The organism is Streptomyces sp. NPDC033177 (assembly GCF_055577715.1).
The window spans coordinates 55361-104446 of the sequence record NZ_JBVIPS010000001.1; the positions used below are offsets into that span (position 1 = coordinate 55361).

Genomic DNA, 49086 nt, shown 5'->3' on the forward strand with positions numbered 1-49086 from the left:
CTTGGCGTCGCCGAGGATCGCGGCGATGGGGTCGATGAAGTCCGTCTTGTACTTGTCGATCTCCGTAGGGCCGAGTTCGCCGTTGGAGGCCAGAGCGGCGCAGTCGCGGCCCGGCAGGTCGTACACGACGAGCTGGACGACTTGTTCGCCGCTGCCCTTCTGGGCGAGCGCAGCATCGAGGTGGTCGCGCAGGCCCATGCCGTCGCCCACGCCATTGATGGCGGCGATGCGGTCGAGCCAGACGCCGGTGGGCTGGTTGGCGACGCGGGAACCGCCGGGTTCGGCCTTGGCCTTCGCGGACCACTCCGGGTTCACGTACACCTTGGCTCCGGCGTACGGGTTGTCGACGCGGTCTCCGGGCTCGGTCGGATCTGTCGGGTCGGTGGGGTCGGTCGGGTCCGTGGGATCGGTGTCCCCGTTACAGGTGACGCCGTTCAGCTTGAAGGTGGTGGGCAGGGCGTTGCTGCCGCTGTAGGAGGCGTTGAAGCCGAAAGAGGCCGAGGCGCCGGTGGCCAGGTTGCCGTTGTAGGAGGCGTTCTTGGCGGTGACGGCGGCGCCGGCCTGGGTGATGTCGGAGTTCCAGCTGTTGGTGACCTTCTGGTTGCCCGCGTAGGACCAGGTGAGGTTCCAGCCGTTGACCGCGGCGCCGTTGTTGGTGACGGTGACGGCGGTGGTGAAGCCGCTGTCCCACTGGTTCTGCACCTTGTAGTCGACGCTGCAGGCCGGGGCCGCTGCCCCGACGTCGGGCTGCGCGACGGCAGTGCCCGCGCAGGCGGCGCCGGTGAGGGCGAGGGTGGTGAGCACGGCGGTGCCGGCTCTCGATCTGATACGGCTCATGGTGTGCGGTATCCCTTCTGAGATGAGGAGGGTCGTGCGATGCGGGGTGGTCGTGCGGTGCGGAATGGCCGTACGGTGCGGGGCGGTCACCCGTTCACGGTGCGCAGGTGGTCGCGCAGGCCGGTACCGAACGCGGTCGGTGTGCCGTCGTAGGAGCTGATCAGGGACGGCCCGGAGGAGCAGTTCCAGGTGTTCCAGGTCCAGCCGAGGTAGGACTGCTTGCGCTCGTCGAACCACTTCATGACGCGGTCGATGAACCCGTGGGAGCAGGTGTTCTCGCCGATCTCCCCTGCTACCAGCGGCACTTGGTCGGCGACGGGCCCCAGCGTGGAGTCCCAGCAGCTCTCGGTGGAGCAGGTGTTGAAGTTGTAGACGTGCCAGGCCGCGGCGAGATTGCCGGCCGGGTCGGATGGCCGGTGGGCGAGCCATTGGCTGAGGTCGTTGGAGTAGGCGAGGCCGCCCGCGAGGATCACGTTCTTGGCGCCCGTGGCGCGGACGGAGTCGACGAGGTCCTGCATGCCGGCGACTTCATAGCCGATGCCGGGGCAGGTGCCGCCGTTCTTCCAGCAGGCCCACGCATCGTTGATGTTGGAGGTCGCGCGGTCCGGGTACGGCTCGTTGAAGAGGTCGAAGACGACCGTCGGATCGTCCTTGTAGGCGCTTGCGACCGATTTCCAGAACCCGGGTGCGTACCGGGCGTCCGGCATCGGCTTCTGGCAGGTGGCGTGGACGTCGGCGCAGCCGGCCGAGTTCCCGGTGTACTGGCCATAGGACCAGTGCATCTCCAGGATCGGCGTCATGCCGTGGGCCTTGACCTTGGCGACCAACTCCTTGATGGCGGACTGGTAGTTGGCGCCCGCGTATTCGGGTTTGATGTTGTCGAGGCCGAGCCAGCACTCCTCGTTGAGCGGGATCCGGACGGCGTTGGCCTTCCAGTCGGCGATGGCCGCCACGGATGCGTCGTCGACCGGGCCGTCGAAGATTCCGTGGCCCTGTACGCACATGAACTCGGCGCCGGAGCGGTTCACGCCGAGGATCCGGCGGGGGGCACCGGAGGCGTCGACGAGTTTGTTCCCGGAGACCTTCAGCGCCGGGGCCGCGCCCTCGCCGCCCGGGTCGGTCGGGTCCGTGGGATCGGTCGGATCGGTCGGGTCGGTGACGTCGGTGTTGCAGGTCGTGCCGTTCAGCTTGAAGGCCGTTGGTGCGGTGTTGGCGCCCGACCTCGATCCGATGAACCCTGCCCAGACGCTGCCGCCTGAGGGAAGCGCGCCGTTCCAGGTCTCGTTGGTGGCGGTCACGGCCGCCTGGGCCTGGGACCACTTCGCGGCCCAGCCCTGGCTGACCTTCTGTCCGTCGGCGAAGGCGAAGGACAGGCTCCACCCGTCCTTGGCCGCGCCGTGGTTGGTGACCTTCACTGCGGCCTGGAAACCGCTGTCCCACTGGCCGGTGACGGAGTACTCCACCGAGCATGCGGGGGCGGCCGCGGACGCGGCGTCGGTCATGGGGACGAGCGTGGCCGCCGAGACGGCGCACGTGAGCAGGATTGCGTGTATCGCATGACGCGGGGGGTGGCGCATGAGCGACTCCTTGCAGCTCGGGCGCGACCGGCACATGGCCGTCGCGTCGACTGATGGAACCGCTCCCACTGGTTGCTGGTGGACTGTAGAGAATGAACTGCCGTCAAGCAACAGAGGGGTGGGGAATTCTCTGCTGTCGAATTTATTCGACTCTTCAAGCCTCTTGACCCCTATTTCCTCTGTCTCCATTCTTGGGAGCGCTCCCACTGGTTCACAGGTTGTGACGCCCACATCGCAACGCCACCCTCGCTCTTCGAACCGCAAGGAGGCACCAGGGCATGCCACAAAGACGGGCCCGGCGGCTGTGGACCGCTGTCGCGGCCACCCTGGCACTACCGCTCGCCACGCTTACCGCTCTTCCCACCACCGCCGACGCGCAGTCGAATGCAGCGTCGACTACAAGACCAACGACTGGGGCTCCGGCTTCACCGCCGATCTGACGATCACCAATCGCGGCTCCACGGCGATCGACGGCTGGACCCTCACCTACACCCACAGCGGCAACCAGAAATTGGCCAACGGCTGGAATGCGACCTGGTCGCACTCCGGTAAAGCGGTCACCGCGAAAAGCCTTTCGTACAACGCGAAGATCGCGCCCGGCGCCGCCGCCACGGCCGGCGCGCAATTCACCTACGGCGGCGCGAATGCAGCGCCCACCGATTTTTAGGGCGTCCCCTACCACTCGGTCGAGACGCTGATCGTCGAGGCGCCGGACCACGGCCACGAGACGACGTCGGAGGCCTACAGCTACCTCCTGTGGCTCCAGGCGATGTACGGCAAGGTCAGCGGCGACTGGTCGAAATTCAACGGGGTGTGGGGCCTCATGGAGAAGCACATGATCCCCACCCACGCGGACCAACCGACGAACTCCTCCTACAACGCCTCAAAGCCCGGGACATACGCGCCCGAACACGACCTGCCGTCCCAGTACCCGACGAAGCTCGACCCGTCGGTCTCCGTCGGCAGCGACCCGATCGCGGCGGAGCTCAAGAGCACCTACGGCACGGACGACATCTACGGCATGCACTGGCTGCAGGACGTCGACAACATCTACGGCTACGGCAACGAGCCCGGTAAGTGCGAGGCGGGCCCGAGCGCCACCGGCCCCTCCTACATCAACACCTTCCAGCGCGGCGCACAGGAGTCGGTGTGGGAAACGGTGCCACAGCCCACCTGCGACGCCTTCAACTACGGCGGCGAGAACGGGACTTGGACCTGTTCACCGGCGACTCGTCATACGCCAAGCAGTGGAAGTTCACCAACGCCCCTGATGCCGACACCCGTGTGGTGCAGGCCGCCTACCGGCCTGGACCTCCCGGCCGGAAACCGACGCCGAGACGAATAGCAGCAATAGCCGTAGCCGGCCTTCAGCCGCGCCATGCTGGGAGGCGCACAGTGCTCCGACAGGACAGCAGGGCAGCTGCCCCGGGGTGATGCCAGTGGTACGCCCGGCAGGACCACACGCCGAGTGAAGTCGAGAGCCGATGCAGGAAGGAAAACCGAGGCCCGCCAGCTCGGCGACGCGCCCAATACCCTAAATCAACTAGAGAGCATTCGCCTGGCCTTGGGGCCCCCGCCAGTGGCACCATCTGTGCAATGCCCCCTTCTATACAGGTCGGCCCGTACACCGTCATCGCACTGACCGACGGCGAGGGCCCCTTCTTCTCCCCCCGGTCGCAGGCATTCCCCGCCGCCACCACCCAGCAATGGGCGGCGGCCGACCAGTTCGATGCCGGCGCGGTGGATGCCGAGGGGCGCTGGCTGCTGCAGTTCCGTGCGTTCGCGATCCGCAGCGACCAAGGGGTGACGCTGGTCGATGCGGGGATCGGCCCGGCCGACAGCCCGGCGGCCTCCTGGGCGCCCGTGCCCGGGGCGCTCCCGGCTTCGCTGGCCGCCGCGGGCGTCGAACCATCCGACGTCGACACCGTGGTCCTCACCCACCTGCACACCGACCACGTGGGCTGGGCCGTCCTCGGCGGCCAGCAGCCGGAGCCGTACTTCTCCAACGCCCAATACCTCTTGCAGCAGGCCGAACTCGACGCACTCGAAGAAATCAACCCGCAACTGCGGTCCCGCCTGATCGACCCACTCCAAAAGACCGACCAGCTACGCCTGCTCGACGGCGACGTTCCACTGCCCAGCGGTGAACGCATCGTCGCCACGCCCGGCCACACACCCGGCCACCAGAGCGTCATCGCCACGGCAGGGCGTGAGCAGGTCGCCGTCACCGGTGACCTCCTCGTGCACGCGATCCAACTGCTGCACCCCGAACTCGCGTACGCCCACGAGATGGACCCGCAACAGGCAAGGTCCTCGAGGGAACAGGTGCTCGGCAGCCCGGCCACCACCCTGCACCTCGCGACCCCGCACCTGACCGAGCCGTTCATCAGCCGCTGACCGTCCCGAAGGGCCGCACAGCGCCGTGCCGACGAAACCGGCACCTGTCGCTGAGCACTTCGAGATCGCTCCCACGGGACTGCGGTGCCCCCATGTGGCAGAAGTATCCCTAAGGTGTCCCCCATGCCTGCCACGCTTAGTTCTACGAAAACCGCCGCGGCGCTCCGCCAGTCGGCACGGGTCTCCGCCGAGTTGCTGCTGGTTGTTCTGGCCGCTACGGCGGCCCTGTGGGTGCTGGGTCGGATGTGGTCAGTGATCTGGCCGCTCATAGTGGGCCTCTTGCTCACCACGCTGACCTGGCCCCTCGCCCGTTTCCTGCGCCGGCGCGGGTGGCCTCCCGCCCTGGCGGCCTCGGCGGTGACCGTGTTCTTCCTCGTTGCCGCTGCGGGCATCGTGGCGCTGATCGCGGTACCGGTGGCCTCCGAGTCCGGCGAACTGAGCGACGGCGTGGTCGAAGGCATCGAGAAACTGCGCCAGTGGGCCGCCGGGCCGCCCCTCAACATCGACGACGCCCAGATCTCGGGAGGAGTCGACTCGGCAACCGACCGGATCAAGGACAGCGTCGGCAGTATGGTCAGCACTCTGTTCACCGGAGTGAGCACCGTGCTGAACGGGCTGGTCACCGCGATCCTGGCGCTCTTCTTGATGTTCTTCTTCCTCAAGGACGGCCCCCGCTTCCTTCCCTGGCTCGCCCGTCAGCTCCCCGGCCGGCTCGCCCTCCACATCCCCGCCGTGGCCGCCCGCAGCTGGGACACCCTGGGGGCCTTCGTACGGTCCCAAGCGCTCGTCGGTCTGCTCGACGCTGTCTTCATCGGCCTGGGCCTGTGGATCCTGGGCGTGCCCCTCGTCCTCCCGCTGGCCGTACTGACCTTCATCACGGCATTCGTACCGATCGTGGGCGCCCTGTTCGCCGGCGCGGTAGCCGTACTCATCGCCCTGGTCTTCAACGGCCTGACCGACGCGCTGATCGTGCTCGCCATCATCGTCGTGGTCCAGCAACTCGAAGGCAACGTCTTCCAACCGATCATCCAGAGCCGCGGGCTCGGCCTGCACGCAGGCGTGATCCTGCTGGCCGTCACCCTGGGCGCCAACCTCGCCGGCGTCGTGGGAAGCCTCCTCGCCGTACCAGCGACCGCCCTGACCGCGGTGATCTGGAACTACCTACGCGAACAACTCAGCGACCCGCCCCAGGAGCCCGACACCGACGACACACAACCAGGCGCCACCGCCTCCTCGTAGCTCCTGCGCTCGGGCAACCTTTTGGCTGCTCAGGCGGTCATGCACGCATGACCCTCGCGTCCGAAGATGCCGGTATCTGGATCCTGCCCATAGTGCTCTTGCTGGGGCTGGCCGCTGTCTCGCCATTCGCGTGCGCGGTACTTGCCGGGCGGGTTTTCGTACGCATCGCGCGGTCTGCTGCCGGGGGTGATATCTGGACTGCGTTCACCCCTGGCACATGGTTGCTCGCCGCAGCATCGAGTGCGCTCGGCGCAGGGTTTCAGATTTCCCTCTCGGTGTACGGCTTGCCCGCCGCATGGGCCGCGCCCGTGAGCTTCGTCTGCGGCTGTTTCGCCCTGGCCGCTTTGGCGATGTCGGGACTCACGGCAGCTTTGAATCGGCATCTCAAGAACGGTGCAACCCGTATGTGAAGCACACCGGGCGAGCGTCGACGCCGCAGGCCGGAATGGCGCGATAACTCGTCTCGGGAGCTGGTGTCACGCCATGTCAGCTGGTGATCAATCGTCTTCTCCAGGCTCTTCCGCCTCCGTCTGCACGAGGACGACACCACGCCAGCACCTCAAAACGCCTGCGTCCAGCCGACGGCGGCTACGGTTCCGGGTGTGAGTGATCGTCAGAACACCGTGCCGGACCGTCCACGGGGCGGCTATCTCCGGGCCGCCGGGGCCTTCGCCGTATGCATGGCCGGCACCACGCTTCCCACCCCGCTCTACGGTCTGTACCAGGACGAGCTCGGTTTCTCCGAGCTGATCGTGACGGTCGTCTTCGCCGTCTACGCATTCGGCGTGATCGGTGTCCTGCTGCTGGCGGGCAACGTCTCGGACACCGTCGGCCGCAGACCGGTCCTGCTCTGCGGCCTTGGGCTCGCCGCGCTCAGTGCCGTCTGCTTCCTGGTGGAGGGTGGCCTGCCGCTTCTCTACCTCGGGCGGCTGCTGTCGGGACTGTCGGCCGGGCTGTTCACCGGCGCGGCGACCGCGTACGTGATGGAGTGCGCCCCGCCCGGCAAGGAGGGGCGAGCCGCCTTCGCCTCGACCGCGGCCAACATGGGAGGCCTCGGCTGCGGCCCGCTGCTCGCGGGGCTGCTGGCCCAGTACGCGCCGATGCCGCTGTCCCTGCCCTTCGTGGTGCATCTTGTCCTGGTGGGGCTCGCGTTCGCCATGATCTGGTCCCTGGCTGAGACCGTGCGCGCCCCGAAGCCCCTGCGCACGGCACGACCGCAGGGACCCAGCCTGCCGCCGGAGGTCCGCCAGGTCTTCGTACCGGCCGCGCTCGCGGCCTTCGTAGGCTTCTCCCTGCTGGGCGTGTTCACCTCGGTGTCCCCCGCCTTCCTGACCCACACGCTCGACGTCACGAACCTCGCCCTCATCGGGCTGATCGTCTTCCTGGCGTTCTTCGCCTCCACCGTCGGTCAACTCCTGGTCAGCAGGCTCGGTGTGGCAAGGGCGCTGCCGCTCGGCTGCCTCCTGCTGATCGCCGGCCTGGGCCTGTTGGCGGGGGCGTTGGCCTGGGAAAAACTCCCGATGCTGGTGCTCAGTGCGCTGGTGGGCGGTGCGGGTCAGGGACTTGCCCTGCGGGCCGCGGTGGCAGGCGTCGCGAAGGCCGCCCCTGAGACACATCGGGCAGGCGTCATCTCGTCCCTCTTCGTGGTCGCGTACACGGGCATCTCGATCCCCGTCATCGGCATCGGCGTGCTCTCCGAGCCACTCGGCTTGGAGGAGGCCGGGCTTGTCTTCATCAGTGTCATGGTGCTGCTCGCCGCTGCCGCCGGCACCTATTTGGTGCGGCGCCCGGCAGGCGGCGTACGCGACGGACGCCGTGACTGATCCTCGACGCAGCGCGGGTGCACGGACGAGGCTCGGAGCATTCCGCCATGCGTGATCAGTGGTGCGCGGGGCATTCGTCGAGGAGCGGCGCAGTCACCGGAATCGCTTGTGGTTCGCCGTCCATCGACAGGAGAAGACAGATGCTGGCATTCGGGGCGGCCGTACTGTTCGTCATCGCCTTCCTCATCCATGCAACCGAGACGTCGACTGAGGCCATCTTCAGCCCGACAAGCCTCATGCTCGTCGGGCTCGCCCTTCTCGCCTTGCACGTGGGCGGCGTGGGGACGGGCTGGTCTACCCGTAGAAGCGGACGTCGGCGCTGAACCTTGGGGGGTTCGGTCCGACTTGGCGCACACGTCGCGTAAAAGGGCACAGGCATGGGGCAGTTGTCCAGCAGACACCTCGAGACCGGTGCCTGGACCAGGGCACTCGGCTCTGCCGACGCCTCCCACGGCGGGGAGGGTCACCTACGGCACGGGGCCGGCACACTGAACGTGCCGGCCCCGGCTTGGCAGGTCCAGAGCTAGGACGCCGCGGTGTAGGTCACTGCGGTGTCCTTGCACTGACCTGAGGCGAAGACAGCGATGGCATCAAGTTCGGCCGGATTCGCGGCGAGGTCCCAGCGCAGCTTGGTGCCCACCCACTCCGCGACATAGCGGCAGTGCGCGGAGGGCAACGGCGGCAGCCACTGGGCAGGGTCCTGGTCGGCCTTGGCGCGGTGCGTCCGGGTGGTGACCGCGACCAGGGAGGCCGGGGCTCCCAGGTCGTTGGCGTAGGCCTCGCGGCGATCCTCACTCCACTGCGACGCACCGGAAGCCCACGCCTCGGCGAGGGGGACCAGGTGGTCGACGGCGATCTTGTCGGCGTCTTCGACTTCCTGGGCGTCGTAGTACGACAGCCACTCACCGCCGGAGAGTTCGCAGCCCGCACCGACGGACGGCGCCTCGGCGGCCTCGGCGATCAGCACCTCGGCTCGGGTGTCGCACCCGTTGTCCTTCTCCGCCCCTGCGTTCCAGTGCTTGAAGGCGGCGCGGGCATAGCCATGCCCGCGCTCGTCGGAGACCGGGAGGCGATGCACGGCGTCTGCCAGGGTCGTGGTCTGCGGGTCAACGGCCTGCGCCCGCGCCGGAGTCGGCGCAAAAAAAGAGGGGGCGAGGAGCGGGACAAGGGACAGCGAGAGCGCGGCCAGGCCGCGGGCAACGTTTTTGATCACCCAAGCAGCCTCCGACGCTCCCGGGCACGGTCGGCGGGCACGCGCCGAAGCGTCGGCCAAGTGGAGAAAAAGTTCACCGCAGAAACGTTCACCCTCCATCGGCGCCAGGCCGCACGGGCAGTACGTGCGCCAGCGGGTACCCGGGTGAGACCTCGGCTGCGCCAACCCTTCGCACAGGGCCAAGCCGGGATGTTCGGCCAAGACAGAAGTGAGCTGGTAGCGGAGAGGACACGGGAAATGTACGCAGGAGGCTTGGCAGCCCCCGGTGGAGGGCCCGATGGTCCCCCATGGCTTGGGATCGCCTTCGGCGTGATTGTGGTCGTCGGAGCCGTGTTCTTCGCGGTGAGCCTCTTGCGAGGCCGCGGGAAGTGAGAAGAAGCGGGAAGGAGGGCGACACCGGTCACGGCCGTCGCCCTCCTTTCTTCCGCCGGTTGCAGCTTTGGTGCGGCTGACGCCGCGGTCGCCCTCAGCTCATATGGTCACGACGATCTTGCCTCGGGGGTGGCCCGTTTCCAGGTGCTTGATTGCTGTGACGGCTTCGTCGAGCGGGTAGGTGCGGTCGATGGCCGGTGCGATGGTGCCGTTCTCGGAGAGCTGCTTGAGGACCAGCAAGTCCTCGTGGCGCACCCTCGCGATCAAGCTGCTCAGCGTCTGGCCGAGGAAGGGCGAGAGTGCGTAGCCGCCGAGCTGGCGCCCCATTCCGCCCACCCAGTCACCGCCGCCTTCGCCCCCGACCATCACCAGGACGCCCTTGGGGGCCAGGGCGCGGCGCAGCAGGGACAGCGGGCGGTTGCCTGCGGTGTCCAGGATGACGTCGAACAGCTGCTTGGAGTCAGTGATCTCCCCACTGGTGTAGTCGATGACGTGGGTGGCACCGAGGGCCCGCACGAAGTCCGCGTTGCCTGGGCCGCAGACGGCAGTGATCTCAGCTTTCTGCGCGACGGCAAGCTGTATGGCATAGGAGCCGACGCCGCCGGAGGCGCCGATGATCAGGATCTTCTGCCCTGGTTGGGGGCGGGCCTTGCCGCTGAGGGCCTGGTAGGCGGTGACGCCGGAGACGGGGAGAGCCGCGGCCTGTTCGAAGGTGAGATTGCCGGGCTTGGGCGCCAGCTTGTCGGCCCTGGCGCAGGTGTACTGGGCCAACGAGCCGTCGCCGCTGCCGAAGACCTCCTGCCCCGGCTCGAAGCGCGTCACCTTCGCACCGACCGTCTCGATCACTCCGGAAAGGTCCCAGCCGCGGACCGGGTTCCTGGGCTTGCGCGGTCCCAGAGCGAGGCGGGCGATGTACGGCTTGCCCGTCATGAGGTGCAGGATGCTGGGGTCCACCCCGGCGGCATGCACCCGGACCAGCACTTCGTTGCCCTTGGGAACGGGACAGTCGATGTCGCGCAGTTCCAGGTTGTCGGCGGTGCCGTAGGAGCCTTGGGCGATGGCCTTCATGGGCCCTCCTGGGGGGGGAGACTGCCCCAAGCATCGCGCCCCGGTCGACCTGCTGACCAGCCTCCGGGCGGCCCTGTGGATCCCTGGCAGCGTGGCGCCGGTTCCGCTTCCTCCGTCTGGCCTCAGTACACGCCGACAGGGAGAACGTCCAGAGCGGCCAGCAGTCCCGCCACCCCGAGGGCCGCCAACGCCACGGTCATGGCGAGGGACAGGAGGCAGACGAGGACGGCGAACGCCAGCGTGCCGGCAGTTCGGCGACCCACCTGGGCAACCTGTCCGGCAGCCGCCGGATCGTAGAGAATCTGCACCTGCTCCGCAGACTCGTATTGGTCCGTGAGCTGACGGGTCCGCCCGTCGACATCGGTGAACTCATAGGTACCGGAGTACAGCTTGCGCCCCGCGACGAGGACGCCGCAGGTGCGGAGCCGCCATGTCTCTCGGGTCATCTCCCAGCCTGCGCGCACGCCGTGGCGGAGCGGAACCGCGACAGCGCCGATCAACCAGCACGCCAGGGCCGCGTACCACTCAACTGCACCGGCTAGACCGGCGATCAGCATCATCGCCGCTGCCAGCAGGTAGAGCGACACTGAGCAACGCAAGGCCATGCGGCGCCAGTCGACGGCCGGCTTCGCCACCGGTACCCGCGTCGCCAGCAGGGCTCCGTCGGACCGGGGTTGGGCCTCGTCGCGAACCGGCAGGGATTGCCTCAGTGTGTGGGCAAAGGCGAGCACTCCAGGAGCGCTGCGGCTGTAGACGGTCAATGACGCCTGATCACTTGCCTCCTGCGCGGTGAGTACGACCACGAGTCTGCGCCCCCTGGGCCCCTTGACCTCCACCCGCTCGATCGCCGCGACCGGTATGCGCCTCTCGGAAGCGCGTGACCGCACGATCAGGACGCCCTGATCCAGCCGGGTCACAGCACCGCGACGGCGACCAGGCAGGATCACCGGAGAGGTGAACTGGGAAGCCTTCGGAGCCTTGCTCGCGTCCGCAACCGCAGCCGCGTCCGCTGCCGCTGTTGATATCGCGTCTGAGGTCATTCGGGCAGCCTAAGAGATCCTTGGCGTCCCTCGCGCCGCCCGACGACCCGTTCGCCACCGACCCCAGGGGGGACGAGCCTTGCTGATGCAGGCCGCCGAGCAGCAACTTCGACGAAATCCGCTCGACCCGGACGCGCCGCGAAGGGAATCATGAGCGAGTGACGTCGACCGAAACAGCAGCAAGCGCCCTACAGGACTGTGCCGCCCTCTGGAGCATCGGAGAGATCCGGGCCAGCGACGTCGTCGATGCCGCCTGTGACGCGCTCGTCGCCGGACTCGACACTCCCGGCCTTCGAATCCTCGCCGCCTGCACACGCGCCGAGGCAGACTACGACGTCCACGACTTGCTCCCCCAAGCGCTCAACGAACTCGGCCTCACCTTCTATCCGGTCGGCAGCGGTGCCGGCCAGGAAGCCGTCCCGCGAGCGCTCGCACGCCGCATGCTCGCCGGCGAACTGACACCTCGGGAGTTCACCTTCCGCATTCACCAGCGCTACGGACACGAGCTGCCCCGGACGGAGCGGCTCGCCGAACTCGATGACGAGTACGACGTTCTCGAATACGGCGACAGAACAGCGGACCAGGTGGATGCCGAGGTCACAGCGGAAGCCCAACGCCTCACAGCCCACCCCTATGTTCCCGGCGAACCCACGGACACACCCAGCTGATACACCCACGGGGCTCGCGGAGCCCCGGTAAGAACCGTGTCACGAAACGCGAACGGCCTGAATGAGTCTCGTCATCAATCGGGTGCCTGCTCATCAGCCGTTCCCCCCGCAGGTGGGCCAGCCCGTGGCGGGCGGACAGAGTGTGGGCGTGATCGTCGCCCAACACCCGTGCAACGTGCGGAAGTAGCTCGGCGAGCGCGACCACGGCGCCGGCCGCATCCCCCGCCAACGCCGTTGTCAGGGATGGTAAAGCGGGGAGCAGACTTTGTGGTGGGGCGGGCGACGCGCGGAAGTTACTGCGGGCCGACCGGTTTTTGTGGCGTCGGGGGCGCGGCGGCGGTGTGGGCGGTATCTGCCGGAGCCATGCGGCGGAGCAGGAAACCGGTGGCCAGGGCCATGGCGAACATCAGCACCGCGTACACCGCCGAGGGGATCGCCATGCGGGTGCTGTCCAGGAGCGAGGGGCTCAGGGCGATCGCCATCGACAGCGTGGTGTTGTGCATGCCGATCTCGAAGCAGGTGGCCACGGACTGCCGGTGATCGCCGCGGACCAGCCGGGTCGCTCCGTAGCCGACGCTCAGGGAGATGACGCCGAAGAGGAAGGTCACCAGTCCTACGTCGGCGAGGTAGCCCAGCACGTTCTTCCGCTCGGCGGCGAGCGCCGCGATGATGATCCCGACGAGCGCGGCCACCGCTGTCACCTTCACCACCTTGGTGGAGCGCTCGGCGAAATCCGGTCGGCGGTGTCGCACCAGCATCCCGGCCGCCACCGGCACCAGGACCACCAGGAACACCTGCAGCGTTTTGTCGAAACGCAGGCCCAGCGTCTCATCCGTACCGCTCATGAAGTGGTTCAGGGACAGATTCACCACGATCGGCAGCGTCACGACCGCGATCACCGAGTTGATGGCGGTCAGTGTCACGTTCAGGGCGACGTCGCCGCCGAAGAGGTGGCTGAAGATGTTGGCCATGGTGCCGCCGGGAGACGCCGCAAGCAGCATCATGCCGACCGCCAGCGCCGGGCCCAGATCGAAGGCCAACACCAAACCCAGGCAAGCGGCGGGCAACAGCACGAGCTGGCAGAACAGCGCGCAGGCCACCGGCCGCGGGAACGCCGCGATCCTGCGGAAGTCGGCCACGGCCAGGCCGAGTCCGAGACCGAACATGATCACGGCCAGGACGGCGGGAAGCAGATAAGTGGTCAACGGTGAGTCCACCACAACAGACTCCGGGACACCGCCCGAAAAGTACACGCTCCCGCCACACAACCCCGGGGAAAGGCCCCCCGCCCGCCGAACAGGGCCAGTGGCCCTACATCGCGCCGACCAAGGACCGCGCGAGGTGGAACTGCCACTCGGCCTCGGCCGGGTGGCCCGCTGCCGCGTAGGTGTGCCCGAGGCGGCGGCGGACCTCCATCTCCAAGCCCCGCTGCTCAGCCGCCGCCGCTTGCTGACCGGTGGCGCCGTACTCGCCGTGGCCCCGGCAGCGGGCGGCGCCGCCTGGTTCCTTCGCTCCCGCGGCGAGGGACGGCGGAGGCGCGGTCGCAGCCCCCGTACTCGAGTGGACCAAGGAGCTCCCGCGGCCCGGGATGTCGCTGCGCGCGGTGACCCGCTCCAGGCTGCTGTGCACCGTCGGTGCAGACCGCCGCCCGCGGCAACCGCGGTTTCGCACGCGCCGGGGCGACCGTCTGCTATCGGGACAAGAAAGTCCTGCACGGCCTAGACGCCAAGACCGGCGCCGAACGCTGGACCGCGGGAGCGGGCCTGGGCGACCTCGACCTGCTGGGTGCCCTGCGCGGCCTCTTCGTCGCCGCGGGCCCCAAGGGCCTGTACGCCTTCCGCGCCGACACCGGCGAGCGCATCTGGCACCACCGGGCCACCGGCGGCTCCGGCTCTTGGTCGGCACAGGCCGTCGGCGATGACTTGTACGCCGCCTGGCCCGGGAAACTCTTCCGCTTCTCGGTGCCCGGGGCGTAGGGAAAGCGCAGTTGGCCCTCCGCAGCGCCACCCGTCAAGGTGGCCGTTCCCTCGTCGCGGCGGCGCGCCGCCAAAATCAGCGGCGCGCCACCCGTCTCACCGCCGTCTCAACCCCCGAGTATCTGCCCGTAGTACAGCGCCCCCTCGCAGCCCGAACAGCCGTGGGGGCATGCCCCGCCGAGACGAGGGCGGTGGCTGCGCCGAGCAGGGCGGCCGAGAGTTTCTTGCTGCGCGCAGGTACTCCACATCGCAAGGTGAGAAAGCCAGTTCACGTGCTACGAGGTCAAAGGGCGGACCTACTGGCCGAGGACTTCGCCGTACTTGATGGCGCCGTTGGGCAGCGCGAAACCGAACGGGGTCAGCGACTTGCCCACCGGGTACGTCTCCTCGGTGCTGCTCGGCGCGAACCAGACACCACCCGACCTGGGCTCACCGGCGTTCTCCCCGGGCGCGCTGACCGCGGTGTCCCACAGTCCGTCGCGGTTGTAGTCGCCGACGGCCACCTGCGCGCCGAAGCGGTCGCCGGCCTCGGCCGCGCCGGGCATGTTCACGGTGCTCTGGCTGCGGGCCAGACCCCCATGGAGGCCGTCATCCGTGCCGTTCAGGGTGACGTAGCCGCCCGCGTCCTTCACGGTGCCGACGTCCTCGCCGGGCACACCGACCACCAGTTCCGGACGGCTGTCGCCGTTCAGGTCACCGGCGGACAGCGCGGCGCCGAAGTCGTCGCCCTCCTCTGCGGTGCCGCCGACCTCAGCGTTGTCCTGCGTGATGCACTCGTTCTCGGTGCCGAACTCCGCGGTCTTCGAGCCCTTGAGCAGGAGCACCGCACCGCCGAGGCGGTCCTCGCAATGCGTGGTCTCCGTCTCGGGGTTGGGCTGCACGAGGCCGACCGCCAGGTCGTCCGTGCCGTCCCGGTCGAAGTCGGCGGCGGCCAGCGCGCTGCCGCGGTCGGCGTCGGCCCACCACTGGGCGGGCTCGGCCTGCTTGTCCCAGCGCGTGATGAAGGTGCCGGAGTCCTCCATGGCCTGCCAGGTGGTGGCGAGGTCGTCCCGTCCGTCACCGTCGAAGTCGCCGGTGGCCAGGTCGAGGGTGCGGCCGCCCATGCTGTAGGAGCGCAAGGTGGTGGGGGTCACCGGATCGGCGGTGAGCGGGCCCGGCCTGAACGAGAGCGAGCCGTGCTCCTCGCCGCCTTCGTTGTACGCGAGGTCGGTGTCGCCGTCACCGTCGTAGTCGCCCGTGGCGATGGTGCTGCCGATGCTGCTCCACTCGGACGCGCCCCTGGCCACGGTGGTGCCCTTGACGTTCCCCCCCGAGCCGTCCAGGACGGTGATGGTCCCCTCGTTCCTGGCCTGCTCGGAGGTGAGCGACTCGCCGCTCGCACCGACGACGAGCTCGAAGACGCCGTCGCCGTTCACGTCGACGGGCGCCACGGAGGAGCCGAAGCGGTCGCCCGCCTCGGGCGTGCCGGGTATGCCGGCCTCGGCCTGGCTGATGACGCCGGTGGACTGGCTCGGGCTCTGCGGCCCGCCGTAGATCACGCTGACGTAGCCGGCCTTGGCCTTGCCGTCCACCGTGGCATTGGGCATGCCGACGGCGATGTCCGCGTATCCGTCGCCGTTGAAGTCGAACCGCGGAGTCGTCGTGTCTGCCGCGGCGCTCCCGGCGAGCGGCAGGGTCAGACCGGTGGCGGTGAGCGCCGCCACGACGGCGGTGGCGGCCAGGGTACGTACACGCACGGTGGAACTCCGTTGGTCAAAGGGGAAATGCGGAAGAAAGGCTTGCGGGAATGTGACTCACGAGGCGTACGAAGGGTTGTGCGAAGGTTGCGATCCGGTGAACACGACTTGCTGCGGCGTGAGTTCCACTTCAAGACGCGCCGGAGTCATGCACCGGGCAGACGACGCTCCAGGTGGCCGCCGCCCTATGGTTGGCTGATGCGCGCACGCCGTATCGACCGCCCCGCCGATCTCGACGTCGTCCGGGAGTCCTATGACCAGGTGGCCGACAACTACGCACACATGGTGGCGACCACCGGTATGGGCGACATTCGCCGCCGCCCCTGGCTCAAGGCATCGATCGACGCCTTCGCAGACACCGTGGCCGACCTCGGGCCCGTCCTGGACGTCGGCTGCGGCCCCGGCACGGTGACCGGCTACCTCGCCGAACGCGGAGTCGACATATCCGGGGTGGACCTCTCCCCCCGCATGATCGAAAACGCGCGCCGGCTGTATCCGCAGTGCCGCTTCAGCGTCGCCTCCGCCACCGAGCTCGACCTCGACGAGGCATCCCTGGGAGGGGTGCTCGGATGGTGGTCACTGTTCAATCTCCCCCGCGCCGTCCTCCCGCAGGTCCTTGCCCTGTTCGCACGCGCGCTGAAGCCGGGCGGACACTTCATCACCGCCACACACGTCGGCGACCAGGATGCGGTGCGCACCGAGGCCTACGGCGGGGTGCCCGTTCGCTGGACCACACACCAGTGGCGCCCGGAACAGCTCGTCGACCTGATCGACCAGGCCGGACTACACCCCGTCGCCGAGCTACGCCTCCCCGCGAACGGGCAGACCGGGCCGGGCGTGATCGTCATGGCCGAGCGTCCCGCCTGAATCGGGGAGTGCCAATCAGCGGCGCCGGGAACATCCAGTCCGGTCGGCACGGTTGCACCGACCGAGGGACCTGCGCCGTACGGACGGGGGCCACCGGGCCATCCACCCCACCAGGGCCCGGCCCTCAGGGTCGCGGTCGCCCCCCGCGCACTTTGCTGACTACGTATTCCTACCGAAGGACTGTTTTCATGACTGACCGGCCCTTGACGCTCATGGCAGTGCACGCCCACCCCGACGACGAGGCAACCGGAACCGGAGGGGTCCTCGCGCGGTACGCGGCAGAGGGCATCAGGACGGTCCTCGTGACGTGTACCGACGGCGGCTGCGGTGACGGACCGGGGGGTCTCAAGCCGGGCGACCCCGGGCACGACCCGGCTGCCGTCGCCCAGATGCGCCGCCGGGAACTCGAGGAGAGCTGTGACGTACTGAAGATCAGCGATCTGGAAATGCTGGATTACGCAGACTCCGGGATGGTGGGCTGGCCGAGCAACGACGCCCCTGGATCCTTCTGGCAGACCCCCGTGGAGGAAGGGGCCGCGCGGCTCGCGGAACTCATGCGGCACTACCGGCCCGATGTCGTCGTCACCTATGACGAGAACGGCTTCTACGGCCACCCCGACCACATCCAGGCTCACCGCATCACGATGGCGGCGCTGGAGATGGTCACGCTGACCCCGAAGGTGTACTGGACGACGATGCCCCGCTCGGCGATGCAGCGCTTCGGGGAGACCATGCGCGAGTTCGGGGAGGACATGCCGGAGCCGGATCCTGCCGAGGCCGCCGCGATGGCCGAGATCGGCCTCCCCGACGACGAGATCACCACGTGGGTGGACACCACCGCGTTCAGCGGTCAGAAGTTCGATGCGCTGGCCGCGCACGCCAGTCAGGGCGAGAACATCTTCTTCCTCAAGATGGGCAAGGAAAGGTTCGGCGAGCTGATGGGCATGGAGACCTTCGTACGCGTCAAGGACGCCACCGGCGCCGCCGCACCCGAGAACGATCTCTTCGCCGGCCTGCGCTGACTCGCCCGGCCGCCAGGGCCTGGGTCCGGGTCAGGGGCTGGGCCCGGGAGAACTCGGCGTCCTGGTCGGCCGTGGTCGACATCTACCACTCCCCCGCCAGGGCCGACCACAGCCGTCGGGGTGGTGGCAGCAGCTACCACCACCCCGACCACTCCACGGTCAGCGCGTGAATGTGGGCCAGGGTGTGTCGGTTTCGACGGCGGCGGTGTAGTCGATGCCGGGGACGGAGAAGCCATAGAGGCGGCGGACCTCGTCGCTGAACCAGTCGAGGTCGGCGAGTTCGGTGATGGTGTCGCTGGTGGACGCGCCCCAGCGTTCCGCGACGGCACGCTGCACGGCGGGGTCGAGTTCCCAGGTGTCCAGGCGGACCCGGCCCTCGTCATCCAGGCCGAGGGGGCGGGCTCCGGTCAACTGGTCCCACAACTGGACCAGTTGACCGATCGGCGCCACCATGGCATCACCCAGGACGCCGCGCAGCAGGCCGACGTACAGGGCGATGCCGGGGATCGCGGTCGAGGACTGAGTCACGGCGGCGGCATTGACCGAGGTCACGGCCCGGCCGCCAAGTGTCTTGCCGAGGCGATGGTCCAACGTGCGCGCGGTGGCTTCCAGATGGGACTTCGCGACGCCGATGGTGCCCTGCCGGTAGATCGCCGCGGTGAGGGGCGAGCCGATGTAGGACAGGGCGGCGGTGGTGAAGCCGTCGGCGAGCAAGGACCGGTCGGCCAGGAAGGTGACCCACCGTTCCCAGTCGGTGCCGCCCATCACCGCCACGGTCTGGTCGATGTCATCGCCCTCGGCCGGCGCGGTGGTGACCTCTTTCACTTCCGGGGCACCGTTCTCGTCGAAGACGAGGGACTTGGTGGTGTGCGACGAGCCGATCGGCTTGAGGACAGAGGCGTACGTGTCGCCGGTGTCGGGGTCGGTGCGGCGAGGCGCGGCCACCGAGTAGATCAGGAAGTCGAGGCGTCCCCCGAACCGCTCGGCGAGGAGGTCAGCCACCTGCTCCTTCACTGCGTCGCTGAACGCGTCGCCGTTGACGAAGACCATGTCCCGCCCATGCTGTTGGGCGAGCAGGGACGTCGCAGCGGTGCGATACCAGCCCGCGGTGCCGGTGCGCCGCCCGGGCGCCTTTTCCAGGCATACGCCGATGCCACGGATACCGACGCGGGCCAGGCCCGCGACCGTCGCCGCCAGGCCGTATCCGGCGGACGAGCCGATGACCAGGGCCACCGGCCCTTCGTCCCCGACGGGGGCCGGGGAGGGGACGGCCTGCCACATCTCGTCCACCAGTTGCCTGCAGCCGGCAGGATGGGAATCGAGGAACAAGAAGCCTCGGCTCTTGGGCGCAATGACGCGCTCGCTCACAGTGGGGTCCCCCTGCTGTCGTCACGGACAAGGACGCGGCCGCCACCTGGCCGCCGTGTCCTGCAAGTCTGGGGCCGTGCAACGGAACAGGGTGATCTTGACCGGCACAACGATGCCCGGCCGAGCTTGGAGGGTTTCACCAGCTCTGCCCTCGAAGAAAATCCGCTGCCCTGTCGGAGTGGTGCTTCCGTAGGATCACGTCATGACTGCAGATGCCCCGCTCACCCGTGAATCGTTCCGGCGCCTCCATCCGATCAACACGCCCCGCTCGGTGACCCAGTTGCCGGATCGGGTCTGGACTGACGAGGACTGGGACCGAATCCGGCGCGGATACCGAGCCCAGGACATGGACCAGAAGTGGAATGTCTTCGCTGAGGACAACGTCCTTTTCATGCATCGGAGTTGGACCGGTCACGGAGTGTATGAGGCGTCCTTCGCCCCGACGGCCGGCGGGAGGAGGATCGCCTCTGCTGTGGTGGAGGCCGACCGGGAGCGCTACCGGAGCGTGGGCGATGAGTACGACCGTCTGATGCTGGAGCTGATCATCAGCGCGATCGTCCTCGGTGAGCCGGCCGACGACCTCCGGTCCGGTCTGGTGGAGCTGTCTGCTCGGGCTTCAGGCAAGAGCGACATTTCCTCCGGTCTGGTGCAGCACAGCGTTCTTGGGCTGCGCTCTGGTTCATAGGATCTCCTACGCGAGGCCCCCGTTGCTCATGAGCAGCTGGCCGTTGATCCATTCGCCTTCCCGGGAGCACAGGAAGTCCACCAGGTGCGCAGTGTCCTGCGGGGTTCCCAGGCGGCCGAGCGGGGCGCTGCGCACGCAGTGCTCCCGCACCTCCTCGGGCATCCAACCGGTGTCGATCGGCCCAGGGTTGATCGCGTTGGCTGTCACCCCGAGGTGGGCAAGTTCGTGGGAGGCGGCCAGCGTGATGCGGTCCAGGGCGCCCTTGCTCGCCCCGTAGGGAAGGTTGCCGACAGTGTGGTCGCTGGTGAGGCTGACGATCCGGCCGGTACCCCGTTCTGCGGCGAAGCGGCGCCCGAACTCGCGGATGAGCAGCCAGGGGGCGCGCGCGTTGACGGCGAAGTGGCGGTCGAAACTCTCGATGCTGGTATCGAGCAGCCCGGAGTCGACAGACTCGCAGTGGCTCATCACCAGCGCGGTGACCTTGCCCATCCGCTCTTCGACCTCGTCGAAAACGCGTGCCGGAGTGTCCGGGTCGGCGAGATCCGCCTCGATCGCGGTGGTGGACGCTCCGTGCTCGGCCAGAGTTTGCCGAATCGCCTCGGTCGCTCCTGGCTCGCTGCCCCAGCTCATGCGGGCGTCGTACGCACTCCAGTAGGTGAAGGCGATGTCCCAACCCGATGTGGCCAGCCGACGGGCGATCCCCGCACCGATCCCGACGGTGCGGCCCACCCCGGTGATCAGGGCGAGCGGGCGGTCCGCCGCAGCGGTCTGTCCGTGGGCAAGGTCGTCATGATCGATGTTCATCATCACGGTCCGGAATGCTTCACGAACGACACCGCAGCGTCAATCGTTCTCCTACGCCGTCCCGCTACCTCCTCCCACTGCGGGCTGGCTACGAACCCGTACGTGTGCCGGCTACGACTGAGGACCACCATCCACCATTCACGGCTGGAAGTACTCCGACATCAACTGGCTAACCCTTTCCGGCTGCTTGATGTCCACCGGGCGGAACTCCGCCATCGTCGGCTTCAGATCAATGACCGGGGTGCCGGAGACCGCGTCGAGCCCAACCACCGTTGGTTCGCGGCCCTTTACCGACTCGATGGCGCAGCACGTCACCCCGACTGCTGTCAGCTCAGATCCGGTTCCATTCAGCGACACCAGCGCCACATATTCCTAGGTCTCTAGGACGGGAGCCCCCATGTCCGAGCAGCAGATCCCTCGCATCTCCATGTCCGCCGAGGAGATCGAAGCAGTCCACCTCGACGCCCCGCCCAAGCTCAACGGCCAGGTCACCCTGCGGGACTACGATCCCCGCTGGCCTCTGATCTTCGAACGGGAAGCCGCGCGGATACGTGAACAGCTCAGCCGCCCCGAGCACCGGATCGAGCACCGGATCGAGCACGTCGGCTCCACTTCCGTGCCGGAGCTTCCCGCCAAGCCGGTCATCGACATGCTGTTGACCGTCCCGGATTCCGCCGCCGACGCCTCATATGTTCCTGCCCTGGAGGCTCTCGGTTTCGAGCTCGTCATACGTGAGCCCGATTGGTACGAGCACCGGGTTTTGCGCAAGTACGACCTCGACTCGAGTGCCGCTACGGCCAACCTGCACGTCCTGTCAGCGGGCTGCCCTGAGGCCGACCGCATGCTGCTCTTCCGTGACTGGCTGCGCAAGGACAGCGGCGACCGCAGGCAGTACGGCGACACCAAGCGCTTCCTGTCCCAACAGGAGTGGGAGTACGTGCAGAACTACGCGGACGCCAAGTCCGAGGTGGTCGCCGGCATCCTGGAACGGGCGGCGGCCGCGAGTTCCACAAATGCTGGCACATGACATCCTCGCGCAGCATCACGCTGCGCAGACGGGGCAGGGCCCGGACCGCGCGTCGCGGTCCGGGCCCTGGCCCGTGCTGTGCCGCCCTGCGGCGGCGATACGTCAGCTCTGTGCGGTCTCGTCGTCCGTCTGCTCGGTGCCCTCGGCAGCCTGGGTCTTCTCGCGCATCTTGCGCACGAGCTCCGCCTTCTGGTCGGCGGCACCCTTGCGGTCGAGGTTGCGGTGCGGACCGTTGTTCTGCCGTTCGGCGCGGGACAGCTTCTTGCGCTTGCCGCCGCCCATGCCCACGGGGTTGTTGATGTTCTTGCTCACGGGTTCTCCCGGATGATGTGAAGTGATCTACGGATTCAACGGTGGGGGACGGGCACGGCGACGTCGAAGGACGTCAGCAGGGGCCCATCACGCTCTCACTCGTAAATCGGCGTCTGGAAGAACATGACCTAGACGTTACCCGGTTCCGGCGCCCCCGCACACCAGATTTTTCGTCGCCCGGCGTCGCCCGGCGTCGTCCGGGCCTCGGCGAGCACCTAGGGCCGGCCGTTCCCCGCTGTGATGGGGTGGTTGGGCTCCACCGTCAATCTACCGGAAGGCCGCCGTCGTGACGTCCTCGTACCCATCCCTTACCCATGCACTGGCCGAAGCTCTGGTCGATGTCCTGCGGTTCATCGACGGCAGCGAAGACGAGCAAGTGGATCCGGATGACGCGGTCAAGGTACTCGAGGGCGTCGCCCACGTGGTCAGCACGCTGCCTGGTGATCAGCGCCGAGAGCTGATCGACCTGGTCAGCGAAATGACAGCTGCCGAGACCGACCCGGCCCGCCGCGAGTTCCTGGCAGAGTTCCCGGAGAGCTTTGGGTTGATCGACGACGCGTCGCCCTGAGGAGTTTCGACGGTATTCAGTGGATTCAGTGGTGGCCGCGATCAGGGCTGGGCGCAAGCGTGGCGTCGAGTGCTGCGCCCAGCGTCAGGTCGGGCGTGCGCCCTGGAGCAGCCGGAGGAATGCGGCAGCCCACTCGCAAGTGTGGAGTTAACGATCATTCCGCCGGTCTGAAGTCTTTGCGCTCCTTGGCATTGAAGCGCGCTTTCTTCTGGCGATTCCCGCACGTGTTCATGTCACACCATCTGCGGGAGCGGCTCTGACTTGCGTCGAAGAAAGCGGCCTGGCAGGTCGGTGACGCACACAGGGCCAGCTTTCCGTCTCGTTCGCCCGCGAGGATGCTGACCGCGTCGGCGGCGATCACGCTGAGGGCATCCTCCACGCGGGAAGCCGAGCTGAGCTGCCATCGCCGCTTGCCCTCAGGCGTCAGGGTGGCCGCGGCCCGCCCCTGAGCGCTGCAGTCATTGATGACTTGGACAGCAGATGCGGGCAGAGAGTCCTGGGTCGCGGCCGCCGTCGCGGCGGCGTGAATCGACTCCCTCAGCTTCCGAGCGAGTTCGAGCTGGGCTGTGGTGCAGGAATTCACGGCCAGGCCGTTCACCGCCAGCCAGTCGACGAGTCGCTGCGGCGTGGGAATGCACTCCACAGCGTCGCCACGACGCTCCGTCAGAGTCGCGGTGAAGCTGGTCGCCAGGACCCTGCCGAGGCGAAATTCAGGAAACTCGACACGCATGGAACCACCTTAGCAGGTTGCGGGCATATCTTGAGGACTGCTAGAACCGTCTTAGCCGGTTCGCGAAAAGTGCGCCGGATCCACCACGATCAGGAGGTCTCATGAACCGTCCGACCAGCGACGCGCAGGGCTTTGAAGCCCACGCGACTGAGGCCGACCTCGACGATCTGCGCGCGCGACTGGCCGCGGTGCGACTGCCGGAGACCGAAACGGTCCATCGCGCCGCGCCCGGCCCTCGCCGATGGGCACAGGGCGTTCCTCTCGCCGACCTCGTCGACGTCGTGAACTACTGGCGCACCGGGTACAACTGGCGATCGTTCGAAGCGCGCCTCAACCAGATCGGCCAGTTCCGCACGACCATTGACGAGGTGGGAATCCACTTCCTGCACCGCCGATCCGCGCGCGCGGATGCCACTCCCCTGGTCTTGACCCACGGGTGGCCCGGCAGCATTGCCGAGTTCATCGACGTAGTGGACGAGCTGGCAGATCCGAAGGACGCGGGCGCGCCGGCATTCCACGTCGTGGTCCCGTCGTTGCCGGGCTTTGGCTACAGCGACAAGCCGGCCACCACCGGGTGGGGCATCGAAAAGATCGCGGCCGCGTGGGTGGAACTGATGGGAAGGCTCGGCTACAGCAAGTTCGTGGCCCACGGCGGCGACTGGGGAGGTGTGATCACCACGGTCCTCGGCGGCAGGTTCCCGGCGCATGTTCTCGGCATCCACACAACGACCCCGCAGGCACCGCCCAGGTTGACTACGGACGGACTGACGGCGGCCGAACGCACATGGACCGAGGAAACCCGCGCTTTCTGGGACGGCCCCCGCGCGGCGTATGCGAAGCAGCAGGCGGCCCGACCACAGACCATCGGCTACGCGCTCGTCGACTCACCGGTCGGGCTCCTCGCCTGGATCCTCGACAAGTTCGCCGAGTGGACAGACACCGAGGACAGCCCGTTCGAGACGATCTCGATGGACCGCGTTCTCGACGACGTGACGCTGTACTGGCTGACGCGGACCGGAGCGTCGGCGGCCCGTATCTACTACGAAAGCCACGACTCGCTCGACCCCGAACTGCGGGTCGACGTCCCGTCAGCAATCAGCGTGTACCCCCGCGACATCGAGAAGTGCCCGCGCCCGTGGGCACAGGAGCGGTTCCGGCAGATCGTCCGGTGGAGGTCGCCCGAAACCGGGGGGCACTTCCCGTCGCTGGAGGTCCCCGAGTTTTTCGTCAAGGATCTGCAAGAGGGCCTCGCGGCAGTGCTGGCCGCGGGTCGGTGAACGCGGCTGGGCGACGGCGCCCGTTGGTCGGCCCAAACCGGAGCCGGCCGCGTCACCCACGTGTCAGAACAACACACCCAGCCCCTGTGCTTCCCCGAGCTCGGACAATCCTTCCGATTCGCAGGCAGGCTTCCCCCTCACAGATGGCGCGGTGGACTGTTGCGAATGGCCGAGCGACGGGCCCACAGCGCGCACGCCAGCAGCACCAAACCGACGAAACAGTAGGCCCATGCGTTGGTGCTGCCCCTGGCCGCGCCGACGGCCCAGGCGATCGACCAGATGGAGAGCAGGACGCACAGGGCGGTCCAGGCGAGCGTCCACATCTGGTTGCGCGCAGCAAGACGCTGCGGAGTACCTCGTTCCATTTCGCCCATGTCAGGCGATCCGCGATGCTCGTCATGAGTCGTCATACGTTGCCGGATGCCCCCGATAACCCGAGTGAACCGCCTATGAGCCGCGCATGGGATGCGCCCTGCCCATCTCTCCCCCACCCATGGCGCGGCGGAAGCATCGCCACCGCCAATGGGCCGACAAATGACGGATGTTGACGTCCCGTTGACGTGTGCCGTCCCTCCCGCCACGCTCGGAAGGCACGTGCGCACCTTCCCTCCTCTGCCCCCCATGGAGTGCTCTGATGACCAGACGCACCACCCGACTCATCCTCTCGCTTGTCATGCTCATTGCCGCCACTTTGGGCGGTGTTGTCGCTGCCACTGGAACTGCTCAGGCCGACGGCTGCTACACGTGGTCGCGCACCTTGTCCCAAGGGGCATCGGGTGCCGACGTGACGCAGTTGCAGATCCGGGTGGCGGGTCACGCCGGCAACGGCGGCGTGCTCGCCATCGACGGCGCCTACGGACCGGCGACGACCGCCGCGGTCAAACGGTTCCAGTCGGCTTACGGACTGGCCGCGGACGGGGTCGCCGGTTCGGCGACCTTCAGCAAGATCTACGCCCTCCAGGACAACGACTGCACACCGATCCACTTCACTTACGCCGAACTCAACACCTGCAACTCCACCTGGGCGGGCGGCGCAGTGAGCGCGAGCACCGCGAAGTCGAACGCGTTGCGCACCATGTGGAAACTTGAGGCATTGCGGCACGCACTGGGCGACCAGCCCATCCGCGTGACCAGCGGCTTCCGCTCACATGCCTGCAACGACGCGGTCGGCGGAGCAGCCGGCAGCCGCCACTTGTACGGCGATGCGGCCGACCTCGGCTCGGGCCCGCACACGCTGTGCCGACTTGCCCAGCAGGCCCGCAACCACGGCTTCAACGGGATTCTCGGCCCCGGCTACCCGGGCCACGGCGACCACACCCACCTCGATCACCGCCCCAGCCGCTTCTGGTCGGCGTCGAGCTGCGGCATCTGATCACACCGGCGGGCGCGCCCGAGTTAAACGGGAGCGCCTGCCGGTCAACTCGCAGCAGTCGTAGAACAGTTCACCGGAGATGCGGAAGGCACCGTTCGTGCCGCCAGTTGTCCAGTCCGGTGGCGGCCGCAGCATCGAGAGCTCGCCCGCCACCATGAATCCGGCACCGTGAACCTGGCGCCGTGAACCCTGCGCCATGAACCTGGCACCAACCGCCGGTGAACTCCGTACAACCAGCCCCACCCTTCGACGGTCCCACCAGTACAGACCTACACCCCCGTCGACCGAGTGGGAGCCACCGTGCCGCACAGCCGCCGCCTTCTGACGTACGCCATCGCGGCCGCCGCTGCGGCCACCGCCGGGTTCGTGTTCCCGCCCGGTGCCACCGCTGCCGCACCCGGCACCGTCACGAGCGACTTCAACGGGGACGGCTACGCGGACCTCGCCGTCGGTGTCCCGGACGGAACCGTGGCCGACCAGGTCAAGGCCGGGTACGTGAACGTCGTCTGGGGCGGCCCGAAGGGTGTCGGCGCGCATGGAAGCGTCCGTGTCACCCAGGCCACGCCCGAAGTTCCCGGCTCCCCGGAGGCGGGCGACCGCTTCGGGGCGTCCGTGACCCTGACCGACCTCAACGGCGACGGCATCGCCGAACTGCTTGCCGGCGCCCCCGGCGAGGACGTCACCGACCGCGGCACGGACGCGGGCATGGTCATCGTCGTCGGCGGATCGAAGACCGGGCCGGGGCCGGGGTCGACGGTGCTGACCGGGCCCTCGCCGTCGGCCGCCTACGGCAAATCCATCGCTGCGGCCAACCTGACCGGCGGCGACAACAAGGCGATCGTGGTCGGCGGCACGGACAAGGTCGTCGCTCGTGTCATCGTGGGCGAGGACAGCATGGTCACCACCGTCGTCGCCGCCCCCATGGGCGGCCGCGCGCCCGTCCTGGCCACCGGCGACTTCGACAGCGACGGCACGGCGGACCTGGCTGTGGCGTACTGGACCACGGGCGACCCCAACACGCAGTCCCACGTGCGGCTGTGGAAGTGGGACGCCGAGAACTCGAAGATGACCAACTTCTGGAACACGGACAACGCCGGTGTGACCTCCCTTGCCGCCGGTGACTTCGACGGCGACGGCCACGAGGATGTGGCCCTCGGTGAATGCCGTGAGATCGCCGACGAGAACATCGACGACCCGTGCGGCCCCGAGGGTCTCGCCAAGGGCGGCGGCATCCACGTTCACTACGGAAGCCCAGCGAGCGGCTCCTTCGGCACGCGTGCCCAGACCCTCAACCAGGACACCGCGGGCGTGCCGGGGGTGGCCGAGGGCGGCGACCGCTTCGGTGCCTCCCTCGCCGTCTCCGACGTCAACCGCGACGGCCGCGAGGACCTGATCGCGGGAGCTCCCGGTGAAGCCATCGGGAGCGAAGCGGGGGCGGGCGCCGCGTGGCTGCTGCGCGGTGGTGCGCACGGCCTGGTCGACACCAAGGGTGCTGCCAGTTCCCTCTCCTGGAACCAGGACACGTCCGGTGTCCCGGGTGTTGCCGAAGCGGGTGACGCCTTCGGCGCGGCGGTCGCCGGGGGCGACTACAACGCCGATGGGATACCGGACGTCGCGGTCGGATCCCCGGGCGAGAACGCCTCCCTGGGCGCCGCATGGCTCTTCCCCAAGGGTGCGGCCGGTGCCTCGGCAGCCTTCTCTCCCCGCACACTCAACCTCCCTTACCTCTCCACGGCTCACCAGTACGGCAAGCCGCTGAGCAGCCACTGAATACGCAGCAGCTGCCGCGGACGCAGTGGCTGCGGATCGGCCATACGTCGCCAGGAGCCTGCTGGATCGGGTGCAACGCGACCTGTTGGTGCTCCGGCAGCCACTCGGCTTCACCGCCGACTTCGATCGCAGCGGCGACGAACTTCTCCGTGTCCATGCGGGACGACCCGTCTTCGGCCGGCTCCCGCTGCATCACAGCATCGGTGGCCGGCACGGAGACATAGGCCTGCTCCACCGTCGTGCGCTAGACGTGACCGCGCCCCCGACATCGTTGTCGAGGGCACGGCCTGGGCGGATCGCCGCAGCCTCAGAGGATGCGGCAGCCCCCGGGGGAGCACCGCGCACCGGAGCAGGCGGTCGCCCTACGGCGTGTAGACGGCGTCACTGCCGTACAGCTCCCTGGTGAACGCGGAGACGTCGGCGCTGCGATCGGTGCCGTCGAGGTTGTACGTCAGGTAGACGCCGTATCCCCCGCTGACGGTGCGGCGGGCGAGGTCAGCGGCAGTGCTCTGCGAGGTACGGCCGATCTCGACGGCCGCCGGCGACAGCTTCGACTTGGGCAGGGCGATGGCGGGGACCTGCCAGGTTCCGTAGTACGGGTTCCAGGCGTAGTCGAACTTGGAGGAGATGTCGACGCCGCCGTAGGACAGGCGGGATGCGGCCGGGCCGATGTTGTAGAGGCTGATGATCTTGTCCGGCATGTTGGCGCGCAGTGCCGACACCAGGTGGACGAACGAGCTGGCGTTGGGCTGACCGGTGCCGTTGTTGCCGTACTCGGCGTATTCGTCGTCGAAGTCGATGCCGTCGAGACCGTACTTGGTCACGGTGTCCGACATCTGCTTGGCGAATGCCGAAGCAGCCTGCTGGGACGGGAAGTTGGCGAACCCGGCGCCCTGGTGATTGCCGAGGACGGAGAGGACGACCTTGATGCCCTTCTGCTGCAGCGGCCGTATCTGCGTGTCGGCGTTGTCGAGGACGCGCTGCACGTTCTCGTTGAAGTGCAGGTACGCGGCTTTCTTGCTCGTGTCGTAGTTGATGTTCGCCGCGAAGATCACGGCGACGTCGAAGACGTTGTCGCCGCCGTCGGCGAGCTTGTACTTGCCGACGTTGAGCATGCTGTTGTTGTTCACCTCGACGTACGCCACCGAGGTTGGCCCCTGTTTCGCTGAAGCGGGAGCGGGGGTGGGAGTGGGCGCGGGGGCCGCTGCCGCGCCGGTCGTGGCGATCGCGCCGAATGTGAGGGCCGCGACGGCCGAGAGAGCGAGCGCGGCGGTCCGCACTCTGCTCCGTACCAGAGTGAACATCGTTGATCGGTCTCCCATCGCACGGTCGGCGCTCCCGACTTGTTCGGAAGCGCCGAGTGAGCTTCCCGATCTTTTCGCTCCCGTGACCGAATCCCCAGAACGAGGAGCGAACTCTTCACGATTCCCACCCATGACTCGCCACAACCCAGCGTCAGGACACACGAGTTACCGCATCCAAACCGCCTCGGCTGCGCGCATCACGGTCACCGGGGGGCGCTCCCTAGTTGAAGACGTACCAGCTGAGGGTGATGGCCGCGGTCTTGCCCCCGCCATCCTTGACGGTGATCCGGCTGGTGTGGATGCCCCAGGCCGTGGGGGTCCCGGAGATCGTGCCCGTGGTGGCGTTGATGGCCAGGCCCGCGGGCAGGCCGGTGGCGGTGAAGGTGCGGGTTCCGGTGCCGCCGGCGGCGGTCAGGGGCAGGGAGTAGGGACGCCCGGTGTACACGGTCTGGTTGCCGGGATGCGTCAGGGTGAGGGTGCCTCCGCCGGGCGCGCTGACGGTCCAGGCGAATGTGGTGCTGCCGGTCTTTCCGGCGGCGTCGGTGGCTGTGAGGGTCACTGTGCTGGTGCCTGCCGTGGTGGGCGTCCCGGTTACGGTTCCGGTACCCGTGTCGATCCGCAGGCCCGAGGGCAGCCCCGAGGCGCTCCACTTGTAGGGGGCCGTGCCGCCCTGAACGGTGTTGTTCAGCGTGGCGCTCTGCCCCACCGTGCCCCTCTGGTCGCTCACGGCACCGACGGTGACCTCGCCGGGCTGAGGGTTGCTGGTGGCCAGGGCCAGGTTCCACTTCTGCAGGGCTTCGTTGACGGGCTGGAAGATGGTGTTGGTCACGCCGGAGCTTCCGCAGGTGGCGCTGCCACCACCCGAGTGCAGCCCTACGGCCTTGCCACCCGCGGCGGCGACGTAGGAACCCCCTGAGTCTCCGCCGGAGGAGCAAGCATCCGTCCAGGAGAGGCCGTCGATGACGACATTGCCGTAGTCGACGCTCTGGTTGACCTTGGTGATCTCTCCGCAGCGCCAGCCGCTGGTCTGGCCGGAGCGGCAGACGCTCTGCCCGACGACGCCCTCGACCGAGCCGGTGACAGTGACATCGCCCTGCCCGTAGCCGGAAACCTTCGGTGACAGGTCCCATCCGGCCTGGTCGACGGCCACGAGGCCGAAGTCGCCTTCGCGTGCGTTGATGCTGTGGCTGCCGCCTTGGTTGGAGGTGCCCAGGCGGCTGCCGTCCTTGCCGTAGGCGGGTTGGTTGGCGTCGTTGGTGCAGTGTCCGGCGGTGAGGAAGCCCTTCGTGCCGCCGGATGCGGTCACTGAGAAGCCGACGGAGCAGGGGCTCTCGCTGCCGGGTATCCACTTCTCGCCGCCGACGACGCTGCCCTGCTGCTGACGCGGCGCGTCGGCGATCGTGGAGTGACTGACGATGCCTCCCAGGCTGCGCAGTCTCTCGATGAGGCGCCCGGTCTCCTTGGTGTGCCGGTCGGCGGCGGTGACGACGGCGATGCGCCCGGCGCGAGGATCGACGCCCCAGGAGACGACTCCGGGGACGTCGCGGACCTGTCCGCGGACCACGGCGAGGGTCTCGGCCAGTTGGCGCGGTGTGTAGGCGGTGCGGTGGGCAATGGCTCCGAGCCGTTCGGCGGTCGCCGCGTCGGCGGAGCTGGTGACGTTGGCGTGCAACCGTCCCGACGCTCCGTCGAACCACAGGCCGACGACCCGGTCGCCGAGGGTGGAGCCGAGTCGCGTGGCCACGTCCCTGGCCGCCTTCTCGTCGGCGAGGCGGGTACGGGCCTGCTCCGGCGTCAGGTTCAGGTCGCGCTGCAGGGCGGACACGAGACCAGGAGCCGGGGGCTGGGAAGCAGAATCGCCCTGTGCAGCGGCGAGTTGGGGAAGCGCGGCGAGGGTGAGGCACGCGAGGGTGCCGGCGAGGGCAGCACGTAGCGTGGCGCTACGAGGGGTGTTGCGAGGGATGCTGGGCATGGGCATGGTGGGGGCCTTTCTGCTGTGTCTGTCGCGACCCGACGCTCAGGTGGCTGCCGGGGCGCGACGCTGATGCGACTGCCACGCCGCGACACTGTTGCGATGGCCGCGGGGCGACATGGACCGATAGCCGTGCAGCCTCGTGGCTCCATCCGCCCGCGGCCATCAGAGGAGTCCCTGGCGTCACGGCCTGGGCCAGGTCAGGGAGCCGATCGTGTTCGCCGACGCGGATCAGCCGGCCCACGGGCGGGCCGCACCTGCCATGTGGTGGGTCGTTCGTACGTCGACCTTGGAATGCGCGGGGGTTCAGTCTCCGGTGGCCGGGGCGCGACTCCGACACGGGCCTGAGGGTTTTCCCTTGCGGACGGGATCCGTGCTGGATGGGCTGTGCCCCCAGAACCTAGGCTCACGGACGTGACCGAGATGCGGGAGCGGGGCAACGCGAACGACGCGTGGTGGCCGGAGCAGGACCGGATGGTGCGGGAAGTGGAGGCTGACCTGCGTGCGCTGGGCCGCGTCGTGGTGAGTGGGCCCTGGGGCACGGGAAAGTCTTACGTGCTAAGGGAGTTGGCCCGGCGCGCCGGCGCCGCGGAGGACACGCGATGTCTGCCGCTGACGGGGAGCAGGCAGCTGGAGTGCGAGCCGTACGGGCTTCTGGCGCAGCTGGCCGAGATGTTGCCACCGTCGCTGGAAGCCGCGCCGCCCGCCGCGCCGTCCCTTGGCCTGCGCCCGGAGCTCTGCGAGGCGAACCCACCGAGCGTCGCCTCCACAGCAAGGGCTATACGTCAGTTGTGCCTCGAAGACGGCGCGGGGGGCTGGACGGTTCTGGTCGACGACGTACACCTGGCCGATCAACTGAGCCTGGAAGTACTGGACTTCTGCTGCCGCACGCTTCCCCCCTCCCGCCTGCGGGTGGCCTTCTCCCTTCCGTCCTTCCGCTGCGCAGCGGGCGAGCAGAGTGCCGTGCTCGGCGGGGGTCACGTCCCCTGGGCCGAGCTCCGGATGCTGACCGAGGCCGAGGTCGCCGCGGCCCTGGTCGCGCAGGGCATCTCCGCCGGGCACGCCGCCTCCGTGCATCGCGACAGTGGTGGCCATCCGCTGCTTGCCCGTGCCGCGGCGAGCTCACTGCGCACGGACCGCGGGCCCACCACCCAGCCGGGCCGCCTGGCGCAGGCATGGTGGCAGTCGGTTCCCACCTCTTGGCGAGGCACCCTCACCGCGCTGGCACTGGCTCGGTCGGCCGATGCCGCGCTGTTCCGCGCCTGCGGATACGCCGACGCCGAATGCGACGTGGACCGAGCGGGCAGAGCGGGTCTCATCAGCCGCGATCCGTCAGGGACAGCCTCCTTCACCTCCGAACTACTACGACGGCAGGCCGAGTTCGCGATCGACCCCACCGCGCGGGCAGCCCTCCATCACACTCTGGCCGCCGCCACCCCGGACCCACTCGCCGCAGCCCGGCATCGCCTGCTGGCCACTGCCGGCCCCGACGAACAAGCCGCACAGGACGGCGTGGCCGCGGCCCGCACAGCAAGGGCCTGCGCCGAGCCAGGCCTGGCCGCTGAACTCATGCAGCTGTCGGCGCGGCACACCGCCGCCGCCGACCGGTCTCTCCTCCTGGAACGCTGGCTCCAGGCCTGCCGGGACGCGGCGGACGCCGGAGACGCCGACCTCGCCTCACGTGCCGTCGCCGCACTGACCCTGCTGCGCTCCCCCGACGCAGAGGCCGAAGCGCTGCTGGCGCTCCTGGAGGCGCACGGCCAAGGGCTGGAGAACCAGAGCGCGACCCTGGCCCGTCTGACGGCCCTGACCCGTTCCCACCCCTCGCTGCGCGCCCGGCTCGGCCTCTACACGGCCATACGGCACAACATCGCGGGCCGCCCCCAGGAGTCCCTGGCCGCGGCCGAGCAAGCGGCGCTGGACGCCCGGTCCTCCGCCCGGCCGGACATCGAGGCAGCCGCCCTGACCATGCAGGCCCGCATCGAACGCCTCATCCGCTGCGGTGACGCCAAGGCCACCCTCGCCCGGGCGCTCGCGGTCAGCCCCGAGCTTCCGTCCGGACAACTCCGCTACGGCCCCCACTACTTGAGACTCCGCCACGCTCTCTACGACGACGACCACGCGACCGCGCAGAGCGGCCTGCACCATCTGCTCGCGCACGCCGAGGCCACGGGAAGCGCTGAGGACCTCCAGGAGATCTGGCGCAGTCTCGCCGAGAGCGACCTGCGCCGGGGCCACGTCGCCGCCGCCGAAGGCTGGAGCCGACGCGCCCTGCATCTCGCCCGTACGCTGCGCCTCTCCCCCGGCCCCGCGTGCGCCACGCATGCCCTTGTACAGGTCGAGAGGGAAGGTCCCGGCCACGCCGCCACCACCGCCCGATGGGGTCTGCAGCAGTCCAAGGAAGAAGAAGACAACATCTTCACGGCGCGCAACCTGCACGCCCTGGCCCAAGCACTGCTGTGCCTCCGCCAATTCGACGCGGCGGCGGCCGCCTTGAGTGAGGTGGCCCACCTCGAACAGCAGCAACATACTGCCGATCTCGCAGCCTTCAAGTGGCACCATCTGTACGCCGACGCACTCACCCTGGCCGGCCGGCCGGACCAGGCCGAGCACTTCCTCACGCGGCTCGCCGAGGAGCACCCACAACCGGCCCCGGCTGTCACCGCGGCCCTGCTCCGCAGCCAGGCGCGGATCGACCTCCACCACCACCGGACCGACCAGGCCGCCGGCCGTCTGACCGAAGCGTCCCTCGCCTTCGACGCGTCACAGCTGCCCCTCGAGCACGCACACACCTTGGTCCTGCTGGGTCAGGCAGAGCAAAAACGACGCCGAGCAGCCGCCGCACGACGCCACCGGGAACACGCCCACGACCTCTACACGCAGGCCCAGGCGACCTACCGCACCGAGCGCACCCACCACCTCCTCCACCGATTCGACCGCACCGCGCCGTCCGGCCCGGGGCAGGAACTGACGCAGGTCGAAGCGGACATAGCCCGACAGGTCGCCTCCGGGGCATCCAACCGGGAGGTGGCCAACACACTCTTCATCTCCGTCAAGACGGTCGAGTCCCACCTGAGCCGCATCTACCGCAAACTCGCCCTGACATCTCGCACCCAACTGGCCTTGCGGATGCGGACGTAGCGACTGGGTTGTCAGTGCACAGGCTTAGCATCCGCCCGTGAACTTCGAAACCCACCTGCCCCACGGCATTGCGCTGCCGCCAGGCCGCATGATCACTTCGGATGAAGGCACCGGCAAGGTCCAGCCACTGTGGTTGAGCGACGTGTCGCCCGCGCTGGACCTGTGGCCCCAGCTTCGTGCGGTGCACGCCGACTCCGGGCTGTGGCCACTCCTGCTCGAATCCTCGGACCCGCAGGACGAGGACTTTCGCCCCTGGGGTTGCGGTGAACTGTGGCCCGAACACATGTCAGCCCCGACGGATCACAACCCTGAGGCGCTCCTCGGCCGCTGGTGGTGCGACCACACCGCCACGGACGAGGGGGACGACCAGCTCACGGCGAAGGAACGGCTGGCCATCACGGCCCCCTTCGGCCGGACGTGGCCCGGCATCGCCCCCGCCCCACCACCCGCCACCGACTCTGACGCCGACGAGATGGCGGACCAGTACGCGCGAAACTTCCTGGCCGGGAACCCACACGCACGCCTCGGGCTTGTCACCGCGTTCCGCAGCGCGGCCACTCTCGCCGCAGTCGGCTGGGAGGGCCCAGCCAGCTACGACAACGACACGGCTCGCTTCGGAGCCGTCATCCGCGACTGGGAGCAACGCTTTGGCGTCCGCGCCGTCGGCGTCGGACCCAGCACCCTGCACCTCAGCGTCGCCTCTCCCCCAACCACAGCTGAGCATGCCCTGGCTGTCGCGGCCGAGCACTTCGCTTTCTGCCCGGACAACATCTGGCAGGGCGAGTACCGGGACCTGAGGTCCTACGCCGAGGGCCTGATCGACCTCAACTGCTGGACGTTCTGGTGGGACTGAAAGGAAGATCCAGTAGTCCCTTCATGTCCCCGTCGACGCTGCCAGGGGGTAGGTCGTGCCGCGGCCACGGCTGCTGGCTGATCCCGCCGACGTCGTCACCGGACTGACCAGCGCGTCGCGAACTACGCGACACGCTCGTGATCGATGAACGCGGTCAACTCGTTCACGGTTGCCTCGGGCTGCTCGTCGGGAATGAAGTGTCCGGCCTGTGGGATGACAGCACCGGTCGCGTTCTCTGCCCACGGGCTGATGGAAGCGGCCATGTCGGGGATCGACCCATGGGAGCTGGAGATTCCGAGGACCGGGAGGGTCAAGTGCCCTCGTTGCAGGGCGTCATGGTTTCTGCGCGCTGATTCCGCGGCGTCGCGGTAGTAGGCGAGAGACGCCGAAAGGCCTCCCTCGGCCGCGAGGGCGGCGCCGTAATGGTCGATCTCGACGCCGTCGAAGGTGTTCGGGGACAGGGATTTGGCCTTCAAGAACCAGCCGACGTAGTCACGCTCGCGGCCAGTGAGCAGAGTCTCGGGCAGTTCGGGCACCAGGTGGAAGGCGAAATGCCAGGTCTTCCAGGCCCGGTCGGGATCCGTTGGGATGGAGTCCGGGAGGGTGATGCCGGGAATGCCTGCGTCAAGCAGAGCAACGCCATGCAGGCGCTCTTCGTACTTCAGGGCCAGCGAGAAGGCGACCCAGGCCCCGATGTCGTGGGCTACGAGCCAGTACTTCGGCACGTTGAGCGCAGTCAGCGCTGCCTGGACACGCGAAGCGACGGTGTGCGTGTCGTAGGCCCCTTGAGGGCGGTCGGAGTGACCCTGCCCAGGCAGGTCGATCGCGATCACGTGATATCGCTCGGCAAGCCCTGGCATCACCTTTCGCCATGCCCACCAGGTCTGCGGGAATCCGGCGAGCAGGACGACGGTGGGACCGCTCGGCCGACCGCCTTCCACGGCGTGAAGCCGGATTCCTTCCGCGTCGACCCAGCGATGAGCGAAACCCGCAAGGTCGTACAGCGGCAACCCGGGGACCGGGTTCTCGTCGCGGGAGCAGGTCGGGGCTATGGCGTCGTCGGTCATGTGTTGAGCCTACGTCATCTTGAACTGGATAGTTCAAGATAGGATGGGCGGGGCCACAACGGCTGGTCCAAGAACGAGGTGCATGCCTGATGGCCGGGAAGAAACAGTTCGACGTGGACATCGCGCTCGACGCAGCGATGATCCAGTTCTGGCGGGCCGGATACGCCGAAACGTCTCTCGACGACCTCTCCAGGACGACCGGATTGAACCGCAGCTCCATCTACTCCTCGTTCGGCGACAAGGACTCGCTCTACCTGCGCTGCCTGAACCGCTACGCCACGCGGTACGGAGAGAGGTACGACCAGGCGCTGTCCCGCGCGTCCGAGGAACCGCTCCAGGCGGTACGGGCGTTCTTCGACGTCACCCTGCAGCGCATCGCCGACCCTGACGTACCTGATGGATGCTTGATCACCCAGACCGCGATGGCGGCACCGTCACTCAGCCCCACCATCGCCGCACGCGCGATCGAAGGCCTGGCCATTCAGCATGCGCGGCTGCGGACCGCCTTGAGCGCCACGCAGTTGACCGACGGCGCCGCCGATGACTTCGCGGTTCACATGGCGGCGGTCAATCAGTCGCTGGCCGTGATGAGCAGGACCAGGGCGAGCCAGAAACAGCTCCGCACGGTCATCGACATCAGCATGAGCGCGCTCTCGCACGCCCTGCACGCCCGGAGCTGAGGGCTGAGGTGCCCTCATGCCGACCCCGTGCGGGCTACTGGCGGAGCCTGCTCGAGAGGGACGATCCCGATCCTGAGTTCCGCACGTACTGCCACCTGTTCGCGGTCCGCCGGCCCTGGCGGCGTGGCTGCATCGACGAGTCGCTCCGAGACATCGCCGACGACCAGGTGGCGGGCGTCCTCATCACCGACACTCGAATGCGGCGCCTCCACTATCCCTACGACGGTGGCGCCGATGTCTTCTTCCCCACCTCCGAGTGAGATCAATCGTTCCAACGCTTGCGCGCGCTCGCCGCCGGGCCTGTCACCAGGGTGTTCGGGGGAACATCCTTGGTGACAACGGCTCCGGCGCCGACCACCGCACCGTGCCCGATCGTGACGCCGGGGAGAACTGTCACGTGCGCGCCGAGCCAAGCGTCGGCCCCGATCGTGATGGGTGCACGCGTGATGAAATCGCTGCGCTCCGGCATCGTGAGGGGATGGTCGGAGGAGATGAGGTTGGTCTTCGGGCCGATCAGGACGCCGTCGCCCAGGTAGATGCCGCCCTGGTCCAGGAAGGTGCAGCTCTGGTTGACGAAGACGCGCTCCCCGAACTCGATGCGGAGCCCGTGATCGGTGTAGAAGGGCGGGTAGATGGTGACGGAGTCGGAAATCTGCTTGCCGATGATCTCGGACAGCAGAGCCGCGCGGGTGACTTTGTCGTCAAAAGGCAGGACGTTGAGCCGAGAGGTGAGCGTAGTCACGTGCTCGATGCGCTCAGCTACCCGCGCGAACTCGGGAGTGCGGACGTAGAGACGGTTCAGATCAGGCATGAAAGGTCCTCGCGATGGGGCGCCTCAGGGCGCGCAGCCGTTGGATGACACTTGCCGGTCACTCCAGTTGAGCAACCAGACGTTGACCGGGGGGCGACCTGAACCATCAAAGCGGCCGATGTGCATGAGAATCAAACAACGATCACTACGGGCATGAACAACGTTTGGTTGTCTGACTAGACTGCGGCGCATGGATGACATGGCCGTGCGCACCTTCGTCGCCGTAGCGGACGCGGGGCAGTTCCAGGAGGCTGCCGCCGACCTGCGGATCACGCCGCAAGCCGTGTCCAAGCGCGTCGCGGCACTGGAGAAGGAACTCGGTGTTCAGCTCTTCACCCGCGACGCCCGCGGGGCACGGCTCAGCGTTGACGGGCAGGCGTTCCTGCCTCACGCTCGCTCCTTCCTCGACTCAGCGGAGCGCGCTGTCGCGTCCGTGCGGCCGGGCCATCGGGCCCTGCGCGTCGACGTGATCGGCCGCCAGCTCTCCCTGGCAGGGCTGCTGCGCGGCTTCCATCGTGCCCACCCCGAGATCGAGTTGGACGTCGTGACGCTGTTCGACTCCGATGCGGCCATCACCGCGGTGCGGGACGGAACGATCGACGCGACGTTCCGGGCCGTGAGCATGCCGGGCCAGCAACTGCCCCAAGGCGTGGAAACCACTCCCGTCTTCGATGAACCCCTGCACCTGTTCACCGGAGCACGGCATGAGTTCGCGAAAGCCCCCACGCTCACGCCCGCCCAACTCGCCGGGCGGCACATCTGGATGCCCGGCAATCTGCCCGGCACCGAATGGGGCGCCTACTACGCCGAACTCGCCGCCGCCTTCGGCATCATCATCGACTCAGTGGGACCGGACTTCGGCATCGAGGCCCTGCTCGACACCATCGCCGGCTCGACGACGCTGGCCACCTTCGTCAGCGAACAGACCCCGCTGGTGTGGCCGGTCGGCCACACCCTGCGCCGCATTCCCCTCAAAGATCCGACCCCGGTCTATCCCCACTCGCTGATCTGGCGCACGCACAATCCGCATCCCTCGCTGGCCGCCCTGCGCCGTCACCTCACCGCCTCGTATCCCGGCCGCTTCAACAACGGTGTCTGGGCGCCACATTGGAGTTGCCCCACCCGGCCCACCCGGTCCTGACGCACCTGATTCACACTGTTGACGCAGAGCAGCGGGCTTGCCGGAATACGGCGACGAGGACAGGTCAGGCCGCGAGAGCCCACACCGTGCGAATGCCCTGCATGCTGTCCGGCGGGGTTCGGTCCTCGCACTGCTGACAGAGGGCGACATGTGCGCACGTCTGCGGCTGCGCCGGCCCGGCTTGGGCCTTGCGTACGGTCAGCCAGACCGCGATATAGGCAGGGCCGGTCGTAATCACAGCTACGGCAATCTCGGTCAAGGCCATCGGTCTCACCCCCCAGGCACGCTTTCGTATCCCTATCACCATAGGGGTGGGGGGTGTTGACGGGAAGCGGCTTGCCAAGAAGGAGCAATAAAGGAGCGATAGGGGCCGGATCTTCCCCTGCACATGGCTCGATGATTCCGTACGGGGTAAGTCCGCGGTCGTCACCGATCGGGATGTCGGTGAACAGCAGCCGGCAATGCGCCCCTCCCTTCGATGGGAACCGGACGCGCACCACCGGCCGCCGTCTCAGGCCCGGGTGTAGCCGCCGTCCGCGAAGAGTTCGGCACCGGTGACGAACGACGAGGCGTCGGAAGCAAGGAAGAGAGCAGCTTCGGCGATTTCCTCGGCGTCGGCCAGCCGCCCCAGGGGCACGACAGCCTCGGCGAACTGGTCGGCGCCCGGCCCCGCGGCGCCGAGCAGGCCAGGGGTCCGCGTGGGTCCCGGGCTGAGCACGTTGACCCGGAATCGGCGCTCCCGCGACTGCCGGGCCCAGTTGTGCACGAGGTTGCTCACCGCTGCCTTCGAGGCGCTGTAGACCTCCAGTTGCTCATTGGGCCGCACGCTGTTGCTCGAGCCGACGACCACGATGGAGGCGTTCTCCGCCAGCAGCGGAAGCGCCTTCTGAACGGTGAACAGTGGGCCCTTGACGTTGACGGCGAGCGTCAGGTCGACGTTCGCCTCGGTGTGGGCGCCGAGCGCGGCGTCCGCGACGATTCCCGCGTTGGCCACCAGCACGTCGATGCGTCCCGCCTCCTCGCGGACTCGCGCGTAGAGCGCGTCCAGGTCGGCCAGGACCGAGACGTCGGATCGTACGCCGGTGGCCGCTGGGCCGATCTCCTTGACTGCCGCCTCGATGCGGTCGACGTCCCGGCCGGTCACGAACACCCGTGCACCCTCCCGGACGAAGCGGTGGGCGATGGCCAGCCCAATCCCGCTGGTCCCTCCGGTGATCACGGCCACCTTCTCCTGCAGCACGCCTGACATGTCGAACCCCTTCAGTTATGGAATCGATCGTCCACAACGTAGGCAGTAATGGACGATCGAGTCAAGAATGGATACGCTGACGTCATGCCGAGACCACGCGCATTCGACGAAGGCCAAGTCCTGGAGCGGGCCCGGGAACAGTTCTGGGCGACCGGCTACGCAGGAACCCGGATGGACGACATCGCCCAGGCGACCGGCCTGGGCAAGGGCAGCCTGTACGGCGCGTTCGGCGACAAGGGCAAGCTGTTCCACCGTGTGTTCGGCGACTGGTGCACCGCAGTCGCCGAGGAGGCCGCCGGGAAGCTGGCAGGTGGACCGGAGGCAGAAGCCTTGGACCGGCTGTCGGCATACGTACACCTGATGGCGGAGAACACCGCCTCCGACACCGAACGCCGCGGGTGCCTGCTGGCCAAGGGCGTGGCGGAGCTGGCCCAGCACGATGCGACGGTCGCCCAGCGGTCGGCCGAGACCATGACGGCGCTGCTGACCCTGCTGCGCACGGAGATCAGCGCCGCCCAGCGCCACGGCGACATCGATGGCGCTGCGGACCCGGAGCAGTTGGCGGCGCTGCTGTTGACGGTGGTCCGCGGTATCGAGGCGGTGGGCAAGGCCGGCCTGGACCCGGAGACGGTGCGGAAGGTTGCGGACACCGCACTGGCGGTCCTGCCGATGTCCAAGGACCAGTAACGCCTCCGGGGCACAGGAGGGACGCCGGCCGCCACATCACGTGGCAACCGGGCCGCTCGCCACCCTGGCGTGCAGGCAACGGCGTGCGGGGGTGCTCCCGCTTGCGAGTAGGAGTCTCAGCCGTTGGTCAGAGTCCGGCCCAGGAGATCGAGCAGGCGCTCCCAATGGCGCTTCAGCCCAGCGGCGTTGAAGGCGTCGGTGTCGGCCATGGTGAAGCCGTGGACGGTGCCGGGGTAGATCTCGGAGGTGTGGTCGACACCTGCGCCGGCCAAAGCCTGGTTGAGCTCGCCTAGGGCCTCGGGCGTCAGGTCTGTTTCGGCATGCCCGAGATGCACCTGCGCGGTGATTTTCGAGAGGAGGCCGTGCAGACCGCCGGGCCCGTCCGCGACCACGGGGCAGTGGAATCCGGCGACGGCGGCCACCTGTCCGGGGTGGGCCGAGGCGGTGCGCAGCGCGAGGAGACCGCCGATGCAGTAGCCGGTCACGGCCACCGGTCCGGCTGCGACCTCGGGTTGCGCGGTCAGGAACCTGAGGTAGGCGTCCGCATCGCTCGCGACGCGTTCGCCGGCGATGTGCTCCTCGATCAAAGGCATCAGCTGGGCGAGGATCGCGGGACGTACCTCTTCTCCGATGTATTCGGGAAGTTCGACGAGCGGTGCCGGGCCGTGACGGTAGAAGTAGTTGGGGATGAGCACGTAGTACCCGTGCTCGGCCAATTCCCGGGCCATCTCCGCGAGTACGGGCCGCATGCCGAAGGCGTCCGCATACAGCAGCACCCCCGGGTGCCGCTCGGCGTCGTCGGGGAAGGCGGCGAAAGCGTCGGCCTGGCCGTCCGCGGTGGGAATCTGCAAACTCTTGGTAGGCATGACTTCTCCTGTCGTGGTTGATGTGCAGAACCTGAGATCAACACGACGGAGGCGGAGCCCGCGCCGCAGCGCGAGATCCTCGGTCGAACAGCGGGCCCACTCCGGCCCGTTCGGCGCTCAGGAGAGCACCGGGTAACCAGTCTGTGTGTGGCGCAAGGCCGTCCCGGTAGTCATCGCCGCGCAGCTTAGCCCACCGGACGGATGTCGCCGCCGGTACCCCAGAAAACCCCAGGGCCACACGAGGCCCAGCACGCTCTGCAGGTCAGGTTGCCTCCAGCGTCTCTGCCTGTTCCTGGAGTGCTTGTATCAGGGTCCTCACCTGGGGATGGCGGCGGCGGAGGATCGTGGCGACGCCGATGTGTCGAGTCGGAGTCGGCGGTGCGATGGGGATGGTGCGTACTCCTGCTGTCTGCGGGGTCAGAGCGATGGAGGGAATCAGCGAGATGCCCACGCCCGCGGCGACCAGTGAGCGGGCGAAGAAGTAGTCGGTCGTCGTGCTGCGCACCTCCGGGTCGAACCCGGCGCGCTCGGCGTAGCGGCGCAGGTACGCCTCGGTCTTGAGGCATCCAAGTACCCAAGGTTCGGCGGCCAGTTCAACGACATCGAGGGAGGCGCGGTCAGCCAGCCGATGAGTCTCGGGCAGGACGACATGCAGCGGGTCTTCCATGAGCGCCGTCCACGCCAGGCTGGAGCTTGTGCCGAGCCGACCGGGCAGCGGACCGTCGAAGTGGTAGGCGATGGCGACGTCCACGGCGCCCTGGCGGACCAGCGGCAGGCTGTCTTCGGGCTCGGCTTCCCTGACGTGGACCACGGTGTCGGGGTGGGCGGTGGCCAGGCGGGTGAGCGCGCCGGGCAGCAGGAGCCTGCCGCCGCTGGTGAAGGTGGCGATGGTGATCTGGGAGCGTCCGCCGCCGAGTTGGTCGACTTGCTGCTTGGCGTGGACGAGTTCCGCGGCGACCGACTCCGCCGCCCCCACCATGATCCGCCCGGCCGGGGTGAGGGTGACTCCGCGGGTGCTGCGCGCGACGACCTGGGCGCCGAGGCTGCGTTCGAGTGCGGCGATGTGCTGGGAGACGGCGGAGGGGGTGAGGTGGAGGGCTGCCGCCGCCTGGTTGAAGCTGCCGTGTTCGGCCACCGTCCGCAGGACTCGGAGCCGCTGCACATCGATCAACAGTATTCCTTAATACGTAGCCAGCAAGTAGGCACTTCTACTGACGACCTTAGGCGTTCAGGATGAGGGGCATGCAAAGAATCTGCGTTATCGGCGGAAGCCGCTACTTCGGCAAGCTCCTGGTCCAGCTCCTGCACGCGGCAGGCCACCAGGTCACTGTGATCAACCGCGGCTCCACCCCGCCGCCGGCAGGAATCGAGCACCTCGTTGCCGACCGCGATGACGAGGTTTCCCTGCTCGCCGCACTGGGCGACCGCAGCTTCGATGTGGTCGTGGACCAGGTCTGCTACACACCGATACAGGCCGCAATCGCCGCCCGCGCCTTCAACGGCCGCACCCTGCGCTACGTCATGACCTCCACGATCGAGGTCTACGATCCGGCCACCGCCGCACTGCCCGACGTCCCGGCCGGAACTCCGATCCCTGAACCGATCCCTGAACAGACGGTAGATCCGGCCACGTGGCGGGTGCAGATGAACCTGCCCTGGCACGACACGGCGTACCTGGAAACTCACTACGCCGAGGGCAAGCGTCAGGCGGAGGCTGTCTTCGCACAGCATCGCGGGTTCGACTTCGCCGCCGTGCGCAGCGCGCACGTCCTGGGCGGCGGCCTCCAGGAGTTCACGGGCCGCCTGGCGCACTACATCGAGCACCTCACCGAGGGCACGCAGATCACCGTGCACGCCCAGGCGCTGCCCACGGTCTTCATCCACTACCGGGAGCTGGCCGACCTGCTGCTGTGGGCGGCCACGGCCACCGACTTCACGGGCCCGCTCAACGCGTGCTCCGACGGCCCGCTCGATGTCCGCGCCCTGACTGCTGTGATCTCCGCACAGACCGGCGTGGAAGCCTCTTTCCGCAGCGTCGAGGTGGGCGAGCCGGCCTCGCCGTTCTCCTTCGACCGCCACTACGCCATGAGCAACGCCCGTGCGAAAGAACTGGGCTTCCGCTTCTCCCACACCGCACAGTGGCTCCCCGAAGCCGTCGCCGAGGCCCTCAGCGCACCGTCCGCCGCCACCCTTGCCACCGCCACCACTGCTGCCGCCACCACCGCGGCCTGAGGAGCAGACACCCATGCGCTACCGCACCATCGGGGATACCTCCGTGAGCGCCATCGGCCTGGGCGCCATGCCGCTGTCCATCGAGCACCGCCCGGACGAGGCGCGGGCAATCGCCACCATCCACGCGGCCCTGGACGCCGGGGTCACGCTCATCGACACGGCCGACAGCTACCACTGGCACGCCGACGAAGCCGGCCACAACGAACTCCTCATCGCCCGCGCCCTGACCCGCTACGGCGGCGACACCTCCCACCTGCTCATCGCCACCAAGGGCGGCCGGGGCCGCCCCGGCGACGGCAGCTGGACCATTACCGCCACCCCCTCCCACCTCAAGCACGCCGCCGAAGCGTCCCTCCGACGCTTGGGCGGGGAAGCCATCGGCCTCTACCAGCTGCACAAGCCGGACCCGGCCGTTCCCTGGGCCGATTCCGTGGGCGCACTGCGCGAACTGCTCGACGCCGGCACCATCCGATCCGCCGGAATCTCCAACGTCAGCACCGATCAAATCCGCGAGGCGCACGCCATCCTGGGCGAGGGACTGGTCTCCGTACAGAACCAGTACTCACCCGCTGTCCGTGACAGCGAGCCCGAGCTGCAACTGAGCACCCAGCTGGGTCTGGCCTTCCTGCCGTGGAGCCCGCTGGGCGGCATTTCCCGCAGTTCCCTCGACGGCCCCTCCGGGCCGACCGGGGCCCACACAGCCTTCCACCGCATCGCAGCCGAGCGCGGCGTCAGCGCACAACAGATCACCCTGGCCTGGCTGTTGACCCGCTCCCCGGCGATGATCCCCGTACCGGGCGCCAGCCGTCCGACATCGATCCAGGACTCCGCCGAGGCGGCCACGCTTGAACTGAGCGAAGCAGAACAGAGTCAGTTGGACGGCGCCCTGGCAAGGTGAACCGGCGCGAGGACGCCGAGCGTCGACACGCATGTTGCATCTCTCCCCTTACGAGGTGGTGCCGGCCGGCGGACGACAGTGCCGTAGCTCAGGGGGCGGACGGCCGGTCACGAGTTCGTCCGCGATGAGCCGTCCGGCGGTGGGCGCCAGGCTGATGGCGGAATGCATGACAGCGACGTACACGGAACGATCGCATGTCGCGTATCCGATGACGGGCCCGTGCGCAGGCATGGGGCGCATGCCGGTGCGGTAGCCCAGCAGGCGGCACTGCTCGCTCCCCCGAAAGGTTGCCTTGAGGCGCCGGAGCGTATCTTGCGCGACCTGCTCCGACACAGCAGTTGTGCCTCCGCCGTGCGGCAGGACCATCAAGAGCTCGCCATCCCGAACCTCTCGGACCTCGAAGTCCGGTCTGGCTACGATGGTCTTGACCAGGCCAGGCGGTGCGGTGACCCGCGCGAGGGCGGCCGGGGAGGCCGCAATGGGCAGGGCGGCGGACAGCGGCTTGCATAGCTCGGGGATATTGATCCCGGCCGTGAGGACGACGGTCTCGGCGGCGTGGATTCCCGCCGACGACAACACACCCTCAACGCGTCCGTTGGTCACCTGCAAGGAGGTGGCGGCGGTGTTGTGGAGCACAGTTGCTCCGTGGGCGACGGCGGCTGCCACGAGGGCGTGGGCCAATGCTGCTGGGTCGACGCCTGCATCGCTCGGCGTGTGGATGGCCTGGTCGGGTGGGTGTCGGAGGTTGGGCTCCAGCAACGCGATGTCGCTCCGCCCTATGTGGAACTGGCCTGGCCCGAGCCGCGAATCTTCCTCCGGGATCTCGGCCCAGGACAGCGAGCCGGTCCGGCGAACAGCGACATGGGGCAGGCGGGTCAGTTGGGTCAGTTCCGTCTCCAGGCGTCGGTAGTCCGCCAGGACGTACTCGCGGAGGTCCCGGGCACCACCGGGCCAATGGCCTCCCGCGCCTCTGATCCAGGCAAAGGAGTTCCCGGTGACCCCGGCGGCCGCTGCAGGTCCTTGCTCGAGCAGGGTGACCGGGATGCCTCGACGTGCGAGGTGGTAGGCCACTGAGGAGCCGACGATTCCCGCACCGACAACAACTACGGCTGACACGACTTCCTTTCCGGTGGGCCCACGACCGTTCAGGCTGAGTCTTGCAGCCAGCTGTGAACTGCAGCCGCACAGGCCTCGCCGAGGAGGGAAGCGGAGCCGGCTTGGGCAGACCCAGCCTTCAGCTGACGGGGCGCTCAGCGAGCTGATTCTCGCGGACCCGGGTTTCTGCTTCAGCACGGGTGGGGCCCCAGGCGACGGCGCCGGTCTTCTGGTCGAGGGCCATTACGCCGCCGCTTTCGCTCTCGACATCGTCGGCAAGGTAGATGATCTGCGCGTTCACAAGCTGTCCTGATCTGTTCGGAGCCGTCCCGTGAAGCGTGGGTCGGCGGTGAAAGGGTTCTCCGCTGCCAACGCCAGGACCACCCGCCTGGTCACGAAAGAGCGAGCAGACGGGGCTCCCCTCAATGTTCGGGTGCGGCCCCCTCTGCGGACGTCACCGTGTTCGGGCGGGCCACCAAGGGCGGTTGTGACGAAGTCCGGCGGGCATACGAGCCGATAGTCGGCAGGAGGTGCACGGTGACGAGACGGTCCGAACCGCCGGCCTGGGCCCGGCCCGGAGCACGCTGGGTGGCCTGGTTCTCCTGGCCGATGCTCTGCCTGAGCATCGCCATCCTCGTGTGGCGAGTCGTGGACGGCGACACCGCAGGAGAGATCGCCACCAACGCCCTCATATGCGTGGGGTTCGCCTGCCTCCTGATCGCCAACCGAAGGCATCGACGGCAGCAACTACCCGCAGAGCAATGACCGCTTCTCCATGAACATCAAATAGGCGGTCACTTCACCCTGTGTTGCCCGCAGGGACCAGGGCGCTCCCCACCACACGACGGTGGGGAGTTCTCCCGTTCCAACCCCTTCATCGCGAAAAAGGCCAGCGCCGCGAGGGCAGCCACACTCGCTGCAACTGCCAAGGTGCCCGGGAGGGACCAGGTCACGAGGGGGCCTGCGACCGCCGCGCCCAGCGCGAAGCCGGTGATCTTCAGGCTGGCGCCGGTGGTGAAGATCTGACTGCGCAGGTGTTCTGGGGATTCCCGGTGGCGGATGGTGAACAAGGCGGTCAGTTGCGGGCCTTCACCTATCCCGGCCATGAGTACGGCCGCGATGAGCACCACGGGTGACCCCGATGATCCCGAGGACCCCGTGGTCGCCAGGGCCAACCCGGCAGCCTGGAGCAGGGCGCCGGCCCACATGATCGTGTCGGGGGCGACCGTACGCGGAAACCGTACGAGTGCGGCATTGGCCGCCAAGGCGGAGACAGCCGCGCAGGAAAGCAGCATCGCGCCGCGGCCCGCTCCGCCCAGTACGCGCTCCCCCAGGAGTGGGATGCACGCCGTGAGCATCCCCGTGGCGGCACAGGAGACGACGGAACTGAGGGTCGCTCGGGCCAAGGCCGGCCTGCTGATGATGGTGCGCATTCCGTCGGCAAGGTCGGTGATCACCGAGGTCGCCTGACCGGCCCGCGCCCGAACCGGACGGGCCGAACAGGACGAACGAGCAGGACGAGCAGGACGAGCAGGACGTGCGGGCAGCATCCACGCTACGGGCAGCGCCAGGCCGATGAGTGCCACGGCGGCCACCACGGCCGTCGGAGCTCCCCACGCTTCCGCGACGCCGCCGGCGAGAGCCGGACCGGCCAGACTCGCCACGCCGAAGGTCATGGCGTCGAGTGCGTTCGCCCGGGGCAGGTGGTCGCCAAGCGCCACGCGCGGCAGTTGGGCCGTCCATCCGCCCGACAGTGCCGGACCCAGCAGCCCTGTCACCAAGGCGATCAGCAGGGTGACGGTGAACGGTATCCGGCCGAGTCCCGCAAGCAGCACTGCCAGCCCCACGGCGTACATGAGCAGGGCCCCGGCCAGCAGACGTCCCGGCCGTTCAGCTCTGTCCAGGAGGGCCCCGAGCACCGGCCCGCCCACTGCTGCGGAGATCGTGATGCCCGCGAGCAGCGCCGACGCCTCGACCGTCGAGCCGGCCATGGTGTAGCCCGCCAGCATCAACGCCGGTCCTGACATCTCGTCCCCCGTACGAGCCACCACCGCTCCGGCGAGATAGAGGTGGAGTGAGCAACGCTTTTCCATTGGCGGGACGTTACGGAGGTAACTCAAAACTCAGCAAGATGCGTTACATTCCCTCCGTGTCCCCACGCAGCGATGACTGGTCCACCCGGCACTCCGTGCTGACCACGGCTCGGCGAACCGCCGCCCTGCTCAACGCCCTTGCCGACGATCACCCCGATCCGAACGAGGTCGTCGATGTGCTCCGCGCATACGGTGAGACCGACCCCATCGACCTCACTCCAAGCGAGGTCGCCGGGATGCAGGCAGCCGCCGCTCTACTGCGGCAGGTCTTCGCCGCCGAGCACGTCGACGGCGCCGCAGCCACCCTCAACCGCCTCCTGCGAGACCACACGGGAGCGCTGCGCCTGACCTCGCACGTAGGCAGCACCCCCTGGCATCCGCATCTCGACCGCGACGACGACGCGCCCTGGGACCAGTGGCTCATCGCCTCCTCCTGCATGGCCCTGGCGGTTCTCGTCTGGGATCGCCAACGCCCGCCCGGCGGGATCTGCGCCTCCTCCAGCTGCCGGAACGTCTTCATCACCCAGGGCAGCGGCCCAGAACGCCGCTACTGCTCCCGCCGATGCGCGACCCGCGAGCGCGTCGCGGCCCACCGACGCTCCCGAACGTCGGAAGTTTCATGAGCCGTTGAGTGGCAACACGGTCCGCATGGCTGGAGAGAGAAGAACCTCTGATGACAATGCCGGAAACGCCCGGCAAAACACGAAGACAGCAGCCGCCAAGGGGCGGTCCACTGCGAGTACAGGGGCGAGCAAGGTGAACACCACTGCACAGAAGGCCAAGCAGGAATCGGCCGAGGCCGCCGAGAAGGCGAAGGGTTCCGCCGGGGAGGCGGCCGACGCCGCCGGTTCCGGTGCGCAGTCGTTCGGTCTCGCGACCCAGCGCGCGAAGCAGGCCGCGGCCGCCGGACTCGAGAGCGGCGGCAAGACGGTGGCAGCGGCCACCGGCAAGGTCACTTCGACGGCTGTCGCCGGCTGGACCCTGGTGAAGAACCGCAAGGCCATCGCCGCGGGGGCTGCCGCAGGTCTGGTCAGTGTGGTCGGCCTTTCCTTCACCGCCGGGCGCAAGACAGCGAAGATCCAGGGCGGACCGCTGACGCGACTGACGCATGGCCGTCTCTGATTTCTGCCGCTTACAACCAACCACTTCAGGCGTCGGGGGGGGGGGGGGGGGGGTTTTTCCCCCCCCCCCCCCCCCCCCCGCCATAGGGGGGGGTCCCCCCCCCCCCCCCGAGGAACCCCCGTCCCCC

General features: G+C 68.4%; 50 protein-coding genes and 1 pseudogene (1 of these 51 running past the window's edge). 27 read left to right on the forward strand and 24 right to left on the reverse strand.

Annotated elements, in window-relative coordinates; genetic code table 11:
• Positions 1–837 carry the 5' portion of a glycoside hydrolase family 6 protein gene (locus tag ACZ5U5_RS00275; RefSeq protein WP_469014470.1) on the reverse strand. 897 nt of this gene lie to the left of the window's left edge, so the window shows 837 of its 1734 coding nt (coding positions 1–837); the start codon lies at positions 835–837; the stop codon falls past the left edge of the window.
• A gap of 86 nt (positions 838–923) precedes the next feature.
• Positions 924–2339 carry a cellulase family glycosylhydrolase gene (locus tag ACZ5U5_RS00280; RefSeq protein WP_469014473.1) on the reverse strand — a complete coding sequence of 472 codons (1416 nt, stop codon included), beginning with the start codon at positions 2337–2339 and terminating at the stop codon, positions 924–926.
• A 353-nt stretch (positions 2340–2692) separates the two neighbouring features.
• On the opposite strand from ACZ5U5_RS00280, the pseudogene ACZ5U5_RS00285 reads away from it, so the two are divergent.
• The 6 genes and pseudogenes from ACZ5U5_RS00285 to ACZ5U5_RS00310 form a co-directional block, all read left to right on the forward strand.
• Positions 2693–3716: pseudogene (locus ACZ5U5_RS00285) on the forward strand (glycoside hydrolase family 48 protein); the annotation flags it as partial.
• 294 nt (positions 3717–4010) lie between these two features.
• Positions 4011–4811 (forward strand): MBL fold metallo-hydrolase, encoded by an 801-nt coding sequence (locus ACZ5U5_RS00290; protein ID WP_469014475.1) that lies wholly within the window; start codon positions 4011–4013, stop codon positions 4809–4811.
• Positions 4812–4934: 123 nt separating this feature from the next.
• Positions 4935–6050 carry an AI-2E family transporter gene (locus ACZ5U5_RS00295; RefSeq protein WP_469014477.1) on the forward strand — a complete coding sequence of 372 codons (1116 nt, stop codon included), beginning with the start codon at positions 4935–4937 and terminating at the stop codon, positions 6048–6050.
• A 47-nt stretch (positions 6051–6097) separates the two neighbouring features.
• Entirely contained in the window at positions 6098–6460 is a 363-nt protein-coding gene (locus ACZ5U5_RS00300) for a hypothetical protein (protein WP_469014480.1), read from the forward strand.
• A 192-nt stretch (positions 6461–6652) separates the two neighbouring features.
• The gene (locus ACZ5U5_RS00305; RefSeq protein WP_469014482.1) at positions 6653–7873 is read left to right on the forward strand and encodes an MFS transporter; all 1221 of its coding nucleotides are present in this window, start codon (positions 6653–6655) and stop codon (positions 7871–7873) included.
• A gap of 140 nt (positions 7874–8013) precedes the next feature.
• The gene (locus ACZ5U5_RS00310; RefSeq protein WP_469014484.1) at positions 8014–8196 is read left to right on the forward strand and encodes a hypothetical protein; all 183 of its coding nucleotides are present in this window, start codon (positions 8014–8016) and stop codon (positions 8194–8196) included.
• A gap of 200 nt (positions 8197–8396) precedes the next feature.
• Here ACZ5U5_RS00310 and ACZ5U5_RS00315 read toward each other — a convergent pair whose 3' ends face one another.
• From ACZ5U5_RS00315 to ACZ5U5_RS00325, 3 genes are all read right to left on the reverse strand, one after another.
• Positions 8397–9086, reverse strand: a complete 690-nt coding sequence (locus ACZ5U5_RS00315; protein ID WP_469014486.1) for an HNH endonuclease family protein — start codon at positions 9084–9086, stop codon at positions 8397–8399.
• A gap of 471 nt (positions 9087–9557) precedes the next feature.
• Positions 9558–10526 carry an NAD(P)-dependent alcohol dehydrogenase gene (locus tag ACZ5U5_RS00320; protein WP_469014489.1) on the reverse strand — a complete coding sequence of 323 codons (969 nt, stop codon included), beginning with the start codon at positions 10524–10526 and terminating at the stop codon, positions 9558–9560.
• Positions 10527–10648: 122 nt separating this feature from the next.
• A complete protein-coding gene (locus ACZ5U5_RS00325; protein ID WP_469014491.1) occupies positions 10649–11566 on the reverse strand; it encodes a hypothetical protein in 918 nt (305 codons plus the stop codon).
• Positions 11567–11724: 158 nt separating this feature from the next.
• On the opposite strand from ACZ5U5_RS00325, the gene ACZ5U5_RS00330 reads away from it, so the two are divergent.
• The gene (locus tag ACZ5U5_RS00330; RefSeq protein WP_469014494.1) at positions 11725–12234 is read left to right on the forward strand and encodes a hypothetical protein; all 510 of its coding nucleotides are present in this window, start codon (positions 11725–11727) and stop codon (positions 12232–12234) included.
• Between the two features lie 293 nt (positions 12235–12527).
• Here the strand turns inward: ACZ5U5_RS00330 and ACZ5U5_RS00335 are convergent, their stop codons facing one another.
• Positions 12528–13451, reverse strand: coding sequence for a bile acid:sodium symporter family protein (locus ACZ5U5_RS00335; protein ID WP_469014497.1), 924 nt, complete (start codon positions 13449–13451; stop codon positions 12528–12530).
• A gap of 94 nt (positions 13452–13545) precedes the next feature.
• Positions 13546–13863: a hypothetical protein gene (locus ACZ5U5_RS00340; protein ID WP_469014500.1), complete on the reverse strand. Its 318-nt coding sequence runs from the start codon at positions 13861–13863 to the stop codon at positions 13546–13548.
• Between the two features lie 5 nt (positions 13864–13868).
• Here ACZ5U5_RS00340 and ACZ5U5_RS00345 point away from each other — a divergent pair, with 5 nt between their 5' ends.
• Entirely contained in the window at positions 13869–14210 is a 342-nt protein-coding gene (locus ACZ5U5_RS00345) for an outer membrane protein assembly factor BamB family protein (protein WP_469014502.1), read from the forward strand.
• 296 nt (positions 14211–14506) lie between these two features.
• Here ACZ5U5_RS00345 and ACZ5U5_RS00350 read toward each other — a convergent pair whose 3' ends face one another.
• Positions 14507–15946: an FG-GAP repeat protein gene (locus tag ACZ5U5_RS00350; RefSeq protein ID WP_469014504.1), complete on the reverse strand. Its 1440-nt coding sequence runs from the start codon at positions 15944–15946 to the stop codon at positions 14507–14509.
• A gap of 198 nt (positions 15947–16144) precedes the next feature.
• On the opposite strand from ACZ5U5_RS00350, the gene ACZ5U5_RS00355 reads away from it, so the two are divergent.
• Both ACZ5U5_RS00355 and ACZ5U5_RS00360 read left to right on the forward strand, forming a co-directional pair.
• Positions 16145–16813 carry a class I SAM-dependent methyltransferase gene (locus ACZ5U5_RS00355; RefSeq protein WP_469014506.1) on the forward strand — a complete coding sequence of 223 codons (669 nt, stop codon included), beginning with the start codon at positions 16145–16147 and terminating at the stop codon, positions 16811–16813.
• Between the two features lie 188 nt (positions 16814–17001).
• Positions 17002–17835 carry a PIG-L family deacetylase gene (locus tag ACZ5U5_RS00360; protein WP_469014508.1) on the forward strand — a complete coding sequence of 278 codons (834 nt, stop codon included), beginning with the start codon at positions 17002–17004 and terminating at the stop codon, positions 17833–17835.
• Positions 17836–17994: 159 nt separating this feature from the next.
• Here the strand turns inward: ACZ5U5_RS00360 and fabV are convergent, their stop codons facing one another.
• Positions 17995–19203 (reverse strand): enoyl-[acyl-carrier-protein] reductase FabV, encoded by a 1209-nt coding sequence (fabV, locus tag ACZ5U5_RS00365; RefSeq protein ID WP_469014511.1) that lies wholly within the window; start codon positions 19201–19203, stop codon positions 17995–17997.
• A 202-nt stretch (positions 19204–19405) separates the two neighbouring features.
• Between fabV and ACZ5U5_RS00370 the strand changes: the two genes are divergently transcribed.
• Positions 19406–19888 carry a hypothetical protein gene (locus ACZ5U5_RS00370; RefSeq protein WP_469014513.1) on the forward strand — a complete coding sequence of 161 codons (483 nt, stop codon included), beginning with the start codon at positions 19406–19408 and terminating at the stop codon, positions 19886–19888.
• Between the two features lie 6 nt (positions 19889–19894).
• Here ACZ5U5_RS00370 and ACZ5U5_RS00375 read toward each other — a convergent pair whose 3' ends face one another.
• Both ACZ5U5_RS00375 and ACZ5U5_RS00380 read right to left on the reverse strand, forming a co-directional pair.
• The gene (locus tag ACZ5U5_RS00375) at positions 19895–20692 is read right to left on the reverse strand and encodes an SDR family oxidoreductase (RefSeq protein WP_469014514.1); all 798 of its coding nucleotides are present in this window, start codon (positions 20690–20692) and stop codon (positions 19895–19897) included.
• Between the two features lie 138 nt (positions 20693–20830).
• On the reverse strand, positions 20831–21058 hold the full coding sequence (locus tag ACZ5U5_RS00380) for a hypothetical protein (RefSeq protein ID WP_469014516.1): 228 nt from the start codon (positions 21056–21058) through the stop codon (positions 20831–20833).
• 31 nt (positions 21059–21089) lie between these two features.
• Here ACZ5U5_RS00380 and ACZ5U5_RS00385 point away from each other — a divergent pair, with 31 nt between their 5' ends.
• On the forward strand, positions 21090–21719 hold the full coding sequence (locus tag ACZ5U5_RS00385; RefSeq protein WP_469014518.1) for a GrpB family protein: 630 nt from the start codon (positions 21090–21092) through the stop codon (positions 21717–21719).
• A gap of 102 nt (positions 21720–21821) precedes the next feature.
• On the opposite strand, the gene ACZ5U5_RS00390 is transcribed toward ACZ5U5_RS00385, so the two are convergent.
• Positions 21822–22031 carry a DUF6243 family protein gene (locus tag ACZ5U5_RS00390; protein ID WP_469014520.1) on the reverse strand — a complete coding sequence of 70 codons (210 nt, stop codon included), beginning with the start codon at positions 22029–22031 and terminating at the stop codon, positions 21822–21824.
• Between the two features lie 286 nt (positions 22032–22317).
• Here ACZ5U5_RS00390 and ACZ5U5_RS00395 point away from each other — a divergent pair, with 286 nt between their 5' ends.
• On the forward strand, positions 22318–22599 hold the full coding sequence (locus ACZ5U5_RS00395) for a hypothetical protein (RefSeq protein WP_469014521.1): 282 nt from the start codon (positions 22318–22320) through the stop codon (positions 22597–22599).
• Positions 22600–22753: 154 nt separating this feature from the next.
• On the opposite strand, the gene ACZ5U5_RS00400 is transcribed toward ACZ5U5_RS00395, so the two are convergent.
• Positions 22754–23329 (reverse strand): CGNR zinc finger domain-containing protein, encoded by a 576-nt coding sequence (locus ACZ5U5_RS00400; protein ID WP_469014523.1) that lies wholly within the window; start codon positions 23327–23329, stop codon positions 22754–22756.
• A 101-nt stretch (positions 23330–23430) separates the two neighbouring features.
• Here ACZ5U5_RS00400 and ACZ5U5_RS00405 point away from each other — a divergent pair, with 101 nt between their 5' ends.
• A complete protein-coding gene (locus ACZ5U5_RS00405; protein ID WP_469014526.1) occupies positions 23431–24606 on the forward strand; it encodes an epoxide hydrolase family protein in 1176 nt (391 codons plus the stop codon).
• Between the two features lie 137 nt (positions 24607–24743).
• Here ACZ5U5_RS00405 and ACZ5U5_RS00410 read toward each other — a convergent pair whose 3' ends face one another.
• Positions 24744–24971, reverse strand: a complete 228-nt coding sequence (locus tag ACZ5U5_RS00410) for a hypothetical protein (RefSeq protein ID WP_469014528.1) — start codon at positions 24969–24971, stop codon at positions 24744–24746.
• Between the two features lie 269 nt (positions 24972–25240).
• On the opposite strand from ACZ5U5_RS00410, the gene ACZ5U5_RS00415 reads away from it, so the two are divergent.
• The gene (locus ACZ5U5_RS00415; RefSeq protein WP_469014529.1) at positions 25241–25978 is read left to right on the forward strand and encodes a D-Ala-D-Ala carboxypeptidase family metallohydrolase; all 738 of its coding nucleotides are present in this window, start codon (positions 25241–25243) and stop codon (positions 25976–25978) included.
• A gap of 300 nt (positions 25979–26278) precedes the next feature.
• A complete protein-coding gene (locus tag ACZ5U5_RS00420) occupies positions 26279–27748 on the forward strand; it encodes an FG-GAP-like repeat-containing protein (protein ID WP_469014532.1) in 1470 nt (489 codons plus the stop codon).
• Positions 27749–28110: 362 nt separating this feature from the next.
• Here ACZ5U5_RS00420 and ACZ5U5_RS00425 read toward each other — a convergent pair whose 3' ends face one another.
• Both ACZ5U5_RS00425 and ACZ5U5_RS00430 read right to left on the reverse strand, forming a co-directional pair.
• The gene (locus tag ACZ5U5_RS00425) at positions 28111–29052 is read right to left on the reverse strand and encodes an endo-beta-N-acetylglucosaminidase H (protein ID WP_469014533.1); all 942 of its coding nucleotides are present in this window, start codon (positions 29050–29052) and stop codon (positions 28111–28113) included.
• Between the two features lie 220 nt (positions 29053–29272).
• The gene (locus tag ACZ5U5_RS00430) at positions 29273–31024 is read right to left on the reverse strand and encodes a putative Ig domain-containing protein (RefSeq protein WP_469014535.1); all 1752 of its coding nucleotides are present in this window, start codon (positions 31022–31024) and stop codon (positions 29273–29275) included.
• Between the two features lie 423 nt (positions 31025–31447).
• Between ACZ5U5_RS00430 and ACZ5U5_RS00435 the strand changes: the two genes are divergently transcribed.
• Both ACZ5U5_RS00435 and ACZ5U5_RS00440 read left to right on the forward strand, forming a co-directional pair.
• Positions 31448–34165: a LuxR C-terminal-related transcriptional regulator gene (locus ACZ5U5_RS00435; RefSeq protein ID WP_469016806.1), complete on the forward strand. Its 2718-nt coding sequence runs from the start codon at positions 31448–31450 to the stop codon at positions 34163–34165.
• Positions 34166–34202: 37 nt separating this feature from the next.
• The gene (locus ACZ5U5_RS00440) at positions 34203–35018 is read left to right on the forward strand and encodes a DUF4253 domain-containing protein (protein WP_469014538.1); all 816 of its coding nucleotides are present in this window, start codon (positions 34203–34205) and stop codon (positions 35016–35018) included.
• A gap of 122 nt (positions 35019–35140) precedes the next feature.
• On the opposite strand, the gene ACZ5U5_RS00445 is transcribed toward ACZ5U5_RS00440, so the two are convergent.
• Positions 35141–36085 carry an alpha/beta fold hydrolase gene (locus ACZ5U5_RS00445; RefSeq protein ID WP_469014540.1) on the reverse strand — a complete coding sequence of 315 codons (945 nt, stop codon included), beginning with the start codon at positions 36083–36085 and terminating at the stop codon, positions 35141–35143.
• Between the two features lie 89 nt (positions 36086–36174).
• Between ACZ5U5_RS00445 and ACZ5U5_RS00450 the strand changes: the two genes are divergently transcribed.
• Together ACZ5U5_RS00450 and ACZ5U5_RS00455 are read left to right on the forward strand one after the other, a co-directional pair.
• On the forward strand, positions 36175–36765 hold the full coding sequence (locus ACZ5U5_RS00450) for a TetR/AcrR family transcriptional regulator (protein WP_469014542.1): 591 nt from the start codon (positions 36175–36177) through the stop codon (positions 36763–36765).
• An 8-nt stretch (positions 36766–36773) separates the two neighbouring features.
• Positions 36774–37025 carry a DUF3885 domain-containing protein gene (locus tag ACZ5U5_RS00455; RefSeq protein ID WP_469014543.1) on the forward strand — a complete coding sequence of 84 codons (252 nt, stop codon included), beginning with the start codon at positions 36774–36776 and terminating at the stop codon, positions 37023–37025.
• Between the two features lie 2 nt (positions 37026–37027).
• Here ACZ5U5_RS00455 and ACZ5U5_RS00460 read toward each other — a convergent pair whose 3' ends face one another.
• Positions 37028–37576, reverse strand: coding sequence for a DapH/DapD/GlmU-related protein (locus ACZ5U5_RS00460; protein WP_469014546.1), 549 nt, complete (start codon positions 37574–37576; stop codon positions 37028–37030).
• A gap of 190 nt (positions 37577–37766) precedes the next feature.
• Between ACZ5U5_RS00460 and ACZ5U5_RS00465 the strand changes: the two genes are divergently transcribed.
• Positions 37767–38717, forward strand: coding sequence for a LysR family transcriptional regulator (locus ACZ5U5_RS00465; protein WP_469014547.1), 951 nt, complete (start codon positions 37767–37769; stop codon positions 38715–38717).
• A 511-nt stretch (positions 38718–39228) separates the two neighbouring features.
• On the opposite strand, the gene ACZ5U5_RS00470 is transcribed toward ACZ5U5_RS00465, so the two are convergent.
• Entirely contained in the window at positions 39229–39966 is a 738-nt protein-coding gene (locus tag ACZ5U5_RS00470; protein WP_469014548.1) for an SDR family NAD(P)-dependent oxidoreductase, read from the reverse strand.
• A gap of 84 nt (positions 39967–40050) precedes the next feature.
• On the opposite strand from ACZ5U5_RS00470, the gene ACZ5U5_RS00475 reads away from it, so the two are divergent.
• Positions 40051–40653 carry a TetR/AcrR family transcriptional regulator gene (locus ACZ5U5_RS00475; protein WP_469014551.1) on the forward strand — a complete coding sequence of 201 codons (603 nt, stop codon included), beginning with the start codon at positions 40051–40053 and terminating at the stop codon, positions 40651–40653.
• A gap of 116 nt (positions 40654–40769) precedes the next feature.
• Here ACZ5U5_RS00475 and ACZ5U5_RS00480 read toward each other — a convergent pair whose 3' ends face one another.
• Both ACZ5U5_RS00480 and ACZ5U5_RS00485 read right to left on the reverse strand, forming a co-directional pair.
• Complete coding sequence (locus ACZ5U5_RS00480; RefSeq protein WP_469014552.1) at positions 40770–41519, reverse strand: dienelactone hydrolase family protein; 750 nt, start codon at positions 41517–41519, stop codon at positions 40770–40772.
• Positions 41520–41781: 262 nt separating this feature from the next.
• A complete protein-coding gene (locus ACZ5U5_RS00485; protein ID WP_469014553.1) occupies positions 41782–42690 on the reverse strand; it encodes a LysR family transcriptional regulator in 909 nt (302 codons plus the stop codon).
• Positions 42691–42761: 71 nt separating this feature from the next.
• Here ACZ5U5_RS00485 and ACZ5U5_RS00490 point away from each other — a divergent pair, with 71 nt between their 5' ends.
• Positions 42762–43751 carry an NAD-dependent epimerase/dehydratase family protein gene (locus tag ACZ5U5_RS00490; RefSeq protein ID WP_469014556.1) on the forward strand — a complete coding sequence of 330 codons (990 nt, stop codon included), beginning with the start codon at positions 42762–42764 and terminating at the stop codon, positions 43749–43751.
• A 13-nt stretch (positions 43752–43764) separates the two neighbouring features.
• The gene (locus tag ACZ5U5_RS00495) at positions 43765–44649 is read left to right on the forward strand and encodes an aldo/keto reductase (protein WP_469014557.1); all 885 of its coding nucleotides are present in this window, start codon (positions 43765–43767) and stop codon (positions 44647–44649) included.
• A 48-nt stretch (positions 44650–44697) separates the two neighbouring features.
• On the opposite strand, the gene ACZ5U5_RS00500 is transcribed toward ACZ5U5_RS00495, so the two are convergent.
• Positions 44698–45765, reverse strand: coding sequence for an NAD(P)/FAD-dependent oxidoreductase (locus ACZ5U5_RS00500; protein ID WP_469014559.1), 1068 nt, complete (start codon positions 45763–45765; stop codon positions 44698–44700).
• 118 nt (positions 45766–45883) lie between these two features.
• Positions 45884–46045: a hypothetical protein gene (locus ACZ5U5_RS00505; RefSeq protein WP_469014561.1), complete on the reverse strand. Its 162-nt coding sequence runs from the start codon at positions 46043–46045 to the stop codon at positions 45884–45886.
• Between the two features lie 236 nt (positions 46046–46281).
• On the opposite strand from ACZ5U5_RS00505, the gene ACZ5U5_RS00510 reads away from it, so the two are divergent.
• Positions 46282–46509, forward strand: coding sequence for a hypothetical protein (locus ACZ5U5_RS00510; protein WP_469014562.1), 228 nt, complete (start codon positions 46282–46284; stop codon positions 46507–46509).
• Positions 46510–46538: 29 nt separating this feature from the next.
• Here the strand turns inward: ACZ5U5_RS00510 and ACZ5U5_RS00515 are convergent, their stop codons facing one another.
• On the reverse strand, positions 46539–47837 hold the full coding sequence (locus ACZ5U5_RS00515) for an MFS transporter (RefSeq protein WP_469014564.1): 1299 nt from the start codon (positions 47835–47837) through the stop codon (positions 46539–46541).
• A 38-nt stretch (positions 47838–47875) separates the two neighbouring features.
• Between ACZ5U5_RS00515 and ACZ5U5_RS00520 the strand changes: the two genes are divergently transcribed.
• Positions 47876–48460 (forward strand): CGNR zinc finger domain-containing protein, encoded by a 585-nt coding sequence (locus ACZ5U5_RS00520; protein WP_469014566.1) that lies wholly within the window; start codon positions 47876–47878, stop codon positions 48458–48460.
• Positions 48461–48593: 133 nt separating this feature from the next.
• A complete protein-coding gene (locus ACZ5U5_RS00525) occupies positions 48594–48959 on the forward strand; it encodes a hypothetical protein (RefSeq protein ID WP_365825140.1) in 366 nt (121 codons plus the stop codon).
• Positions 48960–49086: the final 127 nt, after the last annotated feature.

Coding starts and splice junctions, on each gene's coding strand:
- ACZ5U5_RS00280 (WP_469014473.1), bottom strand. CDS start 2,339: ATGACCGACGCCGCGTCCGCGGCCGCCCCCGCATGCTCGGTGGAGTAC.
- ACZ5U5_RS00290 (WP_469014475.1), top strand. CDS start 4,011: ATGCCCCCTTCTATACAGGTCGGCCCGTACACCGTCATCGCACTGACC.
- ACZ5U5_RS00295 (WP_469014477.1), top strand. CDS start 4,935: ATGCCTGCCACGCTTAGTTCTACGAAAACCGCCGCGGCGCTCCGCCAG.
- ACZ5U5_RS00300 (WP_469014480.1), top strand. CDS start 6,098: ATGACCCTCGCGTCCGAAGATGCCGGTATCTGGATCCTGCCCATAGTG.
- ACZ5U5_RS00310 (WP_469014484.1), top strand. CDS start 8,014: ATGCTGGCATTCGGGGCGGCCGTACTGTTCGTCATCGCCTTCCTCATC.
- ACZ5U5_RS00320 (WP_469014489.1), bottom strand. CDS start 10,526: ATGAAGGCCATCGCCCAAGGCTCCTACGGCACCGCCGACAACCTGGAA.
- ACZ5U5_RS00325 (WP_469014491.1), bottom strand. CDS start 11,566: ATGACCTCAGACGCGATATCAACAGCGGCAGCGGACGCGGCTGCGGTT.
- ACZ5U5_RS00355 (WP_469014506.1), top strand. CDS start 16,145: ATGCGCGCACGCCGTATCGACCGCCCCGCCGATCTCGACGTCGTCCGG.
- ACZ5U5_RS00360 (WP_469014508.1), top strand. CDS start 17,002: ATGACTGACCGGCCCTTGACGCTCATGGCAGTGCACGCCCACCCCGAC.
- ACZ5U5_RS00370 (WP_469014513.1), top strand. CDS start 19,406: ATGACTGCAGATGCCCCGCTCACCCGTGAATCGTTCCGGCGCCTCCAT.
- ACZ5U5_RS00375 (WP_469014514.1), bottom strand. CDS start 20,692: ATGAACATCGATCATGACGACCTTGCCCACGGACAGACCGCTGCGGCG.
- ACZ5U5_RS00385 (WP_469014518.1), top strand. CDS start 21,090: ATGTCCGAGCAGCAGATCCCTCGCATCTCCATGTCCGCCGAGGAGATC.
- ACZ5U5_RS00400 (WP_469014523.1), bottom strand. CDS start 23,329: ATGCGTGTCGAGTTTCCTGAATTTCGCCTCGGCAGGGTCCTGGCGACC.
- ACZ5U5_RS00405 (WP_469014526.1), top strand. CDS start 23,431: ATGAACCGTCCGACCAGCGACGCGCAGGGCTTTGAAGCCCACGCGACT.
- ACZ5U5_RS00410 (WP_469014528.1), bottom strand. CDS start 24,971: ATGGAACGAGGTACTCCGCAGCGTCTTGCTGCGCGCAACCAGATGTGG.
- ACZ5U5_RS00415 (WP_469014529.1), top strand. CDS start 25,241: ATGACCAGACGCACCACCCGACTCATCCTCTCGCTTGTCATGCTCATT.
- ACZ5U5_RS00425 (WP_469014533.1), bottom strand. CDS start 29,052: ATGTTCACTCTGGTACGGAGCAGAGTGCGGACCGCCGCGCTCGCTCTC.
- ACZ5U5_RS00430 (WP_469014535.1), bottom strand. CDS start 31,024: ATGCCCAGCATCCCTCGCAACACCCCTCGTAGCGCCACGCTACGTGCT.
- ACZ5U5_RS00435 (WP_469016806.1), top strand. CDS start 31,448: ATGCGGGAGCGGGGCAACGCGAACGACGCGTGGTGGCCGGAGCAGGAC.
- ACZ5U5_RS00445 (WP_469014540.1), bottom strand. CDS start 36,085: ATGACCGACGACGCCATAGCCCCGACCTGCTCCCGCGACGAGAACCCG.
- ACZ5U5_RS00450 (WP_469014542.1), top strand. CDS start 36,175: ATGGCCGGGAAGAAACAGTTCGACGTGGACATCGCGCTCGACGCAGCG.
- ACZ5U5_RS00460 (WP_469014546.1), bottom strand. CDS start 37,576: ATGCCTGATCTGAACCGTCTCTACGTCCGCACTCCCGAGTTCGCGCGG.
- ACZ5U5_RS00465 (WP_469014547.1), top strand. CDS start 37,767: ATGGATGACATGGCCGTGCGCACCTTCGTCGCCGTAGCGGACGCGGGG.
- ACZ5U5_RS00470 (WP_469014548.1), bottom strand. CDS start 39,966: ATGTCAGGCGTGCTGCAGGAGAAGGTGGCCGTGATCACCGGAGGGACC.
- ACZ5U5_RS00475 (WP_469014551.1), top strand. CDS start 40,051: ATGCCGAGACCACGCGCATTCGACGAAGGCCAAGTCCTGGAGCGGGCC.
- ACZ5U5_RS00480 (WP_469014552.1), bottom strand. CDS start 41,519: ATGCCTACCAAGAGTTTGCAGATTCCCACCGCGGACGGCCAGGCCGAC.
- ACZ5U5_RS00490 (WP_469014556.1), top strand. CDS start 42,762: ATGCAAAGAATCTGCGTTATCGGCGGAAGCCGCTACTTCGGCAAGCTC.
- ACZ5U5_RS00495 (WP_469014557.1), top strand. CDS start 43,765: ATGCGCTACCGCACCATCGGGGATACCTCCGTGAGCGCCATCGGCCTG.
- ACZ5U5_RS00515 (WP_469014564.1), bottom strand. CDS start 47,837: ATGGAAAAGCGTTGCTCACTCCACCTCTATCTCGCCGGAGCGGTGGTG.
- ACZ5U5_RS00520 (WP_469014566.1), top strand. CDS start 47,876: ATGCGTTACATTCCCTCCGTGTCCCCACGCAGCGATGACTGGTCCACC.